Genomic DNA, 56,092 nt, shown 5'->3' on the forward strand with positions numbered 1-56,092 from the left:
GGCACGCGTGTGCCGTGGGGGCCGTCTGCGGCGGATGCCACGGGTCCGGTTCCTGCGGGTCCGCCTGCGGCGGGCGAGGAGGCGGACGAGGAGGGGACCGGGGACGCGCAGGTGCCGTGGGGCCCGTCCGCGGCGGATGCCACCGGGCCGGTTCCTGCGGGTCCGGCCGAGGCGGACGCGGACGCGTCGCCGGGGGCTCCGGCGGATGCCGTCGGCCGCCCGGTCCCTGCCGGACCGGGCGATGCGGCGGACGCAGAGGAGCGCCCGGGCGTGCAGGTGACCTGGTGGCCGCCCGGGGCGGATGCCACCGGCACGGTTCCGGCCGGGGTGGCAGTGGACGATGTGGCGGACGCGGACGAGGACGAGGGCGAGCGTCCGGGGGTCGCCGTGGCCTGGTGGCTGGACTCGGCGGATGCCGCCGGGCCGGTCTTCGCCGGCGGGTCCGAGCCGGGCGGTGCGGCGGACGTGGAGGAGGACCGGGACGCGGACGAGCCATCGGGAGCGGACGGGCGGCGCGACACCGGAGTGCCCCGGTGGCCGTCCCCGACCGCGTCGATGTCCCCGGTGAACCCCGGCTTCCCTGCCGGTCCGCCGACCCCCGGCACGGACGCCGCACGATGGGCACCCCAGGCGTACCCGCCGAACACCACCGGCCCCGTCACCGGCGTCCCCGCAGGCACGGCAGCCCCGGGCACGGGCGGCGCCCCCTGGTCGTACCCGCCCGAGCCGTCCTACCCGGCGTATCCGCCGCACCCGGTGACCCCGCCGTATCCGGGCGCCGGCGGCGCGGATCCCGCCGGGGACCTCGCGCCCGACGTCGCCGCCCGCGCGCACCGCAGTCGGGCCGTGGCCCGGGCTGTCCGCGGGGAGTACACCGCCGCCGTCGCCGACCTCACCCGCGCGCTTGCCCTCACCCCCGACGACCCCCGCTGCCTCGCCCTGCGCGGCGAGTATCTCCGCACGCTGGGCACCCACGGCGACGCGCTGCGGGACCTGGAGCGGGCGGTGAGGCTCGACCCCGGGCACGACTACGCGTGGGCGTCCCTCGGCGCCGCCCGTCTCGCCCTCGGCGACCCGACCACCGCGCTCGCCGCCCTCGACCGCGCACTCGACCTCAACCCCGACTACCCGTGGGCGCTCATCCGCCGAGCCCGTGCCTGGCGTGCCCTCGGCGCCCCGGACCGCCAGCTGGCCGACCTCGACCGCGCCGTCAGCCTGCAGCCCGACTCCCCGTGGGCCCACTGCGAACGCGGCGACGCGCTCCGCGCCGCCGGCCGCGACGAAGAGGCCCTGGCCGCCTACGACCGGGCCCTCGCCCTCGACCCCGAGTACGCCTCGGCCTACGCGAGCAGAGGAGTGTCCCGTCACAACCTCGGCCGCCACACCGACGCCCTGGCCGACCTGGACCACGCCCTGCGACTGAACCCGCACTACGGGTGGGCGCGGATCCAGCGGGAGGCGATCCGCCGTCACGTCGAGGGCCCGCCCGCCGAACCGCCCGCCTGAACCACCCGTCCCCGTTCGATTACAGTGCTGGGCGTCGTACGTATGGACGGTGCCTGGGAGGTCTGGGTGGGTGCGACTGCCGGGCCCGTGTGGGGGCGCCGTGAGCAGCAGGACTTCCGCAGCCGGGTGCGCGGGACGCTCCTCGGCGTGGCCGTGGGCGACGCGCTGGGCGCACCCGTGGACGGCATGGGCATCGCGGCGATCCGGGAGGCGCACGGCGCGGAGGGCATCGTCGACCTGGCCCCCGCCTACGGCCGCCGAGGCGCCGTCACCCACCACACCCAGCTGACCCTGTTCTCCGTGGACGGCCTGATCCGCGCCCAGGTGCGCCGGGACACCGGCGCCTGGCATCCGCCGACCGATCTGCACCGGGCGTATCTGCGCTGGGCCACCACCCAGCGTGACTGGGGCCCCGACGAGCGCCGCAAGGAGGACGGCTGGCTGGCCCGCGAGGAGTGGCTGTACGCCCGCCGGTCCCCGGCCCGCGCGCTGCTGCTGGGCCTCGGCGACGAGACGATGGGCACGCCGGAGGCACCCAAGAACCCCGGCGAGGCCGGTCCGGAGGCGGCGGCACGTTCCGCGCCGTTCGGTCTGCTCGTCGGCTGGGAGCCCCAGCTGGTGGCCCAGCTCGCCGTGGAGTGCGCGGCCCAGACCCACGGCCACCCGACCGCCTGCCTCGCGGCGGGCGCGTACGCGGTGATCGTGCACGCGCTGGCGCGGGGCGAGAGCGTGGACGCGGCGGTGCAGCAGACCCTCGCGCTGCTGGCGGCGCGCCCCGGCCACCAGCCGGTCTCCGACGCCCTGCAGCACGCGCTCGGCGCGGTACGGCAGGGCATGCCCACGCCGGAGCGGGTGACGCAGCTCATCGGCACCGGCAGCGCGGAGGGCCCCGTGGCCGCCGCCGTCTACTGCACCCTCGTCGGCGAGGACGTCCGGCGTGCCCTGTGCCTGTCCGTCAACCACGACGGTCCCTCCGCCGCGACCGGTGCCCTGACCGGCGGTCTCCTCGGCGCCCTGCACGGCGAGACGGCCCTGCCCCCGGCCTGGCTGGCCGAACTGGAGGGCCGGCCGACCGTCCTGGAACTCGCCGACGACTTCGCGATGGAGATGACCCAGGGCCCCGCCCTGCACGGCCCCGCCGGCTCCTCCCCGGCGTGGCTGGCCCGCTATCCGCGGGGAGCCTGAGCCCACCGCGGGCGGCGTGGAGCCCTCAGCCGGCCGGTGACGGCGTCACGTCGTCCGTGCCGGGAGTGGCCGAGAAGCTGCCGGAAGGACGAGGCGGGGGCGGCCGTCTGCACAGCGGAAGTGTCCTTGTCGTCTGGGAGAGGGAGTCGCGGTCGTCCGGGGAGGGGGAGTCGCGGTCGTCCGGGGAGGGGGAGCCGCGCGGCGGCTGTCACCACGTCAGCCGAGCCGCAGCGCGCTGAGCACGTCCGGGTAGGTGCGGAACAGCCGCGCGCCGGTGCGCCGCAGGACGACGACGGTGATCAGCAGGCCGTAGCCGAGACCCGCCGGCAGTACCAACCAGGCCGAGTCCGTCCCGTGCAGCGCGACGGCGGCGACCACGACCGGGGTGGTCATCAGCGGCCCGGCGAGGGACGCGGCGAAGTTCATCAGGTGGTACGTGCTGCCCTGCCCGGGCGAGCGGCGTGCCGACGAGGTCCATGAAGGCGTCGCCCAGGCCGCGCCCGCCGCGGACCTCGTATCGGTGCCGGAATACGGCGTGCACGGTCGGCCGGAAAAGAAGTGCGGCCCGTCCCCGCGCGCCCTGGGACGCGGGGAACGGGCCGCCTTTTCGGCCGGGTTCCGCTACTGGTCCTTGACCGGTGCCGTGCCCACGACGTCTTCCGCGCCCGGCTGCGCGGGGATCGCCGCCGCGGCCGAGCCGCTGTCGCCGTCCGTGTTGACGGTCTCGATGATCGCCAGGCGTTCCGGGGTGTCCTCCGGCTTGGCGTAGCCGATGAGGACGTAGAGGAGCAGTGAGACGGCGAGCGGGATGGAGACCTGGTACTCCAGGGGGACGCCGCCGTCGACGGCCCAGTGGATGGGGTAGTTGACCAGCCAGAAGGCGAGCAGGCCCGCCGCCCAGCTGGTCAGCGCCGCCGTGGGCCCGGAGCGGCGGAAGGGGCGGAGCAGGCCCAGCATCATCGGAATGGCGATCGGGCCCATCAGCCCGGCCACCCACTTGATGACGACCGTGATGATGTCCTTGAAGGTGGGGGAGTTGACCTGCGTCGCCACCGCCATGGACAGGCCGAGGAAGACCACCGTCGTCACCCGGGCCGCGATCAGCCCCGAACGCTCGCCCCACATGCGTGCCTTCGCCGACAGCACCGGCGCCACGTCCCGGGTGAACACCGCCGCGATGGCGTTGGCGTCCGAGGAGCACATGGCCATCGTGTGGGAGAAGAAGCCGACGATGACCAGGCCCAGCAGACCGTGCGGCAGCAGCTGCTCGGTCATCAGCGCGTACGAGTCGGACCCGTCGCCCTTCTGCGACTCCACCAGCAGCGGCGACATCCACATCGGGTAGAACAGCACCAGCGGCCAGACCAGCCACAGCACCGCCGACAGCCGCGCCGAGCGCTCCGCCTCCTTGGGCGTCGGGGTGGCCATGTAGCGCTGGGCCTGGTTGAGCATGCCGCCGTTGTACTCGAACAGCTTGATGAACAGGAACGCCAGCAGGAACACCGTGCCGTACGGCCCGACCAGCGGTTCCCCGTGCCCCTGGAGCTCGGGCTCGTCCCAGGCGCCGAGGAAGCCGCCGTGGTCGCCGAGTTCCACCACCACCGCGATGAACATCGCGATTCCGGCGAGCAGTTGGATGACGAACTGGCCCAGTTCCGTCAGCGCGTCCGCCCACAGCCCGCCGATCGTGCAGTAGATCCCGGTGACCACGCCGGTGATCAGGATGCCCTGGTTGAGGGAGACACCGGTGAACACCGACAGCAGCGTGGCGATCGCCGCCCACTTGGCGCCCACGTCGACGATCTTCAGCAGCATGCCGGACCAGGCGAGCGCCTGCTGGGTCTTCAGGTCGTAGCGGTTCTTCAGGTACTCGAGCGGTGAGGCCACATGCAGCCGGGAGCGCAGCCGGTTGATGCGCGGCGCGAACAGCTTCGAGCCGATGGCGATGCCGAGGGCGATGGGGAAGGACCAGGTGACGAAGGACGTCACGCCGTAGGTGTAGGCGATGCCCGCGTACCCGGTGAACATCACCGCGCTGTAGCCCGACATGTGGTGGGAGATGCCGGAGAGCCACCACGGCATCCTGCCGCCGGCCGTGAAGAAGTCGCTGACGTTGTCCACCCGCTTGTGCGACCAGACGCCGATGATGACCATCACGGCGAAGTAGCCGATGAGCACCGCCCAGTCGAGACTGTTCATGTCACCCCTTCCAGGCTTCCGAGTTCCGTATGGTGAACGGCTCGCTCATCCTGGGTAGGGGAAAGTGGGCGCGACAAGCGCCTGTCTGGTCAAGAGGAGGTAAAGAAGTTCCGGCAGCTGATCGTCGTTCATGGACGTGAACGACCCGGGAGGTTCAGCGAAGCTCGTCCGGGCAGGGCGTACCGCGCGGCAGCGTGTACGGCGCGGCCAGCCGGTACGTGCCCGGCTCCGGCGCAAGCAGCACCGTCCAGCGGTCGCCGTTCGCGTCCTCCTCCGTCTCCATCAGACAGCCGTTGACGTTCTCGTACGTCCTCGGCTCGCCCTCCGGGCGGTTCTCGGACGCCTCCGTCTCCTGCGGCGGCTTCAGCTTGTTGCCCTCGGCGTCCACGATGCTCAGCCACGGCGAGTACGGGATGCGCACCAGGATCCGCCCGGCCTTCTCCACCCGCATCGTCATCTCGCCCTGCGCGGCCCGCTCCACGACCGCGTTCGGCTCCGCCAGCGGCGTCGGCTCGGTCACCTGGAACAGCTGCCAGTTGGCGTCCCCCCAGATCTGCTTCAGATACGGCAGACCCCGCTGCACCAGCTGCCGCTCCCGCTGGCCGCCGTCACCGTCCGGCTCGTCCTTCGGCAGCACGACGAAGTGCACGGCCCAGCGCTTGAGCCACTCGTGGTAGTTCGCCGAGTTGAGCGTGTCGTCGTAGAAGAGGGGGTTGCGCTCCATGTCGGCCTGGCGGTTCCAGCCGCGGGCCAGATTGACGTACGGCGCGAGCGCGGACGCCTCGCGGTGCGAGCGGGCCGGGACGACCTCCACCCGGCCGCGCTCGGCGCCCACTTCCTGCAACTCGTTCACCAGCGGCGCCAGCTCACGCGCCCAGGACGCGGCCGGCGTGGTGTGCACGATGTCGTCGACCGACTTGAAGCCGATCCACGCGGTGAAGCCCACGAAGGCGATCACGATGGCGTACCACTTGCGGGACTTCGGCACCGCGAACGGCAGCGCGGCCACCAGCACCACCCCCGCGAACAGCATCGCGAGGCGGGTGATGTTGGACCCGATCTGCGAGCTGATGAGCCACACCAGCACGACCCCGAGCCCGTACACCCCGGCCGTGAGCCGCACGGTCCTCCACTCCCGCGGCACGAGGACGACCACCAGGACCGAGTACACCAGCGGCAGGATCACCGAGCCGATGCCCATCGGCTGGGTTCCCGAGAACGGGAACAGCCACGCCGACACGGCCACCACCGCGCTCGGCGCGAGCCCCAGCGCCCATGCCCCCGGCCGCCGCTTCTGCAGGAACAGCGCCACCGCCACGAGCCCCACGAACAGCCCCGCCACCGGCGAGGCCATCGTCGCGAGCGCCGCCAGCGGGGCCGCGCACAGCGCCTTCGCCCAGCGCTTGTACCGCCACCGGTACGGCCAGCAGAAGACCACGGCGACCGCGCCGAGCGCGAACATCGTGCCCAGCCCGAAGGTCACCCGCCCCGAGGCGGCGTTGCACAGCAGCGCGAACACCCCGGCCAGCGCGGCCCACAGGGGATTGCGCACCGCCCGGCTGCGCATCAGCACCAGGGTCAGCAGCCCCGCCGAGACCGTCCCCGCGATCATCATCGTGGTCCGCACACCGAGCAGCGACATCAGATACGGCGACACCACGCTGTACGACACCGGGTGCATCCCGCCGTACCAGGCCAGGTTGTACGCCGAGTCCGGATGCCGGCCGACGAACTCCGCCCAGGCGTCCTGCGCCGCGAGGTCCCCGCCGCTGTTGGCGAACGTGAAGAACCAGACGATGTGCAGCACCCCCGCGAGCCCGGTGACGGACAGCACGGGGTGCCGCAGCATCCGGGCCCGCACGGCGAGCAGGAGGGCTCGGGGGCGCGAGGTGCGGGGTGGGCGGGGGCCGCTGCCGGGCGCGGGCTCCTCAGGGACGGGCTGCCCCGGCGCGGCCCGCTCCGGCCCGGTCTGCCCCGGCGCGGCCCGCTCCGGCCCGGTCTGCCCCGGCGCGGCCCGCTCCGGCCCGGCCTGTTCGGGCGTCGTCTCTCCCGGTGTGCTCTCTCGCCGCGCGGAGTGATGCCGGGCGTCGTCCAGGCCTATTCGCGGGCCGCTCGAACCCGATCCCGGTCCCGGATCGGCGTCGTCGGCGCGTGTCGGCTCCGCTGTGGCCACCTGAAGGCACTCCCCGTGTCCCGTCTTCCGTTCGCTGCCGTGTCCCGTCCGCATCCGTTCCCCACTGCGTCCGGTGACCGGCGACCTGCCCGTTTCGTGACGCTAGCAGACACCCCGCCGGCCGTCGCCCGGGGCGGGCGACGGCCGGCGGGGCGCGTGTCCGCTCCCGCCGTGGGTCAGGCGATGCGCGTCAGCTTGTCCGTGAAGCCGGGCTCCACCATGTCCTCGTGAAGGGCCACCGGCACCTTCACCGCACTGCTCGTGCCGTCCCCCACGGTGAGGGTGCCGACCTTGGTGCCGGCCTTCGCCTGATGCGGCACCTCGTCCGCGGCGAACGTCAGCTTCACCGACAACCCCGCCCAGCCCACGGCCTTCACGTCCTCGGTCACGACGACGGGCGTACGCCCGCCGAGCCCGTCGTCCGCGTACCCGACGACGGTGCCCTTCTTGAGGATCGTCGCCGACTCCAGCGTGTCCTGCGCGGCCCGGATCAGCTGGTCGCCCGCCGCGAGGGCACCGGACAGGATGGTGTTGTCCACGCCGCCCTCGGGCTGGCGCAGCACCGCGCCGACGATCCGCTGGGTCTCGCCGTCGACGTCCTTCTTCGCCGCGAAGACCAGGTTGCCGAGCGCGGAGGTGGTCGTGCCCGTCTTGATGCCGACGACGTCGTTGTGGCCGACCAGCCGGTTCCAGTTGCCGTGCTTGACGCCCTTGTAGTCGATGTACTCCATCATCGCGGCGACCTCGCGGAACGCGGGCTGCTTCATCGCCGCCTTGGCGAGCTTCACCTGGTCCACGGCCGTGCTCACGGTCGTGTTGTTCAGGCCCGACGGGTCCGTGTACGTCGTGTTGGTCATCCCGAGGTCCTTCGCGGCGTCGTTCATCTTCTCGACGAACGCCTTCTCGGAACCGGCGTCCCAGCGTGCGAGCAGCCGGGCGACATTGTTCGCGGACGCGATGAGGATGCTCTCGATCGCCTCCCGCTGGGAGATCTTGTCCCCCGCGGTGACCTTGACGGTGGACTCCTGCCCGGCGTCGGACTGCTCCTCCGCGGTCTTGTCGATGCCGATCATCGGACCCTCGGCGCCGCTCTTGAGCGGGTGGTCGCGCAGGATCAGATACGCCGTCATGACCTTGGCGACACTGGCGATCGGCACGGGCTTCTGCTCGCCGGACGAGCCGAACGTGCCGATGCCCTGGACGTCGAGCGCGGCCTGCCCGTCCGCGGGCCACGGGATGTTCGGCTTGCCGCCCTCGAAGGTGTAGCTGTCCTCGGCGGTGAGGTCGAGCGTGGGCTCCGGGAGCGGGCGCATGTTCTGCACGACCGCGAAGACGATCGCCAGCAGCAGCACCAGGGGCGTCCAGATCTTCACCCGCCGTACGGCCGTCCGCAGCGGGGTCTCCGGCGGCGGCGGGGTGTTGGTCAGCTCGGCCAGCAGGTCCAGCGGCGGCTTCGGCGGCAACGGCTGCTGCGCGGTCCGCTCCGGACCGATCTGCGGCAGCGCGGTGGTCGCATCGGCGGCGGGCTCCCGCGTCTCCTCGCGGACCGGCTTACGGATCCCGGGATCATCCAGCGCCTTGAGCGCGACGAACTTGCTGGTCCGCTCGGACTCGGACTCGCCCTTGTCCCGCTCACCCGTGTCGCCGACCCTGAGCATGGTCGTCGGCTGATCCAGCGCCGGACCGGACCGCACGGTCTTGAACACCGCGGTGGGCTGATCGACCTGCTGCTTACGCTCCCCACCCGCGCCCTTGCCCCCGGCGGCCTCCCGGACGGGACCCTCGCCCTCGCCTCCGGCGCCGGGGCCCTCCTGGGGCGCGCCGTCACCGCCTTGCGGCGCGTCATCGTGGTCGCCGCCACCGGGGGTGTGTGATGCGGCGGCGCGGTCCTCGCCCTTGTCGTCGGCGGCGGGGCCCGCCTGGGGCGCGTCATCGCCGTCGGCGCCACCGCCCTTTGGCGCGTCGGACGCGCCGTCACCGGTGTCGGGTTCGCCGGCGTCCTCGGAGCCGCTGGAGTCGTCGGCGACCTCGGGGGCCTCGGAGGCCTCGGCGTCGTCCCCGGTGTCGGAGTCGTCGGATGCCGTTCCCGAGCGGGCCCCCTGCCCACCGTCCGTCGCCGGCTCGCGGTCGCCCGCCTTCACGCCACCCGCACCGGTCGAAGCGTCCGCGTGACCGCCGGGCCGCTCGTCCCCGCCCTCGCCGGTGGCGTCCGGCCCGGATGGGTTCTCGGCGTCCGCAAGCCCGTCGGTGGCGTCCGTCTCGGGAGCGTTCTCGGCGTCGGTGCCGTCCGCCCCGGCGGCGTCCGGCTCCGCGTCACCTGCCCGCCCGCGGCGCTCGTCCGCGTCGGTGTCGCTGTCGGTGCCCGCCTCGGGTGCGTCGTCCGTGTCGGTGTCGCTGTCGGTGCCCGCGTTGGGTGCGTCGTCCGCGTCGGTGTCGGTGGACTCGGGCGCGTCACTGTCGGCGTTCACGTCGGCATCGGCGGAGTCCGCCTCGGTGGCGGCCGGGGACGTCTCGGGCTCCTCGGTGCCGGCGGCAGCCGTACCGTCGGCCTCCGCGTCCGCCTCCGTCGTCGTGGCGTCCCTGGATGCCTCGGACGCCTCCTCCGTGGGGTCCGCCGACCTGACCCACGCCGCGACCGCGTCCCGCAGACGGCCGTCGCTCTCCGCTGCGGCCTCGTCCTGCCCGGCGGGCGGCGGTGTGTCCCCGGGCTGCTCGGGCTCCTCGGGCGCGTCCCCGGCGTTCTTCGCCTCCGCGTCCGCCGCCCCCCGGACCGACAGCACCTGTGTGGCCGTATCGGCCTTCCCGCGTGAGGAGGGCGACGCGTCACGGGCGACCGCCAATCGGGGGTCGCGCGGCTCCGCGGAACTCCGCGCCTCGGGAACCGGGCCCGCGCTCCCCGACGTCGTTCCTGCCGACGACTCGCGCTGCTTCGACCTGTCGGGGGACTCGCCCGCCACCGATGCCTCCTCCATGCGCCGCACGCCCCGCGTGCGCCAATCGAACCGTGAACCGCCGCCCGCGACACCGCCTCGCAGCGCTGTCCGAACCATGTACCAGTGTCCTGTGTGCGGGCTTACCCCACGCGGTAGACGAGAACGACATACCTACCGGTTCCCTCACGAACCGGTCACGCACCCTCGACAGACCAATGTGAGAGGGGTCACCCTGTCATTCATCCACGCGGGGAGGCATGGATGGGCAGGAGCCGCAGAACACTTCCGGAGGAGCTTCTGCTGCTGGCACTGGACCCGGCCACGGGTACCACTGCACAGCCGCAGTCGCTCGACCTCGGTCTGGCCGGAGCGCAGCTAGTGGAGCTGGCGCTGGCCGGACGGATAGCCCCAGACGGGGATCGTATCGCCGTGGTGGTACCACGGCCGACTGGAGATCCGACACTGGACTGCGCACTGGAGTTGCTGCGAAGGCGCGGCGCCCCTGTGCGTGCCGTCCACTGGATCGGCGGGCCGCGTCTCGGGCTCCGCCAGACCTATCTCTCGCATCTGGAGCGGTGCGGCATGGTGCACGCCGTGGCCGGACAGATGTGCGGGGTGCTGCCGACGACTCGCTACCAGGCGACGGACACCGAGATCAGCCGGGAGATCAGGGCCCGGCTGGACTCCGCGATCCGCACCGGCGTACCGCCGGACCCGCGGACCGCGGCGCTCGCCGCACTGGCGCACGCGGTCGGCCTCGGCAAACACCTGTACCCGGGGAACGAGGGACGCTCGTCCCGCTCCCGGCTGCGGGACCTGATCCGGCACGACCCGATGGGCGGCCTCGTGGCGCACGCCGTGATGGACGTCCAGAACGGCGTGGCGGCACAGCCGCGCCGCAGCCCCGCCTCGGCGGGCCGTCAGGGCGGCCCGGGCGGCAGGGGTGCGGCCGAACCCGCCCGAGGCGTTCCGGCACAACCGCGCCGCGGATCCATGGCGCGCGCCGTGGCTCACTGAGCCCCGGCACCCAAGACCCGGTCACGGGAGCCGCTGTCCGAGCGGGGCGAAGAGAATGCACGCGTTCTCTTCGCCCCGCTCGGCGTGCCCAGAGGCCACTTTCGTTCGCACCCGTCCCGTGAACTGGCGTGTACCCGTCGGATATCGACCGTTTCCCAGCGGCGGCGAGCCCCTTGGTGGCAATCTGCTCAACAGCAGATACGCAAAGTCAGGAAGCAGGCACGCAGCCGGAGGTGCACGTCCCGTGGCGTCCAATGTCAATCCCACCGTCAGGCGGCGCCGGCTGGGCCAGGAGCTGCGCAGGCTCCGCGAGCTCAAGGGCATGACGGCCGAAGAGGTGGCGGAACGGCTGCTGGTGTCGCAGTCGAAGATCAGCCGCCTGGAGAACGGCCGGCGCAGCATCAGCCAGCGCGACGTCCGTGACCTGTGCGGTGTCTACGAGGTGGAAGACCAGCGGATCGTCGAGTCGCTGATGCAGATGGCCAAGGACTCGCGCCAGCAGGGCTGGTGGCACGCCTTCGGCGACATCCCGTACAGCGTCTACATCGGCCTGGAGACGGACGCGGAGTCCCTGAGGGTCTACGAACCGCAGATCATCACCGGCCTGTTGCAGACCCGCGCGTACGCGGAGGCCATCATCCAGGGCGGTTCGCCGGAGGCGTCGGACCAGGAGAACGACAAGCGGGTCGAGGTCCGGCTGCGCCGGCAGAGCCGTATCACCGCCGACAAGGATCCGCTGCGGCTGTGGGTGGTGCTGGACGAAGCGTCACTGCACCGCGTGGTCGGCAGCCGGCAGGTGATGCGGGAACAGCTGGAGCACGTCATGGAGATGAGCCGGCTGCCGCACATCACCGTGCAGGTGCTGCCGTTCGAGGTCGGCGCGCACGCCGGGATCAACGGCCAGTACTCGATCCTGGAGTTCGCCGACGCGGCCGACTCGAGCGTCGTGTACATCGAGGGCGTGACCAGCGACCTGTACCTGGAGAAGCCGCACGACGTGCAGAAGTACACCGTGATGTACGAGCACTTGAGGGCGCAGTCGCTGAACGTGGACGCCTCCCGCCAGCTCGTCGAGCGGATCGCGAAGGAGTACGCGCGCTGAGCTCCCGGCCGGAGTGGGGCGGCATATTACACGGCGGCCCCGTCTGACGGGAAGGCTCACCTGGAATATGCCTCCAGTCGAGTGAAGGACTGCTCCGTAAGAGGATGTTGGCGAGTAGCGTCGATCACGCCAACCACCAGTCGAGGTTGGCGCAATCCGTTCTGCGGGTCCATGCCGGAATGCGCAGCCCGGTGACGCAACTCAGCAACTGGCTACGGAGCGAACATGGCAATTCGTCTGGGCGCCACGGAAGCGTGGAAGACGTCCTCCTACACCAACAACAACGGCGCGTGCGTGATGGTCAGGTCGACCACCGAGGAAGCGCTGGAACTCGGCGACACCAAGGTGCCCGAGGGTCCGAAGCTGGCGTTCCCCGCGGACGCGTGGAGCGCTTTCGTGGCCTCGGTGAAGTCCTAGCAGCACCACCGAAAGAGCCCTCTCGACGAGTCCGCCGTCCTTGCCGAGAGGGCTCGGCGCGTGGCCCGTGCCCCGTCGGCTCAGCTCACGGGAAAGGCCACGTCACACACCGGATCCTCGGCCCCCGCGGCACCCCAGTCGGCGAAGTACACCTCCCGGCACGGCCCCGCCTGGCTCAGCCCCTCCGCGGCCATCCACTCCTCCACCGCCTCGAACGCCGCCAGGATCTGCGGATGCGCCACCTGCGCCTTCGTGATCCGGGTGCGGGCCAGCCGCCGGGCCGGCTCCACCCGTACCGTCGTCTCCCAGGCCCGCCCCCGCTGTTCGGCCCACGCCCGTGCCGCCGCCTCGTCGGCGACCGGCACACACGCCTCCGCAGGGCCGTCGCTCTCCATCGACACCTCGGCGTGATACGCCACGAACGGCGCCCCGGCCACGCCCCCGCACTCCCGGGCGGCCTCCTCCAGCCGCCCCAGCGAGGCCCCGATCCACGCCGGCAACTCGTCCGCCAGCGTGTGCCGCTTCTCGGTGATCAGCACCTGCTCCGGCACGTCCACCGTCTCGACCACGAACTTCCCGTACATCTCGGAGTTCCTCCCCGACAGTCGTCCACGGAGGTACTCGGCGAGCGTCCGCTGCCCGGCGACCCGCGCCTCGACGCCGGCCCAGTAGGCGGCGAGCCGGTCGGCGGCCATGCCGCCGTCGTCGGCGTCGACGACCTCGGCGATCCGGGCGAGCGGCATGTCCAGCTGCCGCAGCAGCGCCACCAGCCGGGCCCGTTCCACCTGCCCGGCCCGGTAGTACCGGTAGCCGGTGGCCGGGTCGACCTGCGCGGGCGCCAGCAGACCCAGCCGGTCGTACAGGCGCAGCGCCTTCGCCGACAGCCGCGCCCGCGCCGCGAACGCCCCGATGCTGAGCAGTTCCTCGTCCACGCCCTCGTCCACGCCGCCATCCTCCGTCGCCGGACGGCCCTCCCGCCCGGCGACACAGACGCTCGGCCCTGCCCCAAGGGCAAGGTCAAGTCGGGCGGGCCGTTCAGGCGAGGGCGCTCTCCACCGCCGCCACGACCTCGTCCGACTCCGGCTCGGTCTGCGGCGCGAACCGGGCGACGACCTTGCCGTCCCGCCCGATCAGGAACTTCTCGAAGTTCCAGCGGATGTCCCCGCTGTGCCCCTCACCGTCGGCGAACCCGACCAGCCGCTCGTACAGCTCATGCCGCCCGGCCCCGTTGACCTCGACCTTCTCGGTCATCGGGAATGTCACGCCGTACGTCGCCGAACAGAACTCGGCGATCTCCTCCGCGCTGCCCGGCTCCTGCCCGAGGAACTGGTTGCAGGGCACCCCGAGCACGGTGAACCCCCGCTCGGCATACCGCTCGTGCAGCCGCTCCAGCCCCGAGTACTGGGGCGTCAGCCCGCACTTGGAGGCCACGTTCACCACGAGCACGACCTGCCCGGCGTACTGCCCGAGCCGCGCGGAACCGCCGCCCAGGGCGTCGATCTCGACATCGAGGGGAGAGGTACCGCTGTTCTCTGCAATCGTCATGCGGGGGATGCTAGCCGTACGCGATGAACGACCCGCGCGCGTGCTGACATCGCCGGTCTCGCCTGCTCGGCCATGGGTACTCCACCGACCTGGAACCAACCGGCGACGCCGCCTGTCTGTTTCGCACTCACCGTCTTGGCGCGCATCACATACGGGCGAGGATCTCCGCCTTCTTGGCCGCGAACTCTTCCTCCGAGAGGATGCCCGCATCCCGCAGCTCCGCCAGCTGCCGCAACTGCTCAACAGGCGCACTCGCCTGCGGCGCGGGGGCCGCCTGAACAGGGGGAGCAGCAACAGGAGGCGCCTGGTCAGGGGAAGGGACCTTTCCCAGCACCAGGTCTGTAAGCAGCGCCTTGATGCCGGGAGCCGAGTCGTGCGGCACACGGAACTCGATCTTGTTACCCGAGGCCACGACCACGACCTTGGTGTACATCAGGCCGTCACGCTTGGTCACCACGCTGGAGATGCTCTTGACCGGGATCATCTCGGTCCCCGCGTCGGAGCTGCGGACCCCCGTGGCCAGGAGCGACGCGCCGCCGGTCAGGAGGCCGGCCGTGAGCTTCTTGGCGCTCATACCGCGGGCTCGGGCCCACTCGACCCGGTCGTGATAGATGGCCACGTCGGCGTTCCTGCCCTCGATGTGGCTCTTGAAGGTCATCAGCGCATTGCTGGACATGAGGTGCTCCTGACTTCGTTGCGGCGTGGTACGTGCCGCCTGCAACTAGACACACGCCGGGAGGGGAAGGTTGTGCGGACACCGGTGGCACGATCCACGGCCGCCCCGAAGCGGTCCTCCTCCACGACCGGATCGGCTCCGTCCCGGGCGGGCCGTCTCTGAGCCGTGCGAGAGTGTCGGATGCCGCAGCCGGCTCTCCTGCTCCTTGAGACGGCCACGGACCGATCTTGATCAGGGCGGCGTTTGCGCGTCATGCCTCTTCACACCGTCCGCACCGGCCCGGGAGGATGGATCTTCCATCTCGCCTGTGTTCCGGGGCCTTCCGGACGTCTCCAACGAAGGAGCCGGCATGAGTGACGTCTACGTGCCTGAGCGAGGAGACCGCTACCACCTCTACGAGGACTGCGCGGACTTGGGCTCCGGACAACTGGGGAACACCACTCAGGGAGTCGGGACGTACAGCGTCACGCCGATGCTTCTCGACCAGGCTGAGGCGCTGAGAAAGACCCTCTGCCGGACTTGCCGCAGGACCGCCGCACCACGCCCGTAGCTCCGTCGGCTCCGCAAACCCGGTGGCGGTCCCGGGGGCTTCCGGGTGAGCATGCAGGTCATGAGCGACCGACCCGTGCGCTGGAGCCAGGCGACCGTGTACCCCGACATGTGGGCCGACCCGGACGACGATCCCCGTAACAGCGATGGGGGCAGTCCGGACGGCGAACTCGCGACGCTTCAGGACTTCCTGACGAACTACCGCATCACGCTGCGCATGAAGTGCGAGGGGCTGGATGCCGGGCAGCTGGCCCGGCGCTCGGTTCCGCCGTCCACGATGTCGCTGCTCGGCCTGCTCCGGCACCTCGCCGAGGTGGAGCGGGACTGGCGCAACTGGATCACCGACGGTGACCCGCTGCCGAAGCTGTACGGCAGGCGTGACGCGGACTTCGACGGGGCCGTCGCCGATCCGGCCGTGGTGGACGCCGCGTACGAGGACCTGGAGCGTGAGCAGGCCGCGACCGACGCCGCCTTGGCCGGGTACGCGGACCTGGGCGAGCGGGTGGGGAAGGACGGCATCACGGTGCGGGAGCTGTTGGTGCACCGGGTCGAGGAGTACGCCCGCCACTGCGGCCACGCCGACCTGCTGCGTGAGTGCGTCGACGGACGGGTGGGCCAGTGACGAGGACCTAGGCGGGCAGCAGCGGCGTGATCGCTCGCTTCAGTTCCGTCTCGGTGATCGCCCCGATCCGTGTCGCCGCGACCCTGCCCTCCGGGTCCACGACGATGGTGAACGGGTACGCGGTGAGGTTGACCAGCCCCTTGGGCAGACGCAGGAGCTGGCGGCCCCGTGGGTCGTGCAGGCTCGGGTAGGCGAGACCCGCCTCCTTCTCGAAGGCGCCGGCTGCCGAGAGGGAGGTGTCCGCGTTCACGCCGACCACCCGCAGGCCCTTGTCGTACAGCTCCTTGTGCACGCGGGACAACCCCGGAGCCTCGGCCCGGCAGGGCGCACACCAGGACGCCCATGCGTTGACCACCACGACCTTCCCGCGCAGCGCCTTGAGGCTCACCCGGCCGCCGTCCACGCTCCTGCCCGAGAGCTCCGGCATCTCCACGCGGTCCGCCCGCGCGTATCTCTTCAAGGGGTCCGGCCCGGAGCTGCCCTCCGGCTGCGGGGGTGGCGAGCAGGCCGCCAGTGCGGCAAGAAGCAGAGCAGCAGCGGCAATGGGGACACGGATGGGCCTCATGAGCAGCGAGCATGTCATCGGCGTCCGGCACGTCACGCAGCCGGGGTGTGTGACGTGCGGGCGGGTCGGTGGCGTGCCGGGCCGCTTGCCATGATGGGGCGATGAACAGTGATCCGGGGGAACGTGACGGTGAGAACGCGCCGAGCAAGGCACTGAGCCTGGGCATCTCGATCGGGCTGTCGCTCGGCACCGCCGTGGGACTGATGCTCGGGCTGACCGCCTTCGACAACATCGGGCTGGGCCTGGCGCTCGGGATGCCGGTCGGCGTCGCGGTGGGGGTCGGTATCGGGAAGGCCAAGGAGAGGGCGGATTGACCCGTCTTCTCCCGCAACGGCAGTGCGACGGCGACGAGTTCACATAGGTTGGGTGCACTGGTCACCGCACACCCACAGGAGGCTCAGCCGTGTCGGAGGACATTTCTCAGGACAGTGCCGGTTTCGAGACACGTGCGCGGATCGATACGACGAGGCCGCACTCGGCGCGGTTCTGGAACTACTTCATCGGCGGCAAGGACAACTACAAGATCGACCGCGAGGTCGGGGACCAGATCAAGGAGATCTTCCCCGGGCTGGTGGACGTCGCCGTCACCAGCCGGCAGTTCCTCGGACGGGCCGTGCGGTATCTCGCCGGTGAGCAGGGAGTACGGCAGTTCCTGGACGTCGGGACGGGGCTGCCGACCGCCGACAACACGCACGAGGTCGCGCAGCGGGTCGCTCCGGACGCGCGGATCGTGTACGTCGACAACGACCCGATCGTGCTGACGCACGCCAACGCGCTGCTGACCAGTACGCCCGAGGGCAGGACCGCGTATCTCGACGCCGATCTCCATGACCCCGAGTCGGTGCTGCGGGCCGCCGCCGGGACGCTCGATTTCTCGCAGCCCGTCGCTCTCATGATCCTCAACACCCTCGGTCATGTCGCCGAGTACGAGGAGGCGCGTGCGCTGGTGCGCCGGCTCATGTCGGGTCTCGCGTCGGGAAGTTACCTGGTGATCTGCGACGGTACGGCCACCAGTGAGCCCATGATCGCGGCTGCGGCGGCGTACAAGGAGAGCGGGGCGGTGCCGTATCACGTGCGGAGTGTGGAGGAGATCGCCGGGCTCTTCGACGGGCTGACGCTGGTGGAGCCGGGTGTGGTGCGGGTGCCGCAGTGGCGTCCGGAGGGCGGGGACGGCGGGCCGTCCGACGTGGACGCGTACTGCGGGGTCGCGCGGAAGGATTAGCCCTCCCCGCTGCAAGGATCAGCCCTTCCCGCTGATGGTCCCCTCACTCGTCCGCCCCGTCGTCTCCGCAGGTCGGCGGGGCGCGGGCGATAATCGGAGCATGGCCTCACCGGTTGCCGGGACGAACGCAGTGCATGAGCGGCTGCGGGGGGATCTTCTTGCCGTCGGCGCGCCGTACGGCCTTGTGCTGGCCGGGGGTGACGCCGTGCGGGCGCATGGGCTGGTGGAGCGGTTCAGCCGGGGTGTGGACGTGGCCACCGAGGACGCCTCGGCGATGGGCGAGATCGTCGACGGGGTGCGGGCGGGGCTGGAGGCGCGCGGGTGGGTGGTGCGGGGTGCGGAGGTCGATCCGCTGGCGGCGCGGCTGGTCGTGCGGGACCCCGCGGGCGGTGAGGAGTGCTGCGTCGATCTTCGCAAGGAGGTGCTGTGGCGGCCGCCGGTGATGACGGAGGCCGGGCCGACGCTCTCCCTCGAGGATCTCGTCGGTACGAAGGTCAGGGCGCTGGCGGATCGGGGGCTGCCCCGTGACCTCGTCGACGTCCACGCCGCCGCGGACCGCTGGAGCCACCTGGAGCTGGAGGAACTCGGACGCCGCCACGCCCCCGAGACCTTCGACCTCACCGAGCTCCAGTTGCGCCTCACCGGCACGGACTGGCTGGACGACACGGAGTTCCGCACCCACGGTCTCGACTACACCGCCCTCGAGAACCTCCGCCGCTGGGCCCAGGAATGGGCCGACGACATCGCGGAACGCCTGCTGGAGGGCGAGATCCCGCAGGACGAGGAGGAGTGACCAGGTTAGGAACGTTTCTCCAGGTCAGCACATTGATCTCATGATCACCTGAGGTGGTGAACCGGCCGGGAATCCGGCAACCGACTGACGCCGATCATGGTTGTCCCGGTGTTCGCAGAAAACACCAGGAGGGGATCACCTTGATCTTGTCGTACGTAGCGCGCCTGACCACCGCACTGGCCGCCGCAGGCACACTCATCTCCACTGTCCCGTCGGCGGCACACGCCTCAGCGGTCGGCTCCGCACCGATCCGCACCTTCGAGTACAGCGTCGGCGGCGCGACGATGAAGGTGCCGACCGGATGCATGTTCACCCACATCATCCGCGGAAGCGGCAGGAAGATCAGCTATCAGAACGCCGGTGTCGACTGCGGGTTCGTGGGCGCTCTCAACAGCGGCTTCTGCAACTGGCGCATCGACTTCGCCTACGCCGACACGAACAACCGCAGTTATCGCATCTCCCGCGGCAAGACCCACCGCGAATGCAAGATCGACCCCATGCGCAGCAACTCTCCCCAGACCTTGCCTCGTTACGGCAAGGCGTGCGCGCATCTTCATGTCAACGGGGTGCGGCGCGTGACGCAGTGCCATCACATCACCAAGTGAGCGAGTCGATCATGACCGAGCAGCAAGGGCAGCGTGTGCAGGTGGCCGATGACGTGCGTCTGCGGCGGGCCGGGGTTGTGGCGTTCGTCGGCGGGCTTGGCGCGGGGCTTGCCTTCTTCGGGTTCTTTCCCGGGTTGCCGCATGTCATCGACTCGGGTGCTGTCCTCGTGTCGCTGGCGGTCGGAGCGCTTGCGCGGTGGGGCTGTCGGGGGTGGCTGGGGAGGAGGGGGGAACGGGGGAGACCTCACGCGTGATCGTGGTCGTGGAGTTGCTGCGGGTCCGCGGGAGTCTGTGGCTTCGCCGGTTTGCCGGCGCGGTGGTCTGCTCGCCACAAGGTTGTTGTGACCGTCAGGGATGTCAGGGCCAGGGTCGTCATCGCTGTTGCCGGGGACGTCAGTTGGGCCAGGGTGCCCGCCAGGGTTGCTGCGAGGGCCTGGAGGGTGAGCATGCCGGAGGAGTGCAGGCCCAGGGCGTGGCCGGTCAGGGTGGCGGGGGTGAGGCTGGTGAGGTGGTGCTGGTGGATCAGGCCGGCGCCGAACCCGATCGAGGCCAGGAGGGCCAGTGCTGCGGCCAGCGGGACGGGTGGCGTGAGGGCGAAGAGGAGGTACGGGGCGGCCAGGAGGACCAGCAGGGGGGTCGCCAGGAGGGCCATGCGGGCGGGCCGCAGGAGGCGGCCGACCGTCACGTCGCCGATCAGCATGCCCGCCGCCGCGCAGGCGAACAGCATGCCCGCTGATCCGGGGGCGTAGGAGACGTAGAGGGCCTCGCAGCCGACGATCAGGCCGTTGGGGATCCACAGGGCCAGATAGACGCGGCGACGGCGCGGGGAGGAGAAGAGGGTGCGGTTCGTCTGCCAGGTGGTACGGACGGTGGCGCGGCCGGTGGCGCGTGGCGGGCGGCGGTTCAGGCCAGCGGCCGACGTCACGGCCGCCGTGAGGTAGAGGGCGGCCGCGAGGAGCAGCGACAGACGCGGGGAGAGGGCCGTCAGCAGCAGCCCGCCGGCCGCGAAGCCGGTGATCTGCATCAGGCCGCTCATCATGTTGAAGAGGGAGCGGCCCAGCAGGTAGGCGTTCTTCGGGAGGATCTCGTTCAGCAGGCCCCAGCGGACTCCCCCGCCCACGGACGCCGTCAGGCCCATGAGCAGCAGCACGGCGAACGCCGCGGGCAGGGGCAGGACGGGGAGGGCCAGCAGGGCGGTGCCGGCCGCGTAGGTCAGGGAGACGACGGTGGTCGCCGCGCGGGGCGGCAGGCGGTCGGCGGCGGACATCAGGAGCGTCGCGCCCAGGACATGGGCGAGGGACGGTCCGAACATGCTCAGGGCGGACAGGAGGGGGAGCCGGTCCGGGCGTGGACCAGCGTGGCCAGGGCCAGGCCGCCCATCGTCTGGGCCACCGTCTGGGCCGACGCGGAGACGAAGAGCGGGGCGAACTCGGGGGTGCGGAAGAGGTCCCTGTAGCTGCGCATGCGGGGAGTCTGAGGAGCGGCGGGGAGCGGTCGTTAATGTTTCGCACGGGCGCGAAAGGTCCGACGGCGCGGGACGAGTCCGACGGGTCCGGGAGGGGGCCGGGATGGGGTGGTGGCAGGTCAGCGCGGACACGCTCGCCGGAAGCCGGTTCGTGTTGTCGCCGCTCGCCGAGACCTTCGCCGGTCTGCGGTTGCTGCACACCGCCGACGCCGCGCACCCCGGTGAGCGGGAGTGGCTCACCGCCCATCTGCCCGCCTACAGACACCTGCTGGCCGACGAGCCCGTGCTCGCGCTGCTCGTGCGGTCCGGGCTCGGGGCGGAGTGGATCGCGGACTTCCTGACGCCGACACCGCGCGGTGGGGAGGGCTTCGAGGAGGAGGTCGCGCGGGTGCGCGCGGTGTCCGGCGCGGACGCCCGCGGGCACCTGCGGCTCTCCCTCGGCGGTCCGCTGCCCGGCGCCCTGGACCGGGACGACCTGCCGGACCTCGCCGCGCGGCTCCTGACGTACGTCTGGCAGGAGGCCGTACGCCCCTGCTGGGAGCGGCGTCGGCGTGTGCTCGAGGCGGATGTCGTCGCGCGGGTCGCGCAGGTCGGGCGCAGTGGCTGGGCGGCGGCGCTGGACGCGCTGCGGCCGGGGACGCGGTGGCTCGGCGGGAACCGGCTCCAGGTGAACCTGCACGAGTTCCCGCCGCGGGAGATCTCCGGTGCCGAGCTGGTGTTCGTGCCGGTGACTCCGCAGCGGGTGGGGTGGGTGTCGTGGGAGGGCAGGGAGCGGTACGCGCTGGTGTATCCGTGCACGGGTGCGCTCGCGGACGGCGGGGGCGGGCCGGCGGCGGTGCCGGTGGGGCTGGGGGCGTTGCTCGGCAGCGCGCGTGCCCGGGTGCTCGTGCTGCTCGCCTCGCCCATGAGTACGAGCCATCTCGTCGCCGTGACCGGGCAGGCGCTCGGCTCGGTGGGCCGGCATCTGCGGGTGCTGCTGGATGCGGGGCTGGTGGAGCGGTGGGGCAGGGCGGGGCGCTCGGTGCTGTACGTGCGGACGGCGGCCGGGGACGTGATGGTGGAGGCGGCGGCGTCGGGGCACGCGGGCCGGGCGGGCGGCGGACGGTGACCGGAGTGGCCCAACCGGTCGCGGGGGCGACAGGGGATGAGGCTCATGTACATCTGTTACATCAATGACATGAGTGATCCGGTGGTTGAATCCATGGCCCAGGTCCGCAGCCACCTCGCCGACGTGATCGAACGCGCTCGCCGGGAGGAAACCCCGACGATCACCACCCGGCGCGGCAGGCATGAAGCTGTCGTGATCGACATCCAGGAGTACCAGCGCCTGCGGCAGATCGCCGAAGAGGCCGAAGAGGCGTGGCTCAACCGGCTGGCCGACGAAGCCGAGTCCGAGGGTACGGAAGGGTCGGTCTCGCTCGAAGAGATGGCCGCCTTGCTCCGGGCCCATGAGGACTGACCGTGGGGCACGTCACGCGCTTCACGCCGTACGCCCAGCGGGACATGCTCAAAATCCCGCGCCCGGATGCCCTGCGTATTCTGTATCGCCTCACTGAACTTCAGAAGGCGATGGACGCGGGTGACACGACTGCGTTCGACATCAAAGCCCTCCAAGGGCTCAACGCTCGTTGGCGCCTCGGGATTGGTGACTACCGCATCGTCTACACCGTCGAGAACGGCCAACTCATCGTGTGGGTCCTGGCCGTCGGCAACCGCCGCGACGTCTACCGCCAGGTTCCGTAGGACTCCACCACACAGCTGGTGTCGGCAGCCCGCCGTGTGACGCAGGAGCACGCGCCCTTCGTTTCGTCTGTCCAGGAGAAGCCCGAGGTCAGCGGCTCGTTGTCGGCGGCATGTGTTTCACTCGCTGGCCATGGACGAACAGGAACTGCTCGACGCCGTTACCTCCTTGGTCCGGCCGGGCGGGCGGGAGTTGGTGTGCGGCCGGTCCGGGCACCCGGCGGGGCATGTATGCCTGGAGGTTTCCGACGCGATCGGCCTGTCCACTCTCGTCAAGGAGTTCAGCCGTTGGTGCGGGCAGCTGCGCAACCTCGTCATGGGCGGTTACGTCGATCCGACGGTGACCGAGCGGACCGGGCTGCCGCTCCTTGTTCCTTTCGCCGGGGAACTGGTCGAGATGCGCGGATGGGCGTCCGGCAATCGGTGGATCGGCTGCGGTGTGATCCGGGCCGGGGACGGCGAACAACTGGTGGTGCTCGTGGCGGAGCGGGCTGCACCGTCGCCGGATGCACCGCCGGAGGGAGCTTCCTGGAGGGACCCTCTTCTCCGTGTCACACGTGGGGACGCACGGGACGCCGCGCGGCCCTGGGCGGCGATCGAAGGGGATGGTCGTACGTGGGTACAGCGAGTGATCGAATTGACCGGGTGGGAACCGCTCGGGATCTCCGTCGACTGGGCGGCGATCGAAGGAGAGCTGGGGGTCCCGCTGCCCGCGGACTACAAGGAGCTCTACGAGGCGTTCGGCGGCGGCGTCTTCAGTGACTCCGTCTACTTTCTGGGGCGCGACGAGGGTGTCTCGTTCGACTTCCTGACACAGTGGCGGGCCTGGCTGTCGGCCGACCAGGACGACAAGTTCGGAGACGTCTCCGCCGTCGACCCCTTCACGATCTACGCGCCGGGCGGCAAGGGGCTGGTCCCCTGGGGCTCCACCGAATGGGCCGACGGGTACTTCTGGCTGATCGACGCCGAGCGGCCCGGCGATTACCCCATCCTTGCGCGGTCCGATGACGGTGACGCATGGCACCGGTACGACATGTCCACCTCTGAGTTCCTCTACCGCATCCTTGCCGATGCCGATTTTCGACCTTTCGGCATCGCGCAGTACGACCTCGCCGCGACGTTCACTCCCAGCTCCGGCGGCCCCTTCGAGGGCCGGCCGCTCTGACGAGAGACGCAGGCCGTCTCACGTTCGCAGTGGATGTCAGCGCGTCTGGATCGCTATCTGGACCGGCTCCAGCGCCATCAGCCGGGGGATCGCCGCCCGGATCGCTGGGGGCGGCTGCTGCGCTTGGTCCTCGTCGCTTCAGTCGCCGGATCCGTCAAGGGCCTGCCATGGACCACGAACTTCGCCCTCGGCCTCGCCGCCCTGTGGCTCCTGTCCGCGATCTGTATCGGGCTGCGCCTGCCCGATGCCGCCATCCCGGTCAAGCCCGAGCCGGACGCCCCCGAGCGAAGAAGACCGACTTCCCGCCCTCGTCCCGGACGGGCACAACCGGCAACCGCACCTGGGTGGGCAAGCTCCCCGCTCCCAAGTAGCCCCGTCCCAAGTAGCCCCGTAACGACCTGCACCTATCCCATACACGCGGACCGGGCGTAGCAGTACGATCCGGGCCTCGCGCAGTCCTGGGGGACACCATGTTCAAGAGATGGCAAGTCATCGTCGGCTCGTTGGTCGTCGTGGTCGCAGTGGCTCTTGGGGGCTGGCTGCTCTTCCGGCCGACGTACGACGATGTCGTCGAGGACTGCATCGCCGCAATCGAGGAGCGGCCGAAGGGCGACCGCAGCAAGCCGGAGGCCTGCGACGGCGTGAAGGAGGACGACTACTCGCTGATCGACTTCCATGAGCACCTCGACGACCAAGGCGTCTGGAACGAAGACGGCAGTGTGAACCTGGAGAACCTGCTGGAGGACCCGGACGATCAGCCGTAGCCGCTGACTGCACCCGTAGTTGCATTCCCACCCGCGCGGGGGCCATGTGCGTACCCACACACGTCCGCGCAGGGCGCCAACCTGAATCGCTCACCCTGTGCGGGTTGCTGCTGGCTGCTCTCTCTGCGCGGACCCGTTCGTCACAAAACAGACACAACGCAAACATCGTACGTACACACACAGCATCCTGGCCCCTCAGTAACCATCCCTGGGGGACGAACCATGCGCATCCGCTACACCATCGGCGCCCTCACCGCCGCAGCACTGCTCACCCTCACCGCCTGCGAAGGCACCGAGGACACCGGCAGCAGTAAGCCCGACACCTCCAGCCAAGAGGCCAACGACCAGGCCAAGACGGACATCGAGCCGAGCCCCGAGGCCGAGACCGCCGAGAGCGACACGGCCGGCGACACCGACACCGATACCGGAGCCGCCGAGACGGCGGAGCTCCCCGACCTAGTCGGCATGGACCTCCAGGCCGCACAAGACGAAGCGCAAGGCGCCGGCTTCTACTTCCTCGACGACCAGGACGCCAGCGGCCAGAACCGCCTCCAGGTCCTGGACCGCAACTGGGTCGTGTGCAGCCAGGAGCCCGAAGCCGGCACCCACCCCACGGACACCAAGGTGACCCTGTTCGCGGTCAAGGACACCGAGAGCTGCTGACCCACCCCTGATCTGGCCCGGCCGTTCTCCCCGTACGGTCGGGCCTTCTTCATGCCCGGAGGTGACCATGGGCCTCAACGGCGGCCACCGCCCGGTCACCGAAGAGGACAGCCAGACCGTACGCCGCCTCGCCGCACAGGGCCTCGGACGGGACGCCATCGCCGTGGCCACCGAGGCCCGCTTACGGTCCACCTGATCTACGACATGCTCGACGACTCCCGGCATGTCGTGCACGAACTCCCGCAGATCACCCGGTGGGTGGCGTGCGGCATCGACTACGGCACCACGAACGACTTCGTGGCGCTCCTGGTCGGCATCGGAGGTGGACTCTATATGGACTCTGGGTACGAACAAGGCCCCCCGTTCGAATAAACGAAGGGCCCTGCATTGCTCTGACCTGCGGCGCAAGCTGTGCCCCCGGCAGGATTCGAACCTGCGACACCCGCTTTAGGAGAGCGGTGCTCTATCCCCTGAGCTACGAAGGCAGGCCATGGTGGTGGCCCGTGGTCGTGGTGACCACAGGCGTCAGGGTACCGGATGGCTCGTCGTGGGGTGGGGGGTCAGGTCAGGGGGATCGGGGTGAAGCGGCCGGCGGTGTGGAGGTCGGTTTCGATGGCGGTGACGGTCTCGCGGAGGGCGGGGAGGAGGCGGGCCCTGCAGGAGTCCGTCGTGTGGCGGGAGACGTGGGTGGAGATGTTCACCGCGGCGATCGTTGTGCCCGTGCGGTCGTGGACAGGGACCGCCAGGGAGCGCAAGCCCTCCTCCCACTCCTCGTCGACCAGGGCGTAGCCCTGGGAGTGGATGGTGGCGAGGGTCCGGGTCAGGGTGGAGGGGTCCGTGATCGTGCGGGGGGTCAGGGGGCGGAGGGGGCCCAGTGTGCGGTGCTCCGGCGGGGTCGCGGACAGGAGGACCCGGCCCAGGGAGGTCGCGTAGGCGGGGAGGCGGGTGCCCACCGTGATGTTCACGCTCATGACGCGGGGCGTGGACGCCCTCGCCGTGTACTGGATCTCCTCGCCCGGTTCCACCAGGATCGCCAGCGACGCCGACTCCTGGGTGCGGTGCGCCAGCGCGGTGAGGTGGGGCTGGGCGATGCGGGGGAGAGTGGTGCGGGACAGGGGAGGGAAGCCGAGGCCGAGGACCCGGGGGGTCAGGCGGAAGCGGTTCTCCTCGGCCCTCACCAAGCCCTCGTGCTCGTACGTGAGCAGGGCTCGGCGGGCCGTTGCTCTCGCCAGGCCCGTCGCCTTCGCGACGTCCGACTGGGTGAGCTCCGGCCTGCCTTCGTCGAACGCGGTGAGTACGGTCAGGCCGCGCGCCAGCGATTCCACGAAGTCGCGGCCCAGTTCCTGTTTGGACGCCGTCGTCCAGGTCGCCAGGTTCGAGGGGGACGTCCCGGGGGAGGGGGGCGGGGCCGTGCGCAGGGTGTTCTCCATGGCGGACACGGCCGTGCGCAGGTGGGGGAGGAGCGAGGCGCGCAGGTCCTGTGCGGTGTGGCGGCTCGTGTGGCTCACCACGCTCGCCACGCACGCGATCCGGCCCGTCGCGGGATCCCGTACGGGTACCGAGACCGCCACCAGGCCCGGTTCGATCAGCTGGTCGTCCAGGGCCCAGCCGTTCCTCGCCGCTTCCGCCGTACGGCGCTCGAAGTCCGTGTCGGGAGCTTCGTGTTCGCGGGGTGGGACCGCCGGGAAGGTGCGGTCCGTCGGGTCCGCCGACATCCGCTCCCGCCACGCCGCCCAGTCCTGCCCCGTCCATTCCGTCGCGAACAGCGGGCCCGGGGCCGTGCGTTCGGCCGGGAGCAGGTCACCGATGCGGAAGCTCAGGGACATGGCGCGGCGACGGGTCGCCTGGTGGATGAAGCGGATGCCGTCGCGGTCGGCGACCGCCAGCGACACCGACTCGTCCAACTCGTCGGCCAGGGCGTCCGCGTGGCCGGACAGCAGTGACGGCAGGCGCAGGGCGGCCAGGTAGGCGTTGCCCAGTTCCATCAGGCGGGGGGCCAGCGTGACGTCCCGGCCGTCCACGCGGACGTAGCCCATGCGGGCGAGGGTGGACGTGATCCGGTCGACGGTGGAGCGGGCGAGACCCGTGGACCGTTCCAGCGCGCTCAGGCTCAGCGTCCCGTCGGGTGCGTCCGTCAGACGGCGCAGTACGGCGATCCCGCGGAGCAGCGGCGTGACCGCCTCGGGCGGGGCATCACCCCGTCGGCCCGCGCCGAGCCGGCCGGGGTCGCCGGGCTCCTCCCGGAGGTCACCGGGCTCCTCCCGGGGGGCGTCCTGCGTGGTCTTGGCGGGCATCGGTTCTCCGGTACGGCGATCGCGGCAGGCCTACGGTAGTCCGCTCGGCGCCGCCCACCCGCGTCTGTACGCCGGTACCGGGCCGGTGCTGCCGGTACGCCGGTGTACGGCCCCTTCCCCCTCACCTCAGTCCCGTGCCTCCACGCCCTCCTCCCGGGAAACCCGCACACGGAATTCCCCACTGCCCCGCACCTCCCCCTCCGCGTCCTCCCCGCCTTCTCCGTCTTCCCCCGCCGCTTCCGCCCGCGCCTCCGGCACCTCCACCACCGTCACCCGCACCCCTTTCCCCCGGTCCACGAAGCTCTGCCCCTGCCTGAACGGCGCGTCCGACAGTTCCGCGTGGACGTTCGGGCTGCGGGTGCAGCCGCCGCTGTCGCGCTGGGCGTCGTAGACGGTGATCGGGCCCATGCCGGTGTCCACGTTCGCGTCGACCTTGTAGATCAGGACGCCGGGGCGGCACACGGCCTCGTCGTTGCCTGCCTGGGTGCGGACCTCGACGGCGTACCCGGTCCGGCCGTCCAGCGGTACGAAGACGAGCTTGGGGCCGCCCTCCCGGGCCAGCGGGGTGAGGGTGTACTCCCTGGTGCCCCGGCCGGCCGCGCAGTGGACCTGGGACGCGTCCAGCCAGCCCAGCTTCCACTTGTGCCAGGCGAGGAGATCGTTGTTGGCGCCCCAGTCCTCGCTCATGATGTCCCAGTGGCCGACCGCGCCGCCGCCCTCGGAGGTGTAGAGGTCGGGCAGGCCGAAGACGTGGCCGTTCTCGTGCGGCAGCACGCGGTAGCCGGTGTCGCCGTAGGTCCCGGAGCCGTCGTCCTGGCGGGAGTAGACGAAGGAGGCGTTGGCGACCGGGACGCCGTCCGCGGTCGGGGCTTGGCTGTTGCCGGCGAAGGTGACGGACAGGACCGTGTCGAGGGCGGACGGGCCCGCGTTGGGGGTCACCAGCACGTTCAGCAGGTCGTACTCCTGGAAGTCCACCTTGGGGTCGGCTGCCTCCACGATGTCGCGGACCAGTTCGCGGTAGCCGGGGTCGAAGGGGGCGCCGCGCTCTATGCCGTAGGCGCGGAACGACTTGGGCATGCGCAGCCAGTCGGGGACGGGGATCTCGGGGCGGTAGTCAAGGCGGCGGTAGGAGCTGGTGCGGAACCACTGCTGGGTCTTCGGGAAGAACTCCCGGTAGCGGTCGAGGGCGTCACCCTCGCCGGGAGCGTCGGAGAAGTCGATCATCAGCGTGAGGGCGCGGACCGTGCCGGTGGAGCGGGTGTAGCCGGGTGCCGTCGGGATGCCCTCGGACATCTGGACCTCGCGGGTGCTGCTGATCAGGCAGGGGCCGTGCGCGGAGGTGCGGGACAGGACGCTCGGGACGGCTCCGGATCCGGCACCGGAGGCCGAGGCGCCGGGGGAGAGGCGGCTGTTGCCCGCCGAGGTGCTGACGGCGAGGGTCAGGGCGGTCACGCATGCCAGGGCGGCCAGGCGGCGCGGGGATATGGCGCGTCTGCTCGGCTGCGGCTGCATGCGGGGACCTCCGCTCCACACGGCAGCCGCCGGTCTCCGGCTGCACCCTCTCGATCACCCTGCGTCGCCGGGTGCGCGGGCGCTCGCTGGAGAGGCCGATCGTGCGGTTTCCAGCCGGTAGCTTGTGATTCAGGTCACAAGAAGATTTCCCGAGGGAGGGAAATAACCGGGGACGCTCTCCCCGTTTAGACCTGTGTCCGCGCGAAACGGGGAGCCTCTCCCCGGATCGCCACACCGAAGCAGCAACCACAGGAGCGCACCGTGCAGACCGCAACCCCCGTAGCGCGCAAGGCGCCCCGGCCGCGCGCCGACGCCCTGCGCAACCGGGAGCGGATCGTCACCGCCGCCCGGGAGATGTTCGTCGTGTCCGGCCCGGACGTGCCGCTCGACGAGATCGCCCGCCGGGCCGGCGTGGGCAACGCCACGGTGTACCGCAACTTCCCCGATCGCGACGCGCTCGTGCGCGAGGTCGTCTGTTCCGTGATGGACCGTACGGCTGAGGCGGCCGAGCAGGCGCTCGCGGAGACCGGGGACGCCTTCGAGGCCCTGGAGCGCTTCGCGCACACCGCCGCCGACGAGCGGATCAGCGCGCTGTGCCCGATGGTCTCCAGCACCTTCGACCAGCACCACCCCGATCTGGAGGAGGCCCGGCGGCGCGTCGAGAACCTCGTCGTACGGCTGATGGACCGCGCCAAGGCGGCCGGTCAGCTCCGTGGCGACGTGGAGTTCGGCGATCTGCTGGTCGGTATCTCCCAGCTGAGCCGGCCCCCGGCCGGTACCGGTTGCGAGAACTCCGACCGCTTCGACCGCTTCGTCCACCGGCATGTGCAGCTGCTCCTGGACGGGATGCGGGCCCCGGCCCCGTCCGTCCTGCCGGGCACCGCCGTCACCATGGAGGATCTGCGCCGGCCCTGACCTGGCACTGACGAGTCCCGACCGAGTCCCGACCGCATACCGACGCCCTTGGCCGTCAGCGCTGACGAGGGCTGACAAGAGCTGACGAGCCTCTCCTTCACGACGCCCTTTTTCTCCACCCAGTCCCGAAATTTCCGTCACGAAGTCCCGAAGTGGGTACCCCCATGTCTCAAACAGCCGCGAAGGCTCCGGACAGCACCCTCGGTGCTGTCGATCCCAACCGCTGGAAAGCGCTCGTCTTCATCGCGCTCGCCCAGCTGATGGTGGTCCTCGACGCCACCATCGTGAACATCGCCCTGCCCTCCGCCCAGCAGGACCTGGGCATCTCGGACGGCAACCGCCAGTGGGTGGTCACCGCGTACGCCCTCGCCTTCGGCGGTCTCCTCCTCTTCGGCGGCCGGATCGCCGACCTGTGGGGCCGCAAGCGCACCTTCGTCCTCGGTCTGGCCGGCTTCGCCGCCGCCTCCGCGCTGGGCGGCGCGGCCACCAACGAGGCGATGATGTTCGGCTCCCGCGCCCTGCAGGGTGTCTTCGGCGCGCTGCTCGCGCCCGCCGCGCTGTCGCTGCTCGCCGTGATGTTCACCGACGGCAAGGAGCGCGCCAAGGCGTTCGGCATCTACGGAGCGATCGCCGGTGGCGGTGGCGCCGTCGGCCTGATCCTCGGCGGTTTCCTCACCGAGTACCTCGACTGGCGCTGGACGTTCTTCGTGAACATCCCGTTCGCCGTGGTCGCCGCGGCCGGTGCGTACTTCGTCATCCGTGAGCCGAAGGGCGGCCGCAACCGCTCGCCGCTCGACGTCCCCGGTGTGGTGCTGTCCACCCTCGGTCTGGTCGCGCTGGTCTACGGCTTCACCCGGGCCGAGTCCGACGGCTGGAGCGACGCCGTGACGGTCGCGATGTTCGTGGCGTCCGCGGTGCTGCTGCTCGCCTTCGTCGTCGTCGAGTCCAGGGTCAAGGCGCCGCTGCTGCCGCTGCGCGTGGTCACCGAGCGCAACCGGGGTGGGGTCTACCTCTCGCTCGGCCTCGCGATCATCGCGATGTTCGGTCTGTTCCTGTTCCTGACCTACTACCTGCAGATCGTCAAGGGCTACTCGCCGGTCAAGACCGGTTTCGCCTTCCTCCCGATGATCGCGGGCATGATCACGGGCTCCACCCAGATCGGCACCCGGCTGATGACCCGGGTCGCGCCCCGGCTGCTGATGGGTCCGGGCTTCCTGGTCGCCGCGCTCGGCATGCTGCTGCTGACCCAGCTGGAGATCGGCTCCTCGTACGCGGCCCTGCTGCTGCCGGCGATGCTGCTGCTCGGCCTCGGCATGGGTACGGCGTTCATGCCGGCCATGTCCCTGGCCACCCTGGGCGTCGAGCCCCGGGACTCCGGTGTCGCCTCCGCGATGGTCAACACCTCGCAGCAGGTGGGCGGCGCGATCGGTACGGCCCTGCTGAACACGATCGCCGCCTCGGCCACCACGTCCTACCTCGCCGACCACCTCGGCGGTGCCACGAGCCGGTCCCAGCAGCAGCTGGTCCAGCTGGAGGCCATGGTGCAGGGCTACACCAGCGCGATCTGGTTCGCCGTCGGCATCCTCGTCGTGGCCGCGGTCATCGCGCTGACCTTCGTCAACGCCGGCCGTCCGGGCACCACCGCGGTCACCGGGTCCGCCGAGACCGCCGACGACGAGGTGGCGGTGCCGGTCGTCGCCCACTGACACCGGTCACCGTCCCAGGGGAACCCCTTCGGGCCCCGCGTACGGACGAGGAGGGGACGCCTCGCCCGTACGCCTCCCGGACCTGCCCCGGCTGTCGCGTCTAGCGCAGCCAGGGCAGGTCCGCACCCGCTTCCTTCGGCTGGAGTCCCTCGGCGACGATCCGCATGATCTCGCCGAGGGACTTCTGCTGTTCCGGGGTGAGCCGGTCGAAGACCGCCTGGCGTACCGCCGCCACGTGGCCCGGCGCGGTCCGGCGCAGCACCTCGTAGCCCTCGTCGGTGAGCACCGCGAACTGGCCCCGTTTGTCGGAGGGGCAGTTCTCGCGGCGCACCCAGCCGTGCTTCTCCAGGCGGGCGACCGCGTGCGAGAGGCGGGAGCGGGTGATCTTCGCGTGCATGGCCAGTTCCGTCATCCGCAGCCGCCGCCGCGGGGACTCGGCCAGCTTCACCAGCAGGCCGTAGTAGACGTGCGGCATTCCCGCGTCGTGCTGGAGCTGGCGGTCGAGATAGTCCTCCAGGAGGGTCGTGGCCTCGATGTACGAGCGCCAGACGCCTTGCTCCCGGTCGGTGAGCCAGCGGGGTTCCTCGGTGGGTGCGGAAGCGGGTGCCGTGTTCATGTATCCACTCTACGGGGCCACTTCTTGAACTTTAAACAAAGCTCTCGTAAGGTCGAGGGAGGAAGTTTAGAGTTGAAGTAAGTCCGGGAGTGCCCGGAGGGAGCCGCCGTCATGACCGCCGTGATCCGGGACCGTATGCCCGCCCTCTACCTCAGCCACGGCGCCCCGCCCCTGGCCGACGACCCCGTGTGGCCCGGCGAACTGGCCGCCTGGTCGGCCGGGCTGCCCCGCCCGAAGGCGATCCTCGTCGTCTCCGCCCACTGGGAGGAGGCCCCCCTCGCCCTCGGCGCCACCACCACGGTCCCGCTCGTCTACGACTTCTGGGGCTTCCCGGAGCACTACTACCAGGTGACCTACGGCGCCCCCGGCGCGCCGGCCCTCGCGGACTCCGTGCGCAAGCTGCTGCGCGCCCCCGGCCTCCCGGTGCAGGACGTGCCCGACCGGGGCCTCGACCACGGCGCCTACGTCCCCCTCGTCGAGATGTACCCCGAGGCCGACCTCCCCGTGCTCCAGGTCTCCATGCCGACGCTGGACCCGGTCCGGCTGCTGGAGATCGGGCGCAGGCTCGCCCCGCTGCGCGACGAGGGCGTCCTGATCATCGGCTCGGGCTTCTTCACCCACAACCTGGCCGCACTGCGGCAGGGCGGCGTCCCCGCCTGGTCGGCGGAGTTCGACGACTGGGGGCGGCGGGCCCTGGAGTCCGGCGACGTGGACGCCCTGCTCGACTTCACCCGCAAGTCCCCGGCGGGCCTGCTCGCCCACCCGCGCACCGAGCACTTCGCCCCGCTGTTCGTGACCATGGGCGCCGCCGACGCGGCCGGTGACCTCGGGGAACAGAAGTCCGTGATCGACGGGTTCTGGATGGGGCTGGCGAAACGCTCCGTGCAGTTCGGCTGAGCGCCGTTGCCACGGACGCCGGATCGGCGCCCGTGGCAACCATCAGGCCGTACGGGCCGTCTAGCAGGGTGGGAGAGCGGCCGAGGGCGGTGCTCCGCCCGGGTGAAGACCGCCGGGTCGAAGATGATCGGCGTCTTCCGTACGCAGTGGCTGTACGGGCCGGTCAGGGGCCGGACGCACGCCCTCCGTCCCCCGCCTGACCTGGACCTCTGCGGGCTCGGACGGCACCGCGCCGAGCGTGTGGCCGGACAGGGTACTGCATGATCAGAAAAATTGTGGGGCGGGTTGGGAATTCTGTCCCGATTCCAGTCGTTGTTTCGCACGGATGCCGGGCACCCGAGCAGAGTCCGAGCAAGACCCTGAAGCACGTGCCGAGCGTCCGCAGGACCACCCGCTGACCTCACCATCGCAAGGGAGCACGCATGGCAACCCGCGCCGTCGCCCGTCGCCAGTCCGCCACCGGCGGGACGGCCGACTCGGCAAGCAGTGTTCGCGCCCATGGCGGCGAGATCGCCGATCGGGACCTGGTCGGGATGTATCTCGACGAGATCGCGCGCACGCCGCTGCTCGACGCCGCCAAGGAGGTCGAGCTGTCCCAGATCATCGAAGCGGGTGTGTTCGCGCAGCAGATCCTCGACGGGTACGAGGAGAACAAGGCCGGAGCCACCCAGGAGGAGCTCCAGGCCCTGGTCGACGAGGCCGAGCGGGCCAAGGACATCTTCATCCGCTCCAACCTGCGCCTTGTCGTCGCCGTGGCCCGCCGCTACCCCCGCAGCGGTCTGCCCCTCCTCGACCTGATCCAGGAGGGCAACGCCGGCCTGGTCCGCGCGGTCGAGAAGTTCGACTACCGCAAGGGCTTCAAGTTCTCGACGTACGCGACCTGGTGGATCCGTCAGGCCATCACGCGCTCGATAGCCGACCAGTCCCGCACCATCCGTCTCCCCGTCCACCTGGTCGAGGAGCTCGGCCGGATCCGGCGCGTGCAGCGCGAGTTCAACCGCGAGCACGGCCGGGACCCGGAGCCCGCGGAGATCGCCGCCGAGCTCGGCTCCACGCCGGAGCGCGTGACCGACGTGCTCGACTGGGCCCGCGACCCGGTCTCGCTGAACATGTCGGTGGACGACGAGGGCGAGACCCAGTTCGGAGACCTGCTGGAGGACACCTCGGCGGTGTCGCCGGAGCAGTCGGTGCTGACCCTGCTGCGCAGCGAGGAACTGGACGACCTCATCGGCCGCCTCGACCAGCGCACGGCGTCGATCATCAAGATGCGGTACGGCATCGAGGACGGCCGGGAGCGCACGCTGACCGAGGTCGGCAAGGAGCACGGCCTGACGCGTGAGCGCATCCGCCAGATCGAGAAGCACGCGCTGCTGGAGCTGAAGAAGCTGGCCCGCGACACCGGCTTCGACGCCGCCGCGTAACGCCCGTGGTGCGGCGGACCGGCGCGCACGGCGTGCGCCGGGTGGCGAAAGACCGCGCAAACATTGGCGGTTCCGCGCCGCTTCAACCCGATGGGCCTTGGGAACAAGAATTCAGGGCCCAGGAGTTCGGGCCCGGTTCGAACCCGTTCGGACCGAATCCGAGCCCCGTGGCCTCCACCGGTGGTCGTGCGCACCCGCGGCCCCTCGAACCACGTCCCGACGCACAACCCCCCCGGCGCCGGGACTTCCCAAGCCGGGCTTCGGCGCCCTTCCCCCCGGGCGCCGGGCCCGGCTTCCTCATGCGCGGACCGGGCCGTCGTCCCGCCGGGGCGTCGCTGGAGAGCGGGCCACCCCGAACCTGAACCCCGGGGTGGCCCGCCAGATGGCAGATTGTGCCACATGGGCATAGCCTGCCGGGCGTGACCAGCACCACCACCCCCACCCCGCTGTCGCTCACCGAGCGGCGCAAGGCGGAGACGCGTATGGCGATCGCCCGTGCCGCCGCCGGTCTCTTCGTCCGCCGGGGCCTCAGAGCCACTCGCGCGGAGGACATCGCCCAGGCGGCGGGCATCGCCCCGCGCACCTTCTACCGGTACTTCGCCACCAAGGAGGAGGCCGTCGCCCCGCTCTACGAGGCGGGGGCGCGGCGCTGGGCGGAGGCGGTGCGGGCGGCGCCGGCCGGGGCGTCCGTGCCGGAGGCGCTCGAAGGCGCCGTGCGCCATACGCTGACGCCCGGGGTGGGTGTGTCGGCGGCGTCCTGGGAGTGGATGCGCACGTTGATCCGGCTGGCGGAGACGGAGCCTGCGCTGCGCAAGGTGTGGGCGGAGGTCTGCCAGGCGTCGGAGCGGAACCTGGCGGAGGTTCTGGCCGAACGGATGACGGGGCATCAACTCCCCGGAGGCTTCGACAACGTTGCCGTCGCTGCGCGGCTCCGGTTCGCTGCGGCCGTCGCAAGTGCGGCTGTGCGGACGGCCGTCGAGGGGTGGGCGGCGGGGGATGCGCCTGCGCAGGGGGTGGAAGGGCCGGCGGAGTCGGCGGTGCGGAATCTTGCGGCTCTGCGCGGTTTTCCCTGGGGGGAGTTGGGCGACGCCTAAGAGCTCGGGGGTTCTGTTTCGTGGCGGGTGCGGGTGAGTTGTGGATGCTCGCGCAGTTCCCCGCGCCCCTGGGGGCGCGTCGCGGCGGCCGCTCGTTTCAAGCGGGCGCCCAACTCTCCTGCTGCTTCTGCCAGTTCTCTCGGGGACTGGATCGTGAAGTCGAAGCCCAGCATGGCCAGGCGTACCGCCATCCACTCCTTGCCGTCGCTCACCGTGGCCCGCAGCCGGCAGCTCTGCTCGTCCACGGGCTCCGGTGTGCCCAGCCAGCCGGGGAGCCTGGCCGCGACGGTCCGCGCCGGTGCGGCGAAGGTGACGTCGAGGTCGTACGAGTCCTGCCGGCGCTGCATGGAGCGCCGTAGGTACTCCGCCGCGCTGCCCGTGGGCAGCTCCCTGGGCGTGAAGCGCGCGCCGGTCGCGAACGGCTCGCTCACCCGGTCGACGCGGAACGTGCGCCAGTCGGCGCGATCGAGGTCATAGGCGACGAGGTACCAGCGCCGTCCGGTCGACACCAGCCGGTACGGCTCGGTGACGCGCCGGGACTCGGTGCCGTCGGCGGCGCGGTAGGCGAACCGCAGCCGCTCGTGGCCGGCGACCGTCGAGGCCATCACGGTCAGCGTCTCGGGCGCGATCGTCGGACCGTCGCCGCTGGTCAGCGGGGTGGTCGCGGCCTGGAGGGTGCTGACCCGGTGGCGCAGCCGGCTCGGCAGCACCTGCTCCAGCTTCGCCAGCGCCCGCACGGACGCCTCGTCGACACCCTCCAGGGCGTGCCCCGCCCCGGCGCGCAGCCCGACCGCGATCGCCACCGCCTCCTCGTCGTCCAGTACGAGTGGGGGCATCGCCTTGCCCGCGACCAGCCGGTAGCCGCCGTCCGCGCCCAGGGTCGCCTGCACGGGATAGCCGAGCTCACGCAGCCGGTCGATGTCCCGCCGGACCGTGCGCCGGGACACCCCGAGCCGTTCGGCGAGCTCACCGCCGGGCCATTCGCGGGGCGTCTGGAGGAGGGAGAGGAGCTGGAGCAGCCGCGCTGGTGTGTCCGTAGTCATGGTTCCGAGGATGCCGCAGATCTAGGACACGACTTGACCTATACGGGTCCTAGCGTGAAGGCATGAACCTCACCGACACCCAGCCCGTCGCGGGCGACCGCCGCCGCTGGTTCGCGCTGGCGATCGTGATGACCGCGGCCTTCATGGACCTCGTGGACGTCACGATCGTCAATGTCGCGATCCCGTCGATCCAGCGCTCCGAGGGCGCCACCTTCAGCCAGATCCAGTGGATCACCGCCGGCTACGCGCTGGCGTTCGCCGCCGGGCTCGTCACCGGCGGGCGGCTCGGTGACATCCACGGCCGCAAGCGGATCTTCCTCATCGGCATCGGCGGCTTCACCCTCGCCTCCGCGCTGTGCGGTTTCGCCGTGAACCCGGAGATGCTGGTCGCCTCCCGCATCCTGCAGGGCGCCATGGCGGCGCTGATGGTGCCTCAGGTGCTGTCGATCGTGCACGCGACCTTCCCGGCTCACGAACGCGGCAAGGTGTTCGGGCTGTTCGGCGCGATCGTCGGCCTCGGCGCGGTGTCCGGTCCGCTGCTGGGCGCGCTGCTGACGGAGTGGAACCTCTTCGGGCTCGAGTGGCGGCCGATCTTCCTGATCAACCTGCCCGTCGGCATCGCGGGCCTGATCCTCGGCAGCCGGTTCATCACCGAGTCCAAGGCGCCGCGTGCCCTGAAGCTGGACCTGGTCGGCGTCGCGCTGGTGACGCTGGGCCTGCTGATGGTGATCTACCCGCTCACCCGTGGCGAGGAACTGGGCTGGCCGGTGTGGGGATACGTCTCGATGGCCGGCGCGGTCGTGGTCCTCGCGGCGCTGGTGGCCTACGAGCGCCGCAAGAGCGCCCGGGACGGCTCCCCGCTGATCGAGCTGTCGCTGTTCAGGGTGAAGAGCTTCGCGGCGGGCATCGCCGTGCAGACGGTGTTCGGGATCGCTCTCGGCATCTTCTTCCTGGTCTGGACGCTGTACATGCAGACCGGCCTGGGCTGGAGCGCGCTGCGGGCCGGGCTGACCGGTGTGCCGTTCTCCGTCGCCGTCTCCGCGGCGGCCGGGATGTCGGTGCAGCTGCTGGTGCCGCGCTACGGACGCAAGGTGCTCCAGGCCGGTGCGCTGGTAATGGCGGCCGGGGTGCTGCTCTACATCTGGGAGTCCGAGCGCTACGGCCTCGGCATCACCTCCTGGCAGATGGCGCTCCCGCTCGTGGTCATGGGCGTCGGCATGGGCCTGATCGTGGCTCCGCTGACGGACGCGGTGCTCTCCGAGGTGCCGCGGGAGCACGCCGGCTCGGCGTCGGGGCTGATCAACACGGTGCAGCAGATGGGCAACGCGCTCGGGCTCGGCCTGGTGTCGGTGGTGTTCTTCGGTGTGATCGACGAGCGGCTCACCCCGGCCGAGGTGGGCCCGGCCTTCGCGGACGGCTTCCAGCACGCGCTGGGCTGGGTGGCCGCGGTGATGGGCCTGATCTTCCTGCTGATGTTCGCGCTGCCGAAGCGCCCGGCGCAGCACGTCGAGGGCGCGGGCGAGGACACGCCGGTGGCGGAGAAGGAGCCGGCACTCGTGTCCTGAGCCACCTCGTCGTGAGGGAAGGGCCCGGCACCCGGAGGGGTGCCGGGCCCTCGGCGTGTCCGAGCAGATGGCGGACACAATCGGACGTCCATTCATGCCCGGTTGCCCCCGAGAGTGTTTACTTTCCGGACATACGGGCGTAGCCTCCGAGCGAAACCACACGTTCGGGCATCGTCGGAGGCGAGCGGACATGTATGCACCGGAGCGGCAGCAGGAGATCCTGCGGCTGGCCCGCGACAGCGGCCGGGTGGACGTGATCTCGCTGGCCGAGGAGTTCCAGGTGACCGCGGAGACGATCCGCCGGGACCTCAAGGCCCTCGACCGCGCGGGACTGGTCCGCCGGGTGCACGGCGGCGCGATCCCGGTCGGCCGCATCGACTTCGAGCCGGACCTCGCCGAGCGCGAGACCACCGCCGCCGACGAGAAGGACCGGATCGCCAAGGCCGCCCTCGCGGAAGTGCCGGTCGAGGGCACGGTGATCGTCGACGCCGGCACCACGGCGGCGCGGCTCGCCGCGTCCATCCCGCTGGAGCACTCCCTCACCGTCGTCACCCACAGCCTGCCCATCGCCGCCCGCCTCGCCGACCACCCCGGCATCCAGCTGCACCTGGTCGGGGGGCGTGTACGGCACCGGACGCGCGCCGCCGTCGACGCCTGGGCGCTGCGCGCGTACGGCGAGATCCGGGCCGACGTGCTGTTCGTGGCGGCCAACGGCTTCTCCGTCGAGCACGGCCTGACCACCCCCGACCTCGCCGAGGCGGCGGTGAAACGCGCGGCCGTCGCCGCCGCCCGCCGCGTGGTGCTGCTCGCCGACTCCAGCAAGCACGGCCAGGAGCACTTCGCCCGCTTCGGCGACCTGAGCGACGTGGACCTGCTGATCACCGACAGCGGGCTCAGCCCGCAGGACGCCGCCGCGATCGAGCGCGGCGGCACGGAAGTAGTGCGCGCATGATCCTCACCGTCACCCCCAACCCCTCCCTGGACCGCACCTACGAGGTCCCCTCCCTGGACCGCGGCGAGGTCGTCCGGGCCACCGGCGAGCGCATGGACCCCGGCGGCAAGGGAGTCAACGTCTCGCGCGCCGTCGCCGCCGCAGGCCGGCGCACCGTGGCGGTGCTCCCGCTGGGCGGCGCCCCGGGCGCGGTGGTCGCCGAGCTGCTGCACGGGCAGGGCATCGAGGTCGCCCCGGTCCCGGTCGCCGGGGCCACCCGCTCCAACATCGCCCTCGCCGAAGCGGACGGCGTCCTCACGAAGATCAACGCGCCGGGACCGGAGCTGAGCCCGAGGGAGCAGGAGCTGCTCCTGGAGACCGTGCGCCGGGAGTCCGCCGGCGCGGACTGGATCGCCTGCTGCGGCAGCCTGCCCCGCGGACTCGCCCCCTCCTGGTACGCGGAACTGGTCGCACGGGCGCACACCGCCGGCGTACGCATCGCCCTGGACACCTCCGGGGCGGCGCTGCTCGCCGCCCTGCGCGAGGGGCCCGACGTGGTCAAGCCCAACGCCGAGGAACTCGCGGACGCGGTCGGACGCCCCCTGGCCACCGTCGGCGACGCCCTGAAGGCCGCGGAGGAACTGCGCGGCCTCGGCGCGCGGGCCGTGCTGGCGAGCCTCGGCGCCGACGGCCAGCTCCTCGTGGACGACGCCGGCTGCTGGTACGGCAGCGCCCGCGTCGACGCCGTACGCAGCAACGTCGGGGCCGGTGACGCCTCCCTCGCCGGGTTCCTGATCGCCGGCGGACGCGGACCGGAGGCGCTCGCCTCGGCCGTCGCCCACGGCGCCGCCGCCGTGCGGCTGCCCGGCAGCGTGATGCCGGCGCCGGACGACCTGCACCCGGCGGCGGTCACGGTCACGGATCAGGTGCCGGCCGACCGCCCGCTGAAGGAGCCGGTGTCATGAGCCGCCGCCGTCACCGGACCCCCGTCCCCCTCGCCGTCCCCGTCCCCGTTCTTCCCCTCCCCCTCCCCGTCCCCACCCCCGCCCACTCCACCGCACGGGCGATACGCGAGCTAAGGAGCCCGCGATGAGCGACATGATCACCGAGGAACTCGTCGATCTCGATCTGTCCGCCGACACCAAGGAAGCGGCGGCGCGCGCCCTCGCCGAGCGCATGGTCGCCCTGGGCCGGGTGACCGACCTCGAGGGTTTCCTCGCCGACGTGGCCGCCCGCGAAGCCCAGATGCCGACCGGCCTCGACGGCGGCATCGGCATCCCGCACTGCCGCAGCGAGCATGTCACCGAGCCGACGCTGGCCTTCGGGCGCAGCGCCGCCGGGATCGACTTCGGCGCGGCGGACGGCCCCGCCGACCTGATCTTCCTCATCGCCGCACCGGCCGGCGCCGACGACGCCCATCTGACGATCCTGTCGTCGCTGGCCCGGCAGCTGATGAACGCCGAGTTCACCGACGCGCTGAGGTCGGCCGTGAACGCGGCGGACGCGGCGGCGCTGATCCGCGGCGAGGAGCCGCAGGCGCCGGCGGACACCGGTGCGACAGACTCCGTGGCGGCACCGGTGGCGGCCTCCGCCGGTTCCGCCACGGACACCCACGGTTCCGCCCCGGGCACCGCCGGTTCCACCGCCCCGGGCACCGGTGACGCCGAGACCGTGGCCGAGGCGGCTGAGGAGAACCGCCCCTTCCGGATCGTCGCCGTCACCTCCTGCCCGACCGGTATCGCCCACACCTACATGGCGGCCGAGTCGCTGGAGAACGCCGGCCGCCAGGCGGGCGTCGAGATCACCGTCGAGACGCAGGGCTCGGCAGGCTTCACCCGGCTCGACCCGGCCGTGATCGCCGCGGCCGACGGCGTGATCTTCGCCCATGACGTGGCCGTACGCGAGAAGGACCGCTTCGCGGGCAAGCCCACCGTCGACACCGGCGTCAAGGCGGCCATCAACCGCCCCGCCGAGCTGATCGCCGAGGTCCGGGGGAAGGCGGAGCGAGGCGAGGTGACGGCCGCCACCGCATCCGGGCCGTCCGCCGGTACGCCCGTGGAGCGCGCCGGCGGCTCCGGCGAGGGCTACGGCACCAGGCTGCGCAAGTGGCTGATGTCCGGCGTCAGCTACATGGTCCCGTTCGTCGCAGCGGGCGGTCTGCTCATCGCCCTCGGCTTCGCCATCGGCGGCTACGAGATCAACAAGGCGCCCTCGGTGATGGACCACTTCGTGTGGACCCAGGCCGACAGCTGGGGTGCGCTGCTCTTCCAGATCGGCGGCGTCGCCTTCGGCTTCCTCGTCCCGGTCCTGGCCGGCTACATCGCCTACGGCATGGCCGACCGGCCCGGTCTCGTGCCCGGCTTCGTCGGCGGCGCGATCTCGCTCACCATCAACGCCGGCTTCCTCGGCGGCCTGGCCGCCGGTCTGATCGCGGGTGCCGTGGTGCTGGCGATCCAGCGGGTGCGGATACCGGCGGCCCTGCGCGGCATCATGCCGGTCGTGGTGATTCCGCTGATCTCCTCGGCGATCGTCGGATTCCTGATGTTCGTGGTGATCGGCAAGCCCATCGCGTCCGCGCAGAAGGCCATGACCGACTGGCTGAACGGCCTCACCGGCGCCAACGCCATCCTGCTCGGCGCGCTGCTCGGCCTGATGATGTGCTTCGACCTGGGCGGACCGGTCAACAAGGTCGCCTACACCTTCGCCACGGCCGGCATCGCGGTCGCCTCCCCGAGCGACTCGGCGATGAAGATCATGGCCGCGGTGATGGCGGCCGGCATGGTGCCGCCGCTGGCGATGGCCCTGGCCACCACGGTCCGCGGCAGGCTCTTCAACCAGACCGAACGCGAGAACGGCAAGGCCGCCTGGGTCCTGGGCGCCTCCTTCATCTCCGAGGGCGCGATCCCGTTCGCCGCGGCCGACCCGCTGCGGGTGATCCCGGCGTCGATGGCCGGCGGCGCGGTCACCGGGGCCCTGTCGATGGCCTTCGGCGCCACGCTGCGCGCCCCGCACGGCGGCATCTTCGTGGTCCCGCTGATCGGCAACCCGCTCCTCTACCTGGTCGCCATCGCCGCGGGCGTCTGTGTCACGGCGGCCCTGGTGATCGTCCTCAAGGGCCTGCGCAAGCCGGCCCCGGGAGCCGGTGCCACGGGTCCCGGCGAGGCCACCCCGGCCTCGGCGACGGCGGCGAAGCAGGCGGTGGCCGCCTAGCACCGCGGAACGCGTGGGACTCACGCCGGGTTCGCGCCGACTGCGAGATACATCACCCTCATCACGGTCCGGGGTTCATATCCCGGACCGTGGTGTGTACTGGGGCGCATGCCTGAGCACGACTCGATCCTGAGGGTGACGGGCCTCGGAGCCCTCGCCCTGGCGGCCATCGCCTGCGCGGCGGGAGTGGCCGGCGTTCTACGCCGCGGCCTGGGCCGAGGGCGGGGGCGGCGCGTACGGGCGGTGGAGCCCGAGGCCGCCGTCCCGCGGCCCGTACGGCATACGGGCCGGAGGATCGCCGCGATCCCCGGCCAGCGCCGGACGGGCCCACGAGCGGAGGCCGTACGCCTCACCCCGGAGGAGCGCGACGCCTTCGCGGGCCTGGTGCGACGCTTCGGTGAGGGCGGCTGACGCGAGGCCGGCCCCGAGCCCGTGCCGGCGGCCCGGGCGGTCAGACGATCCGTGCCGCCCGCCGCTCCATCGCGTCCCGGGCCGCGTCCTCGGTGACGTACACCTCGCACATGTGCCGGCCGTCCGGCGTGGCCGTGTGCTCGACCTCCCACAGGGAGACCTCCACGCCGTCGCACAGCAGGAACGCGTGCTCGTAGAGCGAGAAGCACAGCCCCGAGCGCCCCGCGCGCAGCGGCCGTCCGAACGCCTGCGTGATCTGGTGCGCGAACGCCGTGGCCAGCAGCGCTGCCGTCTCCGCGCCCGGCCGGTCCGCGTTCTCGGCCCGGCGCAGTAAACGGCGCGCGTGGTCCGCCGAGTCGTCCGGCACGTAGGCGTGCCGGGGCGCGCACACCGAGGACAGCTGAACCGTCACCGGCAGTTCGAAGTCCGGGGCGTCCGGCGACAGCGGCAGCCGGGCCGTGGCGGTGCGCAACTCCTCCTCGTCCACATACACCTCGTGCTGGGGCTCGCCGCCCGGAGCGGTGTTGTGGACCAGCTCCCAGAGCGTGAGCGCGGAGCCGTCGGAGAGCAGCCAGGTGTGCCGGTACGTCTCCTGGTGCAGGCCCGCACTGTGGTGCGCGGAGTGCAGCGAGGCGTCGTGCGCCAGCGCGCAGTCCAGGCGCCGTATCGTCTCGTCCGGCAGCTCGAAGGAGTTCAGGGTGCGGCCGAGGAGCCGCGTGAGGTGCTCCTCCGGGGACTCGGGCGAGTCGGCGGATTCGTACGCTGCCGTCTCGTACGGAACGCTCAAGGTTTCTCCCGGCGTCGCTGCATGTCACCTTGTGGGTGCATACCGTAGCCCCTCGGTCGGACATCATGTCCGGGAACCGAGAAAACGTACGGAGAGAAAGACGAACGGGCCGCCCGGAAGGTTCCCGAGCGACCCGAAGCGACGTCAAACCGACCTGGTCAGGCGTGAGTTGACCGAGAAACCCTCGGCCCTCCTCGACTCAGACCGCGCTCCCCGCGACCCACTGACCCCACTCCATGTTCCAGCCGTTGAGCCCGTTGTCCGGCGCGACCGTGGTGTCGGCCGAGTTCTTGACGATCACGACGTCCCCGACGAGGGAGTTGTCGTAGAACCACTTGCCGGGGGTGCTGCCCTGGGCGCCCTGCGCGTCCTGCAGGCCGATGCAGCCGTGGCTGGTGCCCTGCCGGCCGAAGGGTGGATTGCCCTTGTTGTACCAGTAGTTGCCGTGGATGAAGGTGCCGCTCCTGGTCAGCCGCATGGCGTGCGGCACATCCGGGATGTCGTACTCCGAGCCCATGCCGACCGTCTGGCTGTTCATCCGCGTCCGGACGAACTTCTCCGAGATCACCATTTGCCCGTTGTACGTCGTGTGCTGAGGGTCGCCCGCCGAGATGGGCACGGACTTGATCGTCCTGCCGTCCCGTACGACCGTCATGGTCTGCGTGTTCGCGTCCACCGTGGACACCTGCGAGCGGCCCACGGTGAAGGTCACCGTCTTCTTCTGCACGCCGTGGACGCCGTCCGCGCCCTCCACACCGTCCAGGTCGATCTTCATGGTGACCTTGGCGCCGGCCTTCCAGTACTCCCGGGGCCGGAAGTCGAGCCGCTGGGAGCCGAACCAGTGCCCGACCACCTTCTGCCCGCTGCTGGAGGTGACGGAGATGTGCGACTGCACGGCCTTCTTGTCGGTGATCGCCTTGTCGAAGGTGAACGACACCGGCATGCCGACGCCGACCGTGGTGCCGACGTCCGGCGTGTACGTGCCGATGAAGCTGCCCGCCGGGGTGACCGTGGTGAACACCGAGTCGGCGGCGGCGGTCCGGCCGTCGCCGTCCTTCGCCGTGGCCGCTATCCGGTACTTGGTCCCGCGCTCCAGCTGCTCCTTCGGCTTCCAAGCAGCGCCGTCGCCGGAGATCTCGCCGGGCACCGCCTCACCGGTCCCCGCCACGGTCATCCTCACGTCCGTCAGCCGGCCGCCGCTGACCTTCACACCGGTGGAGTTGATGGACGCTCCCGTCGAGCCGTCCTTCGCCGAGATCGCTATCTTCGCGACAGAGGTGTCCGCCGCTCCCCGTCCTCCCTTGCCGTCCTTGTCGCTGTCGGCGTTCGCGCTGCCGCCGCAGGCGGTGAGGGTGAGGGTGCCGACCAGCAGGGCGGCACAGGCCACCACCACGCGCCGCGCTGCAATGTCCGGCCTTGTCACGGGCTGCTCCAGGTTCAGTCGATGTGGGTGATCCGCTCCAGTACGTGAACCAAGAGGGGCCCCGCCCCGCCCCGGGTTCCATCGACCACCGATGAGCAGCACCACGGTGACAGAACCGCGACAATCACCTCGCCCGCGCAGCGAACGGCCGGTCAGCCACCGCCGTACAGCTCCCCGTACGACGGCCACTCCCCGCCCGGTCCCGACACCGGGGCGGCGGCTCGCACCGCCTGGACGATCGCCCGCGTCACCATGTCCGCGCCCGCCACCAGGAGTTCGTTCAGGGCGAGGGGGTTCGCTCGGTCGAGGTGGTGACGGCCCGTGGCCAGGGCGAAGACCGTGTCGCCGTCGTTGAGGAGGTGGACCGGGCGTACCGCGCGGGCGATGCCGTCGTGGGACGTGCCGGCGAGTTTCTGCGCCTGGGCCCGGGTCAGGTCCGCGTCGGTGGCGACCACCGCGAGCGTGGTGTTGAGCGGCGGCGGTGCGTTCCGCTCGGCCAGCTCCGCGAGCCGTCGCCGCGCGGCCGCGTGCACCTCCGCCTCCGGGTGGCGCACCCGGCCCCCGGACAACTCCCCGTACAGCGCCCCCGTCTCCGGATCCACCGCCGACCCCACCGCGTTGGCCACCACCAGCGCGGCCACCGTGAACCCCGACTCCAGCACGATGCTCGCCGTGCCGACGCCGCCCTTCACGAGCCCGACCACGGCCCCCGTGCCGGCGCCCACGCAGCCCTGCTCCACCGGTGCCCCGGGCTCGCTCGCCGCTGCCGCCTCCACCGCCGCTCGACCGGTGGCCGCGTCCGGCCGGGCCCGGAAGTCGCCGCCCCGGCCCAGGTCGAAGACGCAGGCGGCCGGCACCACCGGCACGACATGCGCGGGGTCCGCGCCGACCCGCACCCCGCGCCCCCGCTCCTCCAGCCAGGCCATCACCCCGGAGGCCGCGTCGAGGCCGTACGCGCTGCCGCCGGTCAGCACGATCGCCTCGACCTTCTGCACGAGATTGCGCGGATCGAGCGCGTCGGTCTCCTTGGTGCCGGGGCCGCCGCCCCGGACATCCACGGCGGCCACCGCCCCGCCCTCGGGCGCCAGCACCACCGTGGTGCCGGTGAGCCAACCGCCGCCGTCACGCGTCGCGTGCCCCACCCTCAGGCCGGCCACATCGGTCAGTGCGTCAACTGTCATGGGCTCAGTGTCGTGCAAGCACCGGGCAGGCACCGCTCCGGGCACCCCGTCCCAGGGCCGTACCCTGGGACGTATGAGCACTGCCCCCGATCCCGAGCCGCGCGAGCCGAAGCCCGCGCTGGTCTTCGACGATCCGCTGGACCAGCAGACCTCGGACGACACCGACCGCGGGTGGGGCGAGCGTCCGTCCGGCGACAGCGCGTCCGATCTCAGGCGTTTCCTCGACGAGAAGCCGCCCCACCACATCTGACGCCCGGCTACGCCTCTCCTCGGCCCGCCCCGCGCTGCGAGACCAGTTCGTCGCGGATCTCCTTGAGCACCTCGAGCTCCGTCACCTCGACGAGCTCCTTCGCGCCCTCCCTCGCCTTCCTGCGGTCCTCCACCCGGGCCAGATACTTCGCCATCGGCAGCACCATCAGGAAGTACACGACCGCCGCGGTGATCACGAACTGGAGCGTGGCACCGAGCACCGAACCCCACAGGATCCGCACCCCCGTGGCCGCGTCGCCGGTGCCCTCGCAGGGGCCCTTGAGGCAGGAGCTGTAGCTGTCCAGGTTCTTGGTGCCGAAGGCGCCGACCAGCGGGTTGATCACGCCCTTCACGACCGCGTTGACGATGTTGGTGAAGGCCGCGCCGATCACCACCGCGACGGCCAGATCGACGACGTTTCCGCGCATCAGGAAGGCCTTGAAGCCCTGCCACACGGATTCCTTCTTCTCGCTCACCTCGAGGCCCCATCTCACGTACGCGGTGCGTGCAACAAAACGCTCCGCAACCTACGTCAACGGCGTGCGGACCTGTCCAATCGCGTCGCTCCCACGGGGGACTTGACACCCGGGCAGAGATCGAAAAGGCATGAGAAGTCGGGAGAGCACGACCGTTCAGCACAGGGTCACCGCCAGCCGTGCCGTGGCGCTCGCGCCGGCGAGGCCGGCCGCCACGGCACGCGGCACGGAGAGCACCACCAGCGCACCGCCCTCACCCGGCCCCTCCTCCACCGGTTCCGGGACCTCGCTCACCCGCGCCCCGCGGGCGACCACGCGGGCCTCACCGCCGGTCGCCGTCTCCTCGGCGGCGATCACGTCGACGCGGTCGCCCGGCCGCAGCAGCCGGACCGTGGCCGCGTCGGCGATCCGCACGGGCGCCGTGACCAGCGCGCCCGCGCGCCGCGCCCGCAGCGCGGCACGCTCGCCCGTGGCCGCGGAGGCCGCGCGGGCGGACGGCGAACGGTCGGGGTGCCCGCGCGACCGGTCGGTGTCACGGGGCCCCGCCGCGACGAGCGCCGCCGCCGTCACCGCGAGACCCACGGCCACGGCCCGCCTCCTGTGCCGTACCAGCCGGGGGGACCGCAGCAGCCCGACGCGCACCCGCACCGGAGCGAAGTGCGGCACCTCGCAGGGCGGAGGGACGTCCGCGCCGGGAGGCATGGGCGCGAGGCCCGCGGGAGCGGAGGAGCAGAGCGAGGAGGAACGAGACGACACGGGGACCACCACCTGGCGACGAGGGATCGGCTTGCGACCCCCACGATGCGGCCTCGCGCCGCTCCCCGCAGGGCCCTGTGGACGCACGCCGGCCTGTGGACAACCCGCTCACCCGAACGAGCCGTTCCACATCCCCGCCAACCTCACGCCCCACGCCTACGGCAGCACGAACCCCGGATCCATCCCCCCGAGCGCCGACCTGCACAGACAGTCACGCTCCTCGCTGACCGGCAGCGCAGCCACCGCGTCGAACAGCACCCCCCGCAGCCGGTCCACGTTCGCCGCGAACACCCGCAGCACCTCGTCGTGCGAGACGCCCTCGCCGGTCTCCGCGCCCGCGTCCAGATCGGTGACCAGGGTCAGGGAGGTGTAGCAGAGCTCCAGCTCACGGGCGAGCGCCGCCTCGGGGTGGCCGGTCATGCCGACCACCGACCAGCCCTGCGCCTGGTGCCACAGCGACTCCGCACGGGTGGAGAAGCGCGGCCCCTCGACCACGACCAGCGTGCCCCCGTCCACCGCCTCCCAGCCGCGCCCGCGCGCCGCCTTCAGCGCCGCCGCCCGGCCGGTCGGGCAGTAGGGGTCGGCCAGCGACACGTGCACCACGTTCGGCACGGTGCCGTCGGGCAGCGGCAGTCCGTCGAAGTAGGTGCCGACCCGGGACTTCGTACGGTCCACCAGCTGGTCCGGGACCAGCAGCGTGCCCGGCCCGTACTCGGGGCGCAGTCCGCCCACCGCGCACGGTCCGAGGACCTGGCGCACGCCCACCGAGCGCAGCGCCCACAGGTTGGCCCGGTAGTTGATCCGGTGCGGCGGCAGATGGTGGCCGCGCCCGTGCCGGGGGAGGAAGGCGACCCGCCGGCCGGCCACCTCGCCGAGGAAGAGGGAGTCGCTGGGCGCCCCGTAGGGGGTGTCCACCTGGACCTCGGTGACGTCGTCGAGGAAGGAGTAGAAGCCGGAGCCGCCGATCACACCGATCTCGGCCGCCGGCACGGAAGCGTTCGCCGTGTTCGCCATGCTCCGCACCCTAACCGCCCCCACGAACGCCGAAGACCCCGTCGTCGTGGTCGTACGACGACGGGGTCCCGCAGCTGTGCGGCCTTACGCGGCGGTGGTGCTGGTGGAGCTGCTGCTCGTCGAGGACGAGGAGGAGGACGACGAGGACGAGCTCGACCCGGAGTCCGAGGAAGAGGACGACGAGGTCGACGACTTCGACGCCGGGGAGCTGCTCGAGGACGAGCCGCGGCTGTCGTTGCGGTAGAAGCCGGAGCCCTTGAAGACAATGCCGACCGCCGAGAACACCTTCTTCAGGCGACCCTTGCAGCTGGGGCACTCGGTCAGGGCGTCGTCGGTGAACTTCTGCACCGCCTCGAGGCCCTCGCCGCACTCGGTGCACTGGTACTGATAGGTGGGCACTGTCTTCCTCCTGGCACTCTCACTCGATGAGTGCTAACGACGAACCATAGTGACTCATTCCCAGCGTTCAGTCCACTGCGACGGGCGAGCGGTGACCGACGCCACGTGCGACGGTGCGCCCGCGCGGGGCCGGCACCAGCCGTGACCGCAGGGCCAGGAGGGTCACCAGGGCGAGTACGGTCCCGCCCATCGGCACCAGGAACCCGGCGCCGCTCCACAGCCGGTCCTCCAGCTGTCCGGCGAGGGTGACGGCGGCCGCCTGGCCGAGCGCGACCGCGCCGGTGAGCCAGGTGAACGCCTCGGTGCGGGCCCCCGCCGGCACCAGGTCCTCGACGATCGTGTAGCCGGTGATCAGGGCGGGCGCGATGCACATGCCGACCAGCAGGCCGAGCCCGGCGAGCAGGAGGGCCGAGTGGGCCGTCCACAGGGCCGACGCGGTCAGCGCGAGCGCCGCGTACCCGAGGACGAGGCGCCGCTGCGGAGCCACCTTCCAGGCGATGGCGCCGCAGGCGATCCCGGAGAGCATGTTGCCCGCGGCGAACACGCCGTACAGCACCCCGTTGAGTCCGGGTTCGCCGATCGACTCCGTGAACGCGGCCAGGGACACCTGCATGCCGCCGAAGACGGAACCGATGCCGAGGAACGTCACGATCAGCACCCGTACTCCGGGGACACGCAGCGCGGAGGCGTGCTCCACGCGTGCGTGCCCGTCGACGCCGACCGGCGGCTGGGTGCGCTTCTGGGCGGCGAACAGCAGACCGCCGATCAGCGTCAGCGCGGCCTCGGTGACCAGGCCGGCGGCCGGGTCGACGGCCGTGCACAGCGCAGTGGCCAGCAGCGGGCCCACCACGAAGGTCAGCTCGTCGGTGACGGACTCGAAGGCCGCCGCGGTGGTCATCAGCGGAGAGCCCTTGAGCGTCACGCCCCAGCGCGCGCGCACCATGGGCCCGATCTGCGGCACCGAGGCGCCCGTGGGCACGGCGGCGGCGAACAGCGCCCACAGAGGGGCGTCGGACAGCGCGAGCGCGGTCAGGGTGAGGCCCGCCGCGGTGTGCACCAGGACGCCGGGGATCAGCACGGCGCGCTGCCCGTACCGGTCGGCGAGCCGGCCGCTGTAGGGGGCGAACAGCGCCATGGAGACGCCGGTGGCGGCCGCTACGGCGCCGGCCGCGCCGTAGGAGCCGGTGGTGTGCTGCACCAGCAGCACGATGGAGAGGGTCAGCATCGCGAACGGCTGGCGTGCCGCGAAGCCGGGGAGCAGGAACGTCCAGGCGCCGCGCGTGCGCAGCAGGCGGCCGTATCCCGGGCGGGAGGTGGCAGCAGCCGAGTTCTTCGACGTGGTGACCGTGGATGCCACGGCCCGTGCCTTTCTGCTGCCTGGTAGCGCAGGCCCGTTGTGCGGGCGCGCCGAGAGCTGTCCTCTTGCGCTGACTGCGGTAGATACCGGTGCCACAGCTCAGGGCGTGCCGGCCGCCATACGGTCGCGCCAGCTCTGCATCAGGCAGAGTTGGTTTGATCTGGGTTCCTCTGCATGGTACAGGGACCTACAGGGATCAAGGGGCGCGCCCGTTCTCCCCGCCGTCGGTCCCGAGCCAGCCGGCCAGCTTGCCGCCGTGGCCGACCGCGCGCAGGCGCCGTTCGGCGGCGTCCCGTACCGGGTCGGTGGCGACCACCAGGAGCTCGTCGCCGCGCCGCAGCACGGTCGTCGGGAGCGGCACGAACGACTTCCCGTCGCGGACGATGAGGGTGACGGCGGAACCGGCCGGCAGGCGCAGCTCGGCCACCTCCACACCGTGCATCCTCGACCCCTCGGGGATGGCGACCGACAGCAGGTGCCCGCGCAGCCGCTCCAGGGGCGCGGACTCGATGCCGAGGTCGGCGGCCTCGTCCTCCTGGCCCAGATGCAGCTTGCGGGCCAGCCACGGCAGCGTCGGCCCCTGGATGAGGGTGTAGACGACGACCAGGACGAAGACGATGTTGAAGATCTTCCGGCTGGCGGCGACGCCCTCCACCATCGGGATCGTCGCCAGGATGATGGGCACGGCTCCGCGCAGCCCCGCCCAGGACATCAGCGTCTGCTCCCGCCAGGGCACCCGGAACGGCAGCAGGCACAGCACGACGCTGAGCGGCCGGGCCGCCATGGTCAGCACCAGCCCGATGACCAGTGCGGGCACGATGTCGTCGCCCAGCTCACTCGGCGTGACCAGCAGGCCGAGCAGGACGAACATGCCGATCTGGGCGATCCAGCCGAGCCCCTCGGCGAAGCCGCGGGTGGCCGGCCAGTGCGGCAGCCGGGCGTTGCCCAGCACCATCGAGGCGAGATAGACCGCGAGGAATCCGCTGCCGTGGGCCATGGCGCCGGCCGCGTAGGCGCCGACGGCGATGGCCATCACGGCGATCGGGTACAGGCCGGAGGCGGGCAGGGCCACATGGCGCAGCCCCCAGGCGCCGAGCCAGCCCACCGTGACGCCGATCGCGGCGCCGATGGCCAGCTCCATCGCTATGACACCGAGCAGGACGTACCAGTGGTCGATGGGTCCGGCCGTGGAGAAGGAGACCACCAGGATGACCACGGGAGCGTCGTTGAAGCCGGACTCGGCCTCCAGCGTGCCCGTCACACGGGCCGGGAGGGGGATCCTGCGCAGCACCGAGAAGACGGCCGCGGCGTCGGTCGAGGACACCACCGCGCCGATGATGAGCGCCTGACGCCACTCCAGCCCGATCAGGTAGTGCGCGGCCGTCGCCGTGAGGCCGACGCTGACCGCGACGCCGGCCAGGGCCAGCGCGGAGGCCGCGGGCAGGGCGGGTCTGATCTCTTTCCACTTGGTGCCCAGACCACCTTCGGCCAGGATCACGACCAGCGCCGCGTACCCGATGACCTGCGTCAGCTCGGCGTTGTCGAAGTGGATGTCGCCGATGCCGTCCTGGCCCATGGCGATGCCGATGCCCAGGTAGACGAGCAGGCTGGGGAGCCCGCTGCGCGAGGAGATCCGGACCGCTGCGACGGCGACGAGCAGGACGAGCGAGCAGACGAGCAGGAGCTGGTTGAGGTGGTGGACAGTCAGCGGCCGTTCCCTTCCCTGGCAAACTACTTCGTTACCTTACCTAACTCTTGACGATTTCTTGACGCTCGCGGGGGCAGCATCGAACGCCGGTCCGGGCCGGTTCCCGACTCCCCGTCCAGGGGCACGAGGCCCTGCGCCTATCGTTGCTCCAGCGCTCAGTTAAAAGCACAGCCCGACCTGCCGCTCGCGTTAGGACAGCAAGGACAGCGATGCCCACCGACACCACCGCCTCCACGGGTCAGCAGCCCGGCACGTCCGGCAGGAAAAGCAGGAAAAGGGGTCGCAAAGCCCGTCTGATCGTGCTCGTCCTGGTGCTGGCCCTGATCGGCGGTGTGGTCTACGGGGCGTACTGGTCCATCAGCACCGTGCGGGCCTCCTTCCCGCAGACCAAGGGCTCGATCACCCTGCAGGGCCTCAGCGGCACCGTCGACGTCAAGCGCGACGGGCACGGCATCCCGCAGATCTACGCGTCCTCCGACGAGGACCTCTTCATGGCGCAGGGCTACGTCCAGGCGCAGGACCGGTTCTACGAGATGGACGTCCGCCGGCACATGACCGCCGGGCGCCTGTCGGAGATGTTCGGCAAGAGCCAGATCGACAGCGACGAGTTCCTGCGCACGCTCGGCTGGCACCGGATCGCGCAGGAGGAGTACGACGAGAAGCTCTCCCCGGAGACGAAGAAGTACCTCCAGGCGTACGCCAAGGGGGTCAACGCCTACCTGGACGGCAAGGAGGGCGAGGAGATCTCCCTGGAGTACGCGGCACTGGGCTTCGAGAACGACTACAAGCCCGGGGCATGGACGCCGGTCGACTCCGTGGCGTGGCTGAAGGCGATGGCCTGGGACCTGCGCGGCAACATGCAGGACGAGATCGACCGCGCCCTGATGACCAGCCGCCTCGGCCCCCAGCAGATCGCCGACCTGTACCCGGAGTACCCGTACGGCCGGAACAAGCCGGTCATCCAGGAGGGCCAGTACAACGAGCTCACCGGGACGTACGAGCAGGGCGAGGGCACGGGCGGCACGGGCACCGGAACCGGAACAGGGACGGGCACCGGAACCGGCACGGGCACCGGGACCGGCACGGGCACCGGGACCGGGACAGGCGCAGGCACCGGAACCGGCACCGGCTCCGGCACCGGCGGATCCGCGCTGGAGAGCCAGCTCACCGGTCTCCAGGAGGTCCTGGAGGACCTGCCCACCGCCGTCGGCATCAACGGCGACGGCATCGGCTCCAACTCCTGGGTCGTCTCCGGCGACCACACCATCACCGGCAAGCCGCTGCTCGCCAACGACCCGCACCTGTCGGCCTCGCTGCCGTCCGTCTGGTACCAGATGGGCCTGCACTGCCGCAGCGTCTCGGCCAAGTGCCAGTACGACGTCGCCGGCTACACCTTCGCGGGCATGCCCGGCGTGGTCATCGGCCACAACCAGGACATCGCCTGGGGCCTGACCAACTCCGGCGTCGACGTCACGGACCTCTACCTGGAGAAGATCACCGGCGACGGCTACCAGGTCGACGGCAAGATCAAGCCGTTCAGGACGCGCGAGGAGACCATCGAGGTCGCCGGCGGCCGGGCCGAGAAGATCGTCGTCCGGGAGACCGACAACGGCCCCCTGCTGTCCGACCGCAGCGACGAACTGGTGAAGGTCGGCAAGAAGGCCACCGTCGACAGCGCCGCCCCCGACCGCGGCGACGGCTACGGCGTCGCCCTGCGCTGGACCGCCCTGGACCCCGGCCGCACCATGGACTCCGTCTTCGCCATGAACCGCGCGAAGAACTGGGACGACTTCCGCGAGGCCGCCCAGCTGTTCGAGGTGCCCTCGCAGAACCTGATCTACGCGGACACCGACGACAACATCGGCTACACCCTGCCCGGGAAGATCCCCACGCGGGCGCAGAAGCACGACGGCTCGATCCCGGCCCCCGGCTGGGACTCCGACTACCGCTGGACCGGCTGGATCGACCAGGACGCGCTGCCCTACGAGTACAACCCCGAGCGCGGCTACATCGTCACCGCCAACCAGGCCGTCGTCGGCAAGGACTACCCGTACACGCTGACCACCGACTGGGGCTACGGCGCCCGCAGCCAGCGCATCACCGACCTGATCCAGTCGAAGATCAAGGACGGCGGCAAGATCTCCACCGACGACATGCGGCAGATGCAGCTGGACAACCAGAGCTCCATCGCCAAGCTGCTGGTGCCCGAGCTGCTCAAGATCGACACTGGGGACAAGGACGTCCGCGAGGCGCAGAAGCTGCTGGAGGGCTGGGACTACACCCAGGACGCCGACTCGGCCGCCGCCGCGTACTTCAACTCGGTGTGGCGCAACATCCTCAAGCTGGCCTTCGGCAACAAGCTGCCCAAGGAGCTGCGGGTCGAGGGCCAGTGCCTGTGGGTCGACCCGGTCAACACCACCGGGCCCGCCGACGAGGCCGGCAAGGTCCGCGAGTGCGGCCAGCGCGAGCCGGACCAGGCGCAGCCGGACGGCGGCGACCGCTGGTTCGAGGTCGTCCGCAATCTGATGGACGACGAGGACAGCGACTGGTGGAAGACCCCCAAGGCGGGCACCCGTCCCCCCGCGGAGAACCGTGACGAGCTGTTCAAGCGCGCCATGATCGACGCCCGCTGGGAGCTGACCGCCAAGCTCGGCAAGGACATCGACACCTGGAGCTGGGGCCGGCTGCACCGCCTGTTCCTGAAGAACCAGACCCTCGGCACCGAGGGGCCCGGTCTCCTCCAGCGGGTCCTCAACCGCGGCCCGTGGAAGCTCGGCGGCGGCGAGGCGACCGTCAACGCGACCGGCTGGAACGCCGCGGGCGGCTACGGCGTCGTCTGGGTGCCGTCGATGCGGATGGTGGTCAACCTCGGCGACCTCGACAAGTCCCGCTGGATCAACCTCACCGGCGCCTCCGGGCACGCCTACAGCGCCCACTACGTCGACCAGACGGACAAGTGGGCCGAGGGTGAGCTGCTGGACTGGTCGTTCTCCGACAGGGCGGTCGAGGACAGCACGAGCGACACGCTGCTGCTCAAGCCGTAAGCCCGCCCGGCACGCATCCGTCCGCACGAGAAGGGGCCTCCACGCGCGCGTGGAGGCCCCTTTCGCTCGCGTCGCCGGGGACCCTCAGCCGAACCGCCGTACCCCCGAAGGCGTCACCGCCGCGTGCACCGGCCGGTCGTGCGGCTCCTCGGGGACGCGCTCGACGACCTCGGAGTCGTAGAGCAGCACCACCAGCGCCGGGTGCGCGCCCGCGCGTTCCAGCCGGGCGAGGACCCGGTCGTAGGAGCCGCCGCCGCGCCCCAGCCGCATCCCGCGCCTGTCGACGGCGAGGCCCGGCAGCAGCACGACATCCGCCTCCAGGACGGCGTCCGGCCCGAGCGGCGCCCCGCCGGGTTCGAAGAGATGCATCTTCCCGCCGTGCTTGACGGGCGCGAGGGAGCCCTCGCCCGCGTACAGGCCCCAGTCCAGGTCGTTGTCCGGGAGCAGCGCGGGCAGCAGCACCCGCACCCCCCGCGTGCGCAGCGCGTCCAGCAGCGCGCGGGTGCCTGGCTCGCTCCCCACGGAGACGTACGCCGCCACCGTGCGCGCCTGCGCCAGCTCGGGCAGGGCGAGCGCCTGCCCGGCCAGCGCCGCCGCGGCCTCCCGTACGTCATCCGCCGTCAACCTGTTCCTCATCGCGGCGATTTCCCGCCGCAACACGCGCTTGTCAGGCTCTCCGCTGCCGTCGTTGTGTCTCAAGATTGTCCCCGTACCGTTCCAATATGCTCATATGAGCGGTAGGTAACCGGAGCGGCAGATTCCCTGCAATCGCACCGGATATGGTGTCGGGCATGATTCAGTCGCACCCTCGGATCAGCAAGGCTGTCATCCCCGCAGCAGGCCTGGGCACCCGGTTCCTGCCGGCCACCAAGGCCACCCCCAAGGAAATGCTGCCGGTCGTCGACAAGCCGGCGATCCAGTACGTGGTCGAAGAGGCCGTCACGGCCGGGCTCGACGACGTCCTCATGGTCACAGGCCGCAACAAGCGCCCCCTGGAGGACCACTTCGACCGCAACTACGAACTGGAGTCCGCCCTCGAGAAGAAGGGCGACGCCGAGCGCCTCGCCAAGGTCCAGGAGTCCAGCGACCTCGCGACCATGCACTACGTCCGCCAGGGCGACCCCAAGGGCCTCGGCCACGCCGTCCTGTGCGCCGCCCCGCACGTCGGCGACGAGCC

The 56,092-nt window shown here is 71.4% G+C and carries 53 protein-coding genes, 1 tRNA gene and 1 pseudogene (1 of these 55 cut by a window edge); 30 read left to right on the forward strand and 25 right to left on the reverse strand.

Annotation, left to right across the window (positions count from 1 at the left end; translation table 11 throughout):
* The first annotated feature begins 270 nt into the window (after positions 1–270).
* Together AB0412_RS19655 and AB0412_RS19660 are read left to right on the forward strand one after the other, a co-directional pair.
* Entirely contained in the window at positions 271–1,506 is a 1,236-nt protein-coding gene (locus AB0412_RS19655) for a tetratricopeptide repeat protein (RefSeq protein ID WP_366403840.1), read from the forward strand.
* Positions 1,507–1,572: 66 nt separating this feature from the next.
* Positions 1,573–2,691, forward strand: coding sequence for an ADP-ribosylglycohydrolase family protein (locus AB0412_RS19660; protein ID WP_366403841.1), 1,119 nt, complete (start codon positions 1,573–1,575; stop codon positions 2,689–2,691).
* 216 nt (positions 2,692–2,907) lie between these two features.
* Here AB0412_RS19660 and AB0412_RS19665 read toward each other — a convergent pair whose 3' ends face one another.
* The 4 genes from AB0412_RS19665 to AB0412_RS19680 all read right to left on the reverse strand — a co-directional run bounded on the left by AB0412_RS19665 (position 2,908) and on the right by AB0412_RS19680 (position 10,020).
* Positions 2,908–3,117 (reverse strand): hypothetical protein, encoded by a 210-nt coding sequence (locus AB0412_RS19665; protein WP_366403842.1) that lies wholly within the window; start codon positions 3,115–3,117, stop codon positions 2,908–2,910.
* A 195-nt stretch (positions 3,118–3,312) separates the two neighbouring features.
* Entirely contained in the window at positions 3,313–4,890 is a 1,578-nt protein-coding gene (locus AB0412_RS19670; protein ID WP_366403843.1) for a sodium:solute symporter family protein, read from the reverse strand.
* A 154-nt stretch (positions 4,891–5,044) separates the two neighbouring features.
* Entirely contained in the window at positions 5,045–7,063 is a 2,019-nt protein-coding gene (locus AB0412_RS19675; RefSeq protein WP_366403844.1) for an MFS transporter, read from the reverse strand.
* Between the two features lie 176 nt (positions 7,064–7,239).
* The gene (locus AB0412_RS19680; protein WP_366403845.1) at positions 7,240–10,020 is read right to left on the reverse strand and encodes a D-alanyl-D-alanine carboxypeptidase; all 2,781 of its coding nucleotides are present in this window, start codon (positions 10,018–10,020) and stop codon (positions 7,240–7,242) included.
* A gap of 237 nt (positions 10,021–10,257) precedes the next feature.
* Between AB0412_RS19680 and AB0412_RS19685 the strand changes: the two genes are divergently transcribed.
* The 3 genes from AB0412_RS19685 to AB0412_RS19695 all read left to right on the forward strand — a co-directional run bounded on the left by AB0412_RS19685 (position 10,258) and on the right by AB0412_RS19695 (position 12,532).
* On the forward strand, positions 10,258–11,013 hold the full coding sequence (locus AB0412_RS19685) for a GPP34 family phosphoprotein (RefSeq protein ID WP_366403846.1): 756 nt from the start codon (positions 10,258–10,260) through the stop codon (positions 11,011–11,013).
* Positions 11,014–11,257: 244 nt separating this feature from the next.
* On the forward strand, positions 11,258–12,115 hold the full coding sequence (locus tag AB0412_RS19690; RefSeq protein ID WP_366403847.1) for a helix-turn-helix transcriptional regulator: 858 nt from the start codon (positions 11,258–11,260) through the stop codon (positions 12,113–12,115).
* A gap of 225 nt (positions 12,116–12,340) precedes the next feature.
* Positions 12,341–12,532 carry a DUF397 domain-containing protein gene (locus AB0412_RS19695; protein WP_366403848.1) on the forward strand — a complete coding sequence of 64 codons (192 nt, stop codon included), beginning with the start codon at positions 12,341–12,343 and terminating at the stop codon, positions 12,530–12,532.
* A gap of 80 nt (positions 12,533–12,612) precedes the next feature.
* On the opposite strand, the gene AB0412_RS19700 is transcribed toward AB0412_RS19695, so the two are convergent.
* The 3 genes from AB0412_RS19700 to AB0412_RS19710 all read right to left on the reverse strand — a co-directional run bounded on the left by AB0412_RS19700 (position 12,613) and on the right by AB0412_RS19710 (position 14,753).
* A complete protein-coding gene (locus AB0412_RS19700; RefSeq protein ID WP_366403849.1) occupies positions 12,613–13,476 on the reverse strand; it encodes a MerR family transcriptional regulator in 864 nt (287 codons plus the stop codon).
* A 91-nt stretch (positions 13,477–13,567) separates the two neighbouring features.
* Entirely contained in the window at positions 13,568–14,077 is a 510-nt protein-coding gene (locus AB0412_RS19705) for a glutathione peroxidase (RefSeq protein WP_366403850.1), read from the reverse strand.
* A 145-nt stretch (positions 14,078–14,222) separates the two neighbouring features.
* Positions 14,223–14,753: an SHOCT domain-containing protein gene (locus AB0412_RS19710; protein ID WP_366403851.1), complete on the reverse strand. Its 531-nt coding sequence runs from the start codon at positions 14,751–14,753 to the stop codon at positions 14,223–14,225.
* A 601-nt stretch (positions 14,754–15,354) separates the two neighbouring features.
* On the opposite strand from AB0412_RS19710, the gene AB0412_RS19715 reads away from it, so the two are divergent.
* A complete protein-coding gene (locus tag AB0412_RS19715) occupies positions 15,355–15,924 on the forward strand; it encodes a DinB family protein (protein ID WP_366403937.1) in 570 nt (189 codons plus the stop codon).
* 7 nt (positions 15,925–15,931) lie between these two features.
* Here AB0412_RS19715 and AB0412_RS19720 read toward each other — a convergent pair whose 3' ends face one another.
* Positions 15,932–16,489: a TlpA disulfide reductase family protein gene (locus tag AB0412_RS19720; protein WP_366403852.1), complete on the reverse strand. Its 558-nt coding sequence runs from the start codon at positions 16,487–16,489 to the stop codon at positions 15,932–15,934.
* Between the two features lie 101 nt (positions 16,490–16,590).
* Here AB0412_RS19720 and AB0412_RS19725 point away from each other — a divergent pair, with 101 nt between their 5' ends.
* From AB0412_RS19725 to AB0412_RS19740, 4 genes are all read left to right on the forward strand, one after another.
* The gene (locus AB0412_RS19725; RefSeq protein WP_366403853.1) at positions 16,591–16,803 is read left to right on the forward strand and encodes a hypothetical protein; all 213 of its coding nucleotides are present in this window, start codon (positions 16,591–16,593) and stop codon (positions 16,801–16,803) included.
* Between the two features lie 89 nt (positions 16,804–16,892).
* Positions 16,893–17,711 carry an SAM-dependent methyltransferase gene (locus tag AB0412_RS19730; RefSeq protein ID WP_366403854.1) on the forward strand — a complete coding sequence of 273 codons (819 nt, stop codon included), beginning with the start codon at positions 16,893–16,895 and terminating at the stop codon, positions 17,709–17,711.
* Positions 17,712–17,811: 100 nt separating this feature from the next.
* Complete coding sequence (locus AB0412_RS19735; protein ID WP_366403855.1) at positions 17,812–18,504, forward strand: nucleotidyl transferase AbiEii/AbiGii toxin family protein; 693 nt, start codon at positions 17,812–17,814, stop codon at positions 18,502–18,504.
* A gap of 140 nt (positions 18,505–18,644) precedes the next feature.
* The gene (locus tag AB0412_RS19740; RefSeq protein WP_366403856.1) at positions 18,645–19,109 is read left to right on the forward strand and encodes a hypothetical protein; all 465 of its coding nucleotides are present in this window, start codon (positions 18,645–18,647) and stop codon (positions 19,107–19,109) included.
* Here the strand turns inward: AB0412_RS19740 and AB0412_RS19745 are convergent.
* Positions 19,094–19,252 carry a hypothetical protein gene (locus AB0412_RS19745; protein ID WP_366403857.1) on the reverse strand — a complete coding sequence of 53 codons (159 nt, stop codon included), beginning with the start codon at positions 19,250–19,252 and terminating at the stop codon, positions 19,094–19,096. The genes AB0412_RS19740 and AB0412_RS19745 overlap by 16 nt on opposite strands.
* Before the next feature lie 101 nt (positions 19,253–19,353).
* Positions 19,354–20,573 (reverse strand): annotated as a pseudogene (locus AB0412_RS19750) (MFS transporter).
* Between the two features lie 104 nt (positions 20,574–20,677).
* On the opposite strand from AB0412_RS19750, the gene AB0412_RS19755 reads away from it, so the two are divergent.
* The 7 genes from AB0412_RS19755 (at position 20,678) to AB0412_RS19785 (ending at position 25,102) form a co-directional block, all read left to right on the forward strand.
* Positions 20,678–21,682, forward strand: a complete 1,005-nt coding sequence (locus tag AB0412_RS19755; protein WP_366403858.1) for a winged helix-turn-helix domain-containing protein — start codon at positions 20,678–20,680, stop codon at positions 21,680–21,682.
* 69 nt (positions 21,683–21,751) lie between these two features.
* Positions 21,752–22,033, forward strand: coding sequence for a type II toxin-antitoxin system Phd/YefM family antitoxin (locus AB0412_RS19760; protein WP_366403859.1), 282 nt, complete (start codon positions 21,752–21,754; stop codon positions 22,031–22,033).
* 2 nt (positions 22,034–22,035) lie between these two features.
* A complete protein-coding gene (locus tag AB0412_RS19765; RefSeq protein ID WP_366403860.1) occupies positions 22,036–22,317 on the forward strand; it encodes a type II toxin-antitoxin system RelE/ParE family toxin in 282 nt (93 codons plus the stop codon).
* Positions 22,318–22,447: 130 nt separating this feature from the next.
* On the forward strand, positions 22,448–23,479 hold the full coding sequence (locus AB0412_RS19770; protein ID WP_366403861.1) for an SMI1/KNR4 family protein: 1,032 nt from the start codon (positions 22,448–22,450) through the stop codon (positions 23,477–23,479).
* A gap of 470 nt (positions 23,480–23,949) precedes the next feature.
* Positions 23,950–24,243, forward strand: coding sequence for a hypothetical protein (locus AB0412_RS19775; protein WP_366403862.1), 294 nt, complete (start codon positions 23,950–23,952; stop codon positions 24,241–24,243).
* 222 nt (positions 24,244–24,465) lie between these two features.
* Entirely contained in the window at positions 24,466–24,906 is a 441-nt protein-coding gene (locus tag AB0412_RS19780; RefSeq protein WP_366403863.1) for a PASTA domain-containing protein, read from the forward strand.
* Positions 24,907–24,973: 67 nt separating this feature from the next.
* The gene (locus AB0412_RS19785; RefSeq protein WP_366403864.1) at positions 24,974–25,102 is read left to right on the forward strand and encodes a hypothetical protein; all 129 of its coding nucleotides are present in this window, start codon (positions 24,974–24,976) and stop codon (positions 25,100–25,102) included.
* Positions 25,103–25,318: 216 nt separating this feature from the next.
* On the opposite strand, the gene AB0412_RS19790 is transcribed toward AB0412_RS19785, so the two are convergent.
* The 3 genes from AB0412_RS19790 to AB0412_RS19800 all read right to left on the reverse strand — a co-directional run bounded on the left by AB0412_RS19790 (position 25,319) and on the right by AB0412_RS19800 (position 28,712).
* Positions 25,319–25,391: transfer RNA gene (locus AB0412_RS19790), tRNA-Arg, on the reverse strand.
* Positions 25,392–25,466: 75 nt separating this feature from the next.
* Positions 25,467–27,200, reverse strand: coding sequence for an IclR family transcriptional regulator C-terminal domain-containing protein (locus AB0412_RS19795; protein WP_366403865.1), 1,734 nt, complete (start codon positions 27,198–27,200; stop codon positions 25,467–25,469).
* Positions 27,201–27,326: 126 nt separating this feature from the next.
* A complete protein-coding gene (locus tag AB0412_RS19800; RefSeq protein WP_366403866.1) occupies positions 27,327–28,712 on the reverse strand; it encodes a M6 family metalloprotease domain-containing protein in 1,386 nt (461 codons plus the stop codon).
* Between the two features lie 261 nt (positions 28,713–28,973).
* Between AB0412_RS19800 and AB0412_RS19805 the strand changes: the two genes are divergently transcribed.
* A complete protein-coding gene (locus tag AB0412_RS19805; RefSeq protein WP_366403867.1) occupies positions 28,974–29,627 on the forward strand; it encodes a TetR/AcrR family transcriptional regulator in 654 nt (217 codons plus the stop codon).
* A 164-nt stretch (positions 29,628–29,791) separates the two neighbouring features.
* The gene (locus AB0412_RS19810) at positions 29,792–31,333 is read left to right on the forward strand and encodes an MFS transporter (protein ID WP_366403868.1); all 1,542 of its coding nucleotides are present in this window, start codon (positions 29,792–29,794) and stop codon (positions 31,331–31,333) included.
* A gap of 100 nt (positions 31,334–31,433) precedes the next feature.
* On the opposite strand, the gene AB0412_RS19815 is transcribed toward AB0412_RS19810, so the two are convergent.
* The gene (locus AB0412_RS19815; RefSeq protein WP_366403869.1) at positions 31,434–31,949 is read right to left on the reverse strand and encodes a MarR family transcriptional regulator; all 516 of its coding nucleotides are present in this window, start codon (positions 31,947–31,949) and stop codon (positions 31,434–31,436) included.
* Positions 31,950–32,060: 111 nt separating this feature from the next.
* Between AB0412_RS19815 and AB0412_RS19820 the strand changes: the two genes are divergently transcribed.
* The 3 genes from AB0412_RS19820 to AB0412_RS19830 all read left to right on the forward strand — a co-directional run bounded on the left by AB0412_RS19820 (position 32,061) and on the right by AB0412_RS19830 (position 35,361).
* On the forward strand, positions 32,061–32,846 hold the full coding sequence (locus AB0412_RS19820) for a class III extradiol ring-cleavage dioxygenase (RefSeq protein ID WP_366403870.1): 786 nt from the start codon (positions 32,061–32,063) through the stop codon (positions 32,844–32,846).
* A 422-nt stretch (positions 32,847–33,268) separates the two neighbouring features.
* Complete coding sequence (locus AB0412_RS19825; RefSeq protein WP_366403871.1) at positions 33,269–34,267, forward strand: sigma-70 family RNA polymerase sigma factor; 999 nt, start codon at positions 33,269–33,271, stop codon at positions 34,265–34,267.
* Between the two features lie 482 nt (positions 34,268–34,749).
* Entirely contained in the window at positions 34,750–35,361 is a 612-nt protein-coding gene (locus AB0412_RS19830) for a TetR family transcriptional regulator (RefSeq protein WP_366403938.1), read from the forward strand.
* On the opposite strand, the gene AB0412_RS19835 is transcribed toward AB0412_RS19830, so the two are convergent.
* A complete protein-coding gene (locus AB0412_RS19835) occupies positions 35,358–36,404 on the reverse strand; it encodes a YafY family protein (RefSeq protein ID WP_366403872.1) in 1,047 nt (348 codons plus the stop codon). The genes AB0412_RS19830 and AB0412_RS19835 overlap by 4 nt on opposite strands.
* A 62-nt stretch (positions 36,405–36,466) precedes the next feature.
* Here AB0412_RS19835 and AB0412_RS19840 point away from each other — a divergent pair, with 62 nt between their 5' ends.
* From AB0412_RS19840 to AB0412_RS19860, 5 genes are all read left to right on the forward strand, one after another.
* Entirely contained in the window at positions 36,467–37,969 is a 1,503-nt protein-coding gene (locus AB0412_RS19840; protein WP_366403873.1) for an MFS transporter, read from the forward strand.
* Between the two features lie 190 nt (positions 37,970–38,159).
* Positions 38,160–38,921: a DeoR/GlpR family DNA-binding transcription regulator gene (locus AB0412_RS19845; protein ID WP_366403874.1), complete on the forward strand. Its 762-nt coding sequence runs from the start codon at positions 38,160–38,162 to the stop codon at positions 38,919–38,921.
* Positions 38,918–39,865 carry a 1-phosphofructokinase gene (gene pfkB / locus AB0412_RS19850; protein ID WP_366403875.1) on the forward strand — a complete coding sequence of 316 codons (948 nt, stop codon included), beginning with the start codon at positions 38,918–38,920 and terminating at the stop codon, positions 39,863–39,865. Before AB0412_RS19845 ends, pfkB begins: the two co-directional genes overlap by 4 nt.
* A gap of 124 nt (positions 39,866–39,989) precedes the next feature.
* Positions 39,990–42,110 carry a fructose-specific PTS transporter subunit EIIC gene (locus AB0412_RS19855; RefSeq protein ID WP_366403876.1) on the forward strand — a complete coding sequence of 707 codons (2,121 nt, stop codon included), beginning with the start codon at positions 39,990–39,992 and terminating at the stop codon, positions 42,108–42,110.
* Between the two features lie 108 nt (positions 42,111–42,218).
* A complete protein-coding gene (locus tag AB0412_RS19860) occupies positions 42,219–42,521 on the forward strand; it encodes a hypothetical protein (protein ID WP_366403877.1) in 303 nt (100 codons plus the stop codon).
* A 40-nt stretch (positions 42,522–42,561) separates the two neighbouring features.
* Here AB0412_RS19860 and AB0412_RS19865 read toward each other — a convergent pair whose 3' ends face one another.
* The 3 genes from AB0412_RS19865 to AB0412_RS19875 form a co-directional block, all read right to left on the reverse strand.
* On the reverse strand, positions 42,562–43,308 hold the full coding sequence (locus AB0412_RS19865; protein ID WP_366403878.1) for a DUF6227 family protein: 747 nt from the start codon (positions 43,306–43,308) through the stop codon (positions 42,562–42,564).
* A gap of 199 nt (positions 43,309–43,507) precedes the next feature.
* A complete protein-coding gene (locus AB0412_RS19870; RefSeq protein ID WP_366403879.1) occupies positions 43,508–44,731 on the reverse strand; it encodes an Ig-like domain-containing protein in 1,224 nt (407 codons plus the stop codon).
* A gap of 152 nt (positions 44,732–44,883) precedes the next feature.
* Positions 44,884–45,912, reverse strand: coding sequence for a P1 family peptidase (locus AB0412_RS19875; protein WP_366403880.1), 1,029 nt, complete (start codon positions 45,910–45,912; stop codon positions 44,884–44,886).
* A gap of 73 nt (positions 45,913–45,985) precedes the next feature.
* Here AB0412_RS19875 and AB0412_RS19880 point away from each other — a divergent pair, with 73 nt between their 5' ends.
* Positions 45,986–46,162 (forward strand): hypothetical protein, encoded by a 177-nt coding sequence (locus AB0412_RS19880; RefSeq protein WP_366403881.1) that lies wholly within the window; start codon positions 45,986–45,988, stop codon positions 46,160–46,162.
* Positions 46,163–46,169: 7 nt separating this feature from the next.
* Here the strand turns inward: AB0412_RS19880 and mscL are convergent, their stop codons facing one another.
* The 6 genes from mscL to AB0412_RS19910 form a co-directional block, all read right to left on the reverse strand.
* The gene (gene mscL, locus AB0412_RS19885; protein ID WP_366403882.1) at positions 46,170–46,637 is read right to left on the reverse strand and encodes a large conductance mechanosensitive channel protein MscL; all 468 of its coding nucleotides are present in this window, start codon (positions 46,635–46,637) and stop codon (positions 46,170–46,172) included.
* 156 nt (positions 46,638–46,793) lie between these two features.
* Complete coding sequence (locus tag AB0412_RS19890) at positions 46,794–47,339, reverse strand: hypothetical protein (RefSeq protein ID WP_366403939.1); 546 nt, start codon at positions 47,337–47,339, stop codon at positions 46,794–46,796.
* Between the two features lie 210 nt (positions 47,340–47,549).
* Complete coding sequence (locus tag AB0412_RS19895; protein ID WP_366403883.1) at positions 47,550–48,407, reverse strand: S-methyl-5'-thioadenosine phosphorylase; 858 nt, start codon at positions 48,405–48,407, stop codon at positions 47,550–47,552.
* A gap of 84 nt (positions 48,408–48,491) precedes the next feature.
* Positions 48,492–48,806, reverse strand: a complete 315-nt coding sequence (locus tag AB0412_RS19900; RefSeq protein ID WP_366403884.1) for an FmdB family zinc ribbon protein — start codon at positions 48,804–48,806, stop codon at positions 48,492–48,494.
* 67 nt (positions 48,807–48,873) lie between these two features.
* Positions 48,874–50,163, reverse strand: a complete 1,290-nt coding sequence (locus AB0412_RS19905) for an MFS transporter (protein WP_366403885.1) — start codon at positions 50,161–50,163, stop codon at positions 48,874–48,876.
* A gap of 196 nt (positions 50,164–50,359) precedes the next feature.
* Positions 50,360–51,871 carry a potassium/proton antiporter gene (locus tag AB0412_RS19910; RefSeq protein WP_366403940.1) on the reverse strand — a complete coding sequence of 504 codons (1,512 nt, stop codon included), beginning with the start codon at positions 51,869–51,871 and terminating at the stop codon, positions 50,360–50,362.
* Between the two features lie 209 nt (positions 51,872–52,080).
* On the opposite strand from AB0412_RS19910, the gene AB0412_RS19915 reads away from it, so the two are divergent.
* Positions 52,081–54,915, forward strand: a complete 2,835-nt coding sequence (locus AB0412_RS19915) for a penicillin acylase family protein (RefSeq protein WP_366403886.1) — start codon at positions 52,081–52,083, stop codon at positions 54,913–54,915.
* A gap of 84 nt (positions 54,916–54,999) precedes the next feature.
* Here AB0412_RS19915 and AB0412_RS19920 read toward each other — a convergent pair whose 3' ends face one another.
* A complete protein-coding gene (locus tag AB0412_RS19920) occupies positions 55,000–55,614 on the reverse strand; it encodes a 5-formyltetrahydrofolate cyclo-ligase (protein ID WP_366403887.1) in 615 nt (204 codons plus the stop codon).
* Positions 55,615–55,706: 92 nt separating this feature from the next.
* Between AB0412_RS19920 and galU the strand changes: the two genes are divergently transcribed.
* A protein-coding gene (galU, locus tag AB0412_RS19925) for a UTP--glucose-1-phosphate uridylyltransferase GalU (RefSeq protein WP_366403888.1) crosses the window boundary here: on the forward strand, positions 55,707–56,092 show its beginning. It continues 526 nt past the right edge of the window; only the first 386 of its 912 coding nucleotides appear in the window; its start codon is at positions 55,707–55,709; its stop codon lies beyond the right edge, outside the window.

Source organism: Streptomyces sp. NPDC052012, from assembly GCF_040689265.1.
Taxonomy (GTDB): domain Bacteria; phylum Actinomycetota; class Actinomycetes; order Streptomycetales; family Streptomycetaceae; genus Streptomyces.

Bases quoted from the DNA above. Each gene is read 5' to 3' on its own strand.
- AB0412_RS19665 (WP_366403842.1), bottom strand. From the start codon at position 3,117: ATGAACTTCGCCGCGTCCCTCGCCGGGCCGCTGATGACCACCCCGGTC.
- AB0412_RS19670 (WP_366403843.1), bottom strand. From the start codon at position 4,890: ATGAACAGTCTCGACTGGGCGGTGCTCATCGGCTACTTCGCCGTGATG.
- AB0412_RS19685 (WP_366403846.1), top strand. From the start codon at position 10,258: ATGGGCAGGAGCCGCAGAACACTTCCGGAGGAGCTTCTGCTGCTGGCA.
- AB0412_RS19695 (WP_366403848.1), top strand. From the start codon at position 12,341: ATGGCAATTCGTCTGGGCGCCACGGAAGCGTGGAAGACGTCCTCCTAC.
- AB0412_RS19705 (WP_366403850.1), bottom strand. From the start codon at position 14,077: ATGACGATTGCAGAGAACAGCGGTACCTCTCCCCTCGATGTCGAGATC.
- AB0412_RS19710 (WP_366403851.1), bottom strand. From the start codon at position 14,753: ATGTCCAGCAATGCGCTGATGACCTTCAAGAGCCACATCGAGGGCAGG.
- AB0412_RS19715 (WP_366403937.1), top strand. From the start codon at position 15,355: ATGCAGGTCATGAGCGACCGACCCGTGCGCTGGAGCCAGGCGACCGTG.
- AB0412_RS19720 (WP_366403852.1), bottom strand. From the start codon at position 16,489: ATGAGGCCCATCCGTGTCCCCATTGCCGCTGCTGCTCTGCTTCTTGCC.
- AB0412_RS19725 (WP_366403853.1), top strand. From the start codon at position 16,591: ATGAACAGTGATCCGGGGGAACGTGACGGTGAGAACGCGCCGAGCAAG.
- AB0412_RS19735 (WP_366403855.1), top strand. From the start codon at position 17,812: ATGGCCTCACCGGTTGCCGGGACGAACGCAGTGCATGAGCGGCTGCGG.
- AB0412_RS19745 (WP_366403857.1), bottom strand. From the start codon at position 19,252: ATGCGGCAACCCGGGAAAGAACCCGAAGAAGGCAAGCCCCGCGCCAAG.
- AB0412_RS19755 (WP_366403858.1), top strand. From the start codon at position 20,678: ATGGGGTGGTGGCAGGTCAGCGCGGACACGCTCGCCGGAAGCCGGTTC.
- AB0412_RS19760 (WP_366403859.1), top strand. From the start codon at position 21,752: ATGAGTGATCCGGTGGTTGAATCCATGGCCCAGGTCCGCAGCCACCTC.
- AB0412_RS19770 (WP_366403861.1), top strand. From the start codon at position 22,448: ATGGACGAACAGGAACTGCTCGACGCCGTTACCTCCTTGGTCCGGCCG.
- AB0412_RS19775 (WP_366403862.1), top strand. From the start codon at position 23,950: ATGTTCAAGAGATGGCAAGTCATCGTCGGCTCGTTGGTCGTCGTGGTC.
- AB0412_RS19780 (WP_366403863.1), top strand. From the start codon at position 24,466: ATGCGCATCCGCTACACCATCGGCGCCCTCACCGCCGCAGCACTGCTC.
- AB0412_RS19785 (WP_366403864.1), top strand. From the start codon at position 24,974: ATGGGCCTCAACGGCGGCCACCGCCCGGTCACCGAAGAGGACAGCCAG.
- AB0412_RS19795 (WP_366403865.1), bottom strand. From the start codon at position 27,200: ATGCCCGCCAAGACCACGCAGGACGCCCCCCGGGAGGAGCCCGGTGAC.
- AB0412_RS19800 (WP_366403866.1), bottom strand. From the start codon at position 28,712: ATGCAGCCGCAGCCGAGCAGACGCGCCATATCCCCGCGCCGCCTGGCC.
- AB0412_RS19810 (WP_366403868.1), top strand. From the start codon at position 29,792: ATGTCTCAAACAGCCGCGAAGGCTCCGGACAGCACCCTCGGTGCTGTC.
- AB0412_RS19815 (WP_366403869.1), bottom strand. From the start codon at position 31,949: ATGAACACGGCACCCGCTTCCGCACCCACCGAGGAACCCCGCTGGCTC.
- AB0412_RS19820 (WP_366403870.1), top strand. From the start codon at position 32,061: ATGACCGCCGTGATCCGGGACCGTATGCCCGCCCTCTACCTCAGCCAC.
- AB0412_RS19825 (WP_366403871.1), top strand. From the start codon at position 33,269: ATGGCAACCCGCGCCGTCGCCCGTCGCCAGTCCGCCACCGGCGGGACG.
- AB0412_RS19830 (WP_366403938.1), top strand. From the start codon at position 34,750: ATGGCGATCGCCCGTGCCGCCGCCGGTCTCTTCGTCCGCCGGGGCCTC.
- AB0412_RS19835 (WP_366403872.1), bottom strand. From the start codon at position 36,404: ATGACTACGGACACACCAGCGCGGCTGCTCCAGCTCCTCTCCCTCCTC.
- AB0412_RS19840 (WP_366403873.1), top strand. From the start codon at position 36,467: ATGAACCTCACCGACACCCAGCCCGTCGCGGGCGACCGCCGCCGCTGG.
- AB0412_RS19845 (WP_366403874.1), top strand. From the start codon at position 38,160: ATGTATGCACCGGAGCGGCAGCAGGAGATCCTGCGGCTGGCCCGCGAC.
- pfkB (WP_366403875.1), top strand. From the start codon at position 38,918: ATGATCCTCACCGTCACCCCCAACCCCTCCCTGGACCGCACCTACGAG.
- AB0412_RS19855 (WP_366403876.1), top strand. From the start codon at position 39,990: ATGAGCGACATGATCACCGAGGAACTCGTCGATCTCGATCTGTCCGCC.
- AB0412_RS19860 (WP_366403877.1), top strand. From the start codon at position 42,219: ATGCCTGAGCACGACTCGATCCTGAGGGTGACGGGCCTCGGAGCCCTC.
- AB0412_RS19875 (WP_366403880.1), bottom strand. From the start codon at position 45,912: ATGACAGTTGACGCACTGACCGATGTGGCCGGCCTGAGGGTGGGGCAC.
- AB0412_RS19880 (WP_366403881.1), top strand. From the start codon at position 45,986: ATGAGCACTGCCCCCGATCCCGAGCCGCGCGAGCCGAAGCCCGCGCTG.
- AB0412_RS19890 (WP_366403939.1), bottom strand. From the start codon at position 47,339: ATGCCTCCCGGCGCGGACGTCCCTCCGCCCTGCGAGGTGCCGCACTTC.
- AB0412_RS19895 (WP_366403883.1), bottom strand. From the start codon at position 48,407: ATGGCGAACACGGCGAACGCTTCCGTGCCGGCGGCCGAGATCGGTGTG.
- AB0412_RS19915 (WP_366403886.1), top strand. From the start codon at position 52,081: ATGCCCACCGACACCACCGCCTCCACGGGTCAGCAGCCCGGCACGTCC.